The sequence below is a fragment of the Pseudomonas rosaeacicularis genome, assembly GCF_057128745.1.
On the sequence record NZ_JBSKHT010000009.1, the window covers coordinates 139,433 to 197,103 of the forward strand.

At 58.3% G+C, this 57,671-nt stretch carries 49 protein-coding genes; 16 read left to right on the plus strand and 33 right to left on the minus strand.

Annotated features, from left to right (window positions below; all coding sequences use genetic code 11):
- Positions 1-183: 183 nt before the first annotated feature.
- Positions 184-978 carry an SDR family NAD(P)-dependent oxidoreductase gene (locus ACWKWM_RS13495; RefSeq protein WP_483846611.1) on the plus strand — a complete coding sequence of 265 codons (795 nt, stop codon included), beginning with the start codon at positions 184-186 and terminating at the stop codon, positions 976-978.
- A 42-nt stretch (positions 979-1,020) separates the two neighbouring features.
- On the opposite strand, the gene ACWKWM_RS13500 is transcribed toward ACWKWM_RS13495, so the two are convergent.
- The 3 genes from ACWKWM_RS13500 to ACWKWM_RS13510 form a co-directional block, all read right to left on the minus strand.
- Positions 1,021-1,959 carry a LysR family transcriptional regulator gene (locus ACWKWM_RS13500; protein ID WP_483846612.1) on the minus strand — a complete coding sequence of 313 codons (939 nt, stop codon included), beginning with the start codon at positions 1,957-1,959 and terminating at the stop codon, positions 1,021-1,023.
- 317 nt (positions 1,960-2,276) lie between these two features.
- Positions 2,277-2,948, minus strand: a complete 672-nt coding sequence (locus ACWKWM_RS13505) for an ATPase (protein WP_483846613.1) — start codon at positions 2,946-2,948, stop codon at positions 2,277-2,279.
- A 644-nt stretch (positions 2,949-3,592) separates the two neighbouring features.
- Entirely contained in the window at positions 3,593-4,870 is a 1,278-nt protein-coding gene (locus tag ACWKWM_RS13510) for a serine/threonine transporter (RefSeq protein WP_483846614.1), read from the minus strand.
- Between the two features lie 363 nt (positions 4,871-5,233).
- On the opposite strand from ACWKWM_RS13510, the gene ACWKWM_RS13515 reads away from it, so the two are divergent.
- The gene (locus tag ACWKWM_RS13515; protein WP_483846615.1) at positions 5,234-6,382 is read left to right on the plus strand and encodes an efflux RND transporter periplasmic adaptor subunit; all 1,149 of its coding nucleotides are present in this window, start codon (positions 5,234-5,236) and stop codon (positions 6,380-6,382) included.
- A gap of 8 nt (positions 6,383-6,390) precedes the next feature.
- Positions 6,391-9,519: a multidrug efflux RND transporter permease subunit gene (locus ACWKWM_RS13520; RefSeq protein ID WP_483846616.1), complete on the plus strand. Its 3,129-nt coding sequence runs from the start codon at positions 6,391-6,393 to the stop codon at positions 9,517-9,519.
- A 13-nt stretch (positions 9,520-9,532) separates the two neighbouring features.
- Here the strand turns inward: ACWKWM_RS13520 and ACWKWM_RS13525 are convergent, their stop codons facing one another.
- Both ACWKWM_RS13525 and ACWKWM_RS13530 read right to left on the minus strand, forming a co-directional pair.
- Positions 9,533-10,867 (minus strand): ATP-binding protein, encoded by a 1,335-nt coding sequence (locus tag ACWKWM_RS13525; RefSeq protein ID WP_483846713.1) that lies wholly within the window; start codon positions 10,865-10,867, stop codon positions 9,533-9,535.
- A complete protein-coding gene (locus ACWKWM_RS13530; RefSeq protein WP_483846617.1) occupies positions 10,867-11,553 on the minus strand; it encodes a response regulator in 687 nt (228 codons plus the stop codon). Before ACWKWM_RS13530 ends, ACWKWM_RS13525 begins: the two co-directional genes overlap by 1 nt.
- Before the next feature lie 245 nt (positions 11,554-11,798).
- Here ACWKWM_RS13530 and dsbG point away from each other — a divergent pair, with 245 nt between their 5' ends.
- The gene (gene dsbG, locus ACWKWM_RS13535) at positions 11,799-12,566 is read left to right on the plus strand and encodes a thiol:disulfide interchange protein DsbG (RefSeq protein ID WP_483846618.1); all 768 of its coding nucleotides are present in this window, start codon (positions 11,799-11,801) and stop codon (positions 12,564-12,566) included.
- Positions 12,567-12,717: 151 nt separating this feature from the next.
- Complete coding sequence (locus ACWKWM_RS13540) at positions 12,718-13,281, plus strand: TetR/AcrR family transcriptional regulator (protein WP_483846619.1); 564 nt, start codon at positions 12,718-12,720, stop codon at positions 13,279-13,281.
- A 43-nt stretch (positions 13,282-13,324) separates the two neighbouring features.
- Here ACWKWM_RS13540 and fabF read toward each other — a convergent pair whose 3' ends face one another.
- The 16 genes from fabF to mtnA all read right to left on the minus strand — a co-directional run bounded on the left by fabF (position 13,325) and on the right by mtnA (position 32,929).
- Complete coding sequence (fabF, locus tag ACWKWM_RS13545) at positions 13,325-14,599, minus strand: beta-ketoacyl-ACP synthase II (protein ID WP_483846620.1); 1,275 nt, start codon at positions 14,597-14,599, stop codon at positions 13,325-13,327.
- A gap of 39 nt (positions 14,600-14,638) precedes the next feature.
- Positions 14,639-15,436 carry an SDR family NAD(P)-dependent oxidoreductase gene (locus ACWKWM_RS13550; RefSeq protein WP_483846621.1) on the minus strand — a complete coding sequence of 266 codons (798 nt, stop codon included), beginning with the start codon at positions 15,434-15,436 and terminating at the stop codon, positions 14,639-14,641.
- Between the two features lie 184 nt (positions 15,437-15,620).
- Positions 15,621-15,986, minus strand: a complete 366-nt coding sequence (locus ACWKWM_RS13555) for a ComEA family DNA-binding protein (protein WP_483846622.1) — start codon at positions 15,984-15,986, stop codon at positions 15,621-15,623.
- Positions 15,987-16,159: 173 nt separating this feature from the next.
- Entirely contained in the window at positions 16,160-18,154 is a 1,995-nt protein-coding gene (locus tag ACWKWM_RS13560; protein ID WP_483846623.1) for a polysaccharide biosynthesis protein, read from the minus strand.
- Positions 18,155-18,266: 112 nt separating this feature from the next.
- Positions 18,267-19,286, minus strand: coding sequence for an MraY family glycosyltransferase (locus ACWKWM_RS13565; RefSeq protein ID WP_483846624.1), 1,020 nt, complete (start codon positions 19,284-19,286; stop codon positions 18,267-18,269).
- A complete protein-coding gene (locus ACWKWM_RS13570) occupies positions 19,283-20,248 on the minus strand; it encodes a UDP-glucose 4-epimerase family protein (RefSeq protein WP_483846625.1) in 966 nt (321 codons plus the stop codon). The genes ACWKWM_RS13565 and ACWKWM_RS13570 overlap by 4 nt, the downstream gene beginning before the upstream one ends.
- Before the next feature lie 180 nt (positions 20,249-20,428).
- Positions 20,429-20,668 carry a DUF1049 domain-containing protein gene (locus ACWKWM_RS13575; RefSeq protein WP_483846626.1) on the minus strand — a complete coding sequence of 80 codons (240 nt, stop codon included), beginning with the start codon at positions 20,666-20,668 and terminating at the stop codon, positions 20,429-20,431.
- A gap of 20 nt (positions 20,669-20,688) precedes the next feature.
- Complete coding sequence (gene ihfB, locus ACWKWM_RS13580; RefSeq protein WP_268797327.1) at positions 20,689-20,988, minus strand: integration host factor subunit beta; 300 nt, start codon at positions 20,986-20,988, stop codon at positions 20,689-20,691.
- A 193-nt stretch (positions 20,989-21,181) separates the two neighbouring features.
- Positions 21,182-22,873, minus strand: coding sequence for a 30S ribosomal protein S1 (rpsA, locus tag ACWKWM_RS13585; protein WP_074752926.1), 1,692 nt, complete (start codon positions 22,871-22,873; stop codon positions 21,182-21,184).
- Between the two features lie 121 nt (positions 22,874-22,994).
- Complete coding sequence (gene cmk / locus ACWKWM_RS13590) at positions 22,995-23,684, minus strand: (d)CMP kinase (RefSeq protein WP_483846627.1); 690 nt, start codon at positions 23,682-23,684, stop codon at positions 22,995-22,997.
- Complete coding sequence (locus ACWKWM_RS13595) at positions 23,681-25,288, minus strand: prephenate dehydrogenase/arogenate dehydrogenase family protein (RefSeq protein WP_483846628.1); 1,608 nt, start codon at positions 25,286-25,288, stop codon at positions 23,681-23,683. Before ACWKWM_RS13595 ends, cmk begins: the two co-directional genes overlap by 4 nt.
- A complete protein-coding gene (hisC, locus tag ACWKWM_RS13600; RefSeq protein ID WP_483846629.1) occupies positions 25,281-26,393 on the minus strand; it encodes a histidinol-phosphate transaminase in 1,113 nt (370 codons plus the stop codon). The genes ACWKWM_RS13595 and hisC overlap by 8 nt, the downstream gene beginning before the upstream one ends.
- Positions 26,394-26,408: 15 nt before the next feature.
- On the minus strand, positions 26,409-27,503 hold the full coding sequence (gene pheA, locus ACWKWM_RS13605; RefSeq protein ID WP_483834566.1) for a prephenate dehydratase: 1,095 nt from the start codon (positions 27,501-27,503) through the stop codon (positions 26,409-26,411).
- On the minus strand, positions 27,503-28,588 hold the full coding sequence (serC, locus tag ACWKWM_RS13610) for a 3-phosphoserine/phosphohydroxythreonine transaminase (RefSeq protein ID WP_483846630.1): 1,086 nt from the start codon (positions 28,586-28,588) through the stop codon (positions 27,503-27,505). The genes pheA and serC overlap by 1 nt, the downstream gene beginning before the upstream one ends.
- Before the next feature lie 150 nt (positions 28,589-28,738).
- The gene (gene gyrA / locus ACWKWM_RS13615; protein WP_483846631.1) at positions 28,739-31,549 is read right to left on the minus strand and encodes a DNA gyrase subunit A; all 2,811 of its coding nucleotides are present in this window, start codon (positions 31,547-31,549) and stop codon (positions 28,739-28,741) included.
- A gap of 303 nt (positions 31,550-31,852) precedes the next feature.
- Complete coding sequence (mtnA, locus tag ACWKWM_RS13620) at positions 31,853-32,929, minus strand: S-methyl-5-thioribose-1-phosphate isomerase (protein ID WP_483846632.1); 1,077 nt, start codon at positions 32,927-32,929, stop codon at positions 31,853-31,855.
- Between the two features lie 185 nt (positions 32,930-33,114).
- Here mtnA and ACWKWM_RS13625 point away from each other — a divergent pair, with 185 nt between their 5' ends.
- From ACWKWM_RS13625 to ACWKWM_RS13645, 5 genes are all read left to right on the plus strand, one after another.
- Positions 33,115-34,452, plus strand: a complete 1,338-nt coding sequence (locus ACWKWM_RS13625) for a TRZ/ATZ family hydrolase (RefSeq protein ID WP_483846633.1) — start codon at positions 33,115-33,117, stop codon at positions 34,450-34,452.
- A 63-nt stretch (positions 34,453-34,515) separates the two neighbouring features.
- Entirely contained in the window at positions 34,516-35,214 is a 699-nt protein-coding gene (gene ubiG, locus ACWKWM_RS13630) for a bifunctional 2-polyprenyl-6-hydroxyphenol methylase/3-demethylubiquinol 3-O-methyltransferase UbiG (protein WP_483846634.1), read from the plus strand.
- 3 nt (positions 35,215-35,217) lie between these two features.
- The gene (mupP, locus tag ACWKWM_RS13635; protein WP_483846635.1) at positions 35,218-35,889 is read left to right on the plus strand and encodes an N-acetylmuramic acid 6-phosphate phosphatase MupP; all 672 of its coding nucleotides are present in this window, start codon (positions 35,218-35,220) and stop codon (positions 35,887-35,889) included.
- Positions 35,890-36,039: 150 nt separating this feature from the next.
- Positions 36,040-36,783, plus strand: a complete 744-nt coding sequence (locus tag ACWKWM_RS13640) for a YciK family oxidoreductase (RefSeq protein WP_483846636.1) — start codon at positions 36,040-36,042, stop codon at positions 36,781-36,783.
- 185 nt (positions 36,784-36,968) lie between these two features.
- Positions 36,969-37,895 carry a GGDEF domain-containing protein gene (locus ACWKWM_RS13645; RefSeq protein WP_483846637.1) on the plus strand — a complete coding sequence of 309 codons (927 nt, stop codon included), beginning with the start codon at positions 36,969-36,971 and terminating at the stop codon, positions 37,893-37,895.
- A 3-nt stretch (positions 37,896-37,898) separates the two neighbouring features.
- Here the strand turns inward: ACWKWM_RS13645 and ACWKWM_RS13650 are convergent, their stop codons facing one another.
- The 7 genes from ACWKWM_RS13650 to ACWKWM_RS13680 all read right to left on the minus strand — a co-directional run bounded on the left by ACWKWM_RS13650 (position 37,899) and on the right by ACWKWM_RS13680 (position 46,233).
- Positions 37,899-38,699 (minus strand): iron-containing redox enzyme family protein, encoded by an 801-nt coding sequence (locus ACWKWM_RS13650; protein WP_483846638.1) that lies wholly within the window; start codon positions 38,697-38,699, stop codon positions 37,899-37,901.
- 38 nt (positions 38,700-38,737) lie between these two features.
- Complete coding sequence (locus tag ACWKWM_RS13655) at positions 38,738-41,203, minus strand: EAL domain-containing protein (RefSeq protein ID WP_483846639.1); 2,466 nt, start codon at positions 41,201-41,203, stop codon at positions 38,738-38,740.
- A gap of 269 nt (positions 41,204-41,472) precedes the next feature.
- Positions 41,473-43,299 (minus strand): ABC transporter ATP-binding protein, encoded by a 1,827-nt coding sequence (locus tag ACWKWM_RS13660; RefSeq protein ID WP_483846640.1) that lies wholly within the window; start codon positions 43,297-43,299, stop codon positions 41,473-41,475.
- Entirely contained in the window at positions 43,292-43,894 is a 603-nt protein-coding gene (locus ACWKWM_RS13665) for a DsbA family protein (RefSeq protein ID WP_483846714.1), read from the minus strand. Before ACWKWM_RS13665 ends, ACWKWM_RS13660 begins: the two co-directional genes overlap by 8 nt.
- A 36-nt stretch (positions 43,895-43,930) precedes the next feature.
- Entirely contained in the window at positions 43,931-44,905 is a 975-nt protein-coding gene (gene trhO, locus ACWKWM_RS13670) for an oxygen-dependent tRNA uridine(34) hydroxylase TrhO (protein WP_483846641.1), read from the minus strand.
- Between the two features lie 482 nt (positions 44,906-45,387).
- Entirely contained in the window at positions 45,388-45,684 is a 297-nt protein-coding gene (locus tag ACWKWM_RS13675; protein WP_483846642.1) for a BolA family protein, read from the minus strand.
- 15 nt (positions 45,685-45,699) lie between these two features.
- Positions 45,700-46,233, minus strand: a complete 534-nt coding sequence (locus tag ACWKWM_RS13680) for a DUF2059 domain-containing protein (RefSeq protein ID WP_268797344.1) — start codon at positions 46,231-46,233, stop codon at positions 45,700-45,702.
- Between the two features lie 248 nt (positions 46,234-46,481).
- Between ACWKWM_RS13680 and ACWKWM_RS13685 the strand changes: the two genes are divergently transcribed.
- From ACWKWM_RS13685 to ACWKWM_RS13695, 3 genes are read left to right on the plus strand one after another with little or no spacing between them, the layout of a single operon-like run.
- Entirely contained in the window at positions 46,482-47,876 is a 1,395-nt protein-coding gene (locus tag ACWKWM_RS13685; RefSeq protein ID WP_483846643.1) for a class II fumarate hydratase, read from the plus strand.
- Positions 47,869-48,483 carry an NAD(P)H-dependent oxidoreductase gene (locus tag ACWKWM_RS13690; protein WP_483846644.1) on the plus strand — a complete coding sequence of 205 codons (615 nt, stop codon included), beginning with the start codon at positions 47,869-47,871 and terminating at the stop codon, positions 48,481-48,483. The genes ACWKWM_RS13685 and ACWKWM_RS13690 overlap by 8 nt, the downstream gene beginning before the upstream one ends.
- Positions 48,484-48,525: 42 nt before the next feature.
- Positions 48,526-48,738 carry a DUF6316 family protein gene (locus tag ACWKWM_RS13695; RefSeq protein ID WP_483846645.1) on the plus strand — a complete coding sequence of 71 codons (213 nt, stop codon included), beginning with the start codon at positions 48,526-48,528 and terminating at the stop codon, positions 48,736-48,738.
- Between the two features lie 33 nt (positions 48,739-48,771).
- Here the strand turns inward: ACWKWM_RS13695 and ACWKWM_RS13700 are convergent, their stop codons facing one another.
- Together ACWKWM_RS13700 and ACWKWM_RS13705 are read right to left on the minus strand one after the other, a co-directional pair.
- Entirely contained in the window at positions 48,772-49,362 is a 591-nt protein-coding gene (locus ACWKWM_RS13700) for a tRNA-uridine aminocarboxypropyltransferase (RefSeq protein WP_483846646.1), read from the minus strand.
- A 25-nt stretch (positions 49,363-49,387) separates the two neighbouring features.
- Complete coding sequence (locus tag ACWKWM_RS13705) at positions 49,388-50,281, minus strand: LysR family transcriptional regulator (protein WP_483846647.1); 894 nt, start codon at positions 50,279-50,281, stop codon at positions 49,388-49,390.
- Positions 50,282-50,536: 255 nt separating this feature from the next.
- Between ACWKWM_RS13705 and speB the strand changes: the two genes are divergently transcribed.
- The 3 genes from speB to ACWKWM_RS13720 all read left to right on the plus strand — a co-directional run bounded on the left by speB (position 50,537) and on the right by ACWKWM_RS13720 (position 53,628).
- Positions 50,537-51,487: an agmatinase gene (gene speB, locus ACWKWM_RS13710; protein ID WP_483846648.1), complete on the plus strand. Its 951-nt coding sequence runs from the start codon at positions 50,537-50,539 to the stop codon at positions 51,485-51,487.
- A 235-nt stretch (positions 51,488-51,722) separates the two neighbouring features.
- On the plus strand, positions 51,723-53,102 hold the full coding sequence (locus ACWKWM_RS13715; RefSeq protein ID WP_483846649.1) for a sodium:solute symporter family protein: 1,380 nt from the start codon (positions 51,723-51,725) through the stop codon (positions 53,100-53,102).
- A 235-nt stretch (positions 53,103-53,337) separates the two neighbouring features.
- Positions 53,338-53,628 carry a hypothetical protein gene (locus ACWKWM_RS13720; RefSeq protein ID WP_483846650.1) on the plus strand — a complete coding sequence of 97 codons (291 nt, stop codon included), beginning with the start codon at positions 53,338-53,340 and terminating at the stop codon, positions 53,626-53,628.
- Positions 53,629-53,752: 124 nt separating this feature from the next.
- On the opposite strand, the gene ACWKWM_RS13725 is transcribed toward ACWKWM_RS13720, so the two are convergent.
- The 3 genes from ACWKWM_RS13725 to ACWKWM_RS13735 all read right to left on the minus strand — a co-directional run bounded on the left by ACWKWM_RS13725 (position 53,753) and on the right by ACWKWM_RS13735 (position 57,270).
- The gene (locus ACWKWM_RS13725) at positions 53,753-53,878 is read right to left on the minus strand and encodes a PA1414 family protein (protein ID WP_483846651.1); all 126 of its coding nucleotides are present in this window, start codon (positions 53,876-53,878) and stop codon (positions 53,753-53,755) included.
- A gap of 183 nt (positions 53,879-54,061) precedes the next feature.
- Complete coding sequence (locus ACWKWM_RS13730) at positions 54,062-55,513, minus strand: NCS1 family nucleobase:cation symporter-1 (RefSeq protein ID WP_483846652.1); 1,452 nt, start codon at positions 55,511-55,513, stop codon at positions 54,062-54,064.
- A gap of 392 nt (positions 55,514-55,905) precedes the next feature.
- Positions 55,906-57,270: a DNA recombination protein RmuC gene (locus ACWKWM_RS13735; protein WP_483846715.1), complete on the minus strand. Its 1,365-nt coding sequence runs from the start codon at positions 57,268-57,270 to the stop codon at positions 55,906-55,908.
- Positions 57,271-57,671 lie beyond the last annotated feature (401 nt).

The following is a 57,671-nucleotide window of genomic DNA, read 5'->3' on the forward strand; positions in this document are numbered from 1 at the left end:
CGATAGAAGCGGCTGGATTTAGGGCCGCTTCGCAGCCCATCGCCTGCAAGCAAGGCTCCTACGCCTTCGGCAGAAGCGGAACTGCAGCGGGGCTGATATCTCACAGGCCCCATCACCTCATCTCACGGTCTATCCTCATTCATCCCTTCAGCACGATCTTTCACCATCAAGGAGCACTCCGACATGAACATTGATCTGACCGGCAAAACCGCATTAGTCACCGGCTCAACGCTGGGCATCGGCTACGCCATCGCTAAAGGCCTTGCGGGTACGGGGGCGCAGGTGATCGTCAACGGGCGCAAGCAAGAGGCGGTCGACGCCGCCGTCGCCAACATTCAGAGAGAAGTGCCCAACGCCAAGGTGCGCGGTGTCGCCACGGACGTGGGCAGCGCCAGCGGCTGTGAGGAACTGGTCGCCGCCGTACCGAACGTCGACATTCTGATCAACAACGTCGGCATCTATGGCCCGCAGGACTTCTTCGAAACCCCGGACGATGTCTGGCAGCGTTTCTTCGACGTCAACGTCATGTCCGGCATTCGCCTGTCGCGCGCTTACGCAAAGGCCATGGCCGAGCGCGGTTGGGGCCGTATTGTGTTCATCTCTTCCGAGTCGGGCTTAAACATTCCCGCAGACATGATCCACTACGGTTTCACCAAGACCTCCAATCTGTCGGTGTCCCGCGGATTGGCCAAACGCATGGCCGGGACCGGCGTGACGGTCAACGCGGTAATGCCAGGCCCCACACTGTCCGAAGGCGTTGCCGAGATGCTCAAGGATGAATTAGCCAAAACAGGCAAGTCCCTGGAAGACGCCGCTGCCGATTTCGTCATGGCCCATCGGCCAAGCTCAATCATTCAGCGTGCCGCAAGCATCGAGGAAGTGGCGAACATGGTGGTATACGTGTCGTCCAAACAGGCGTCGGCCACCACAGGCGCAGCGTTGCGCGTGGACGGCGGCGTGGTCGACACCATCGCCTGATCATCGTTGACTGCCGAGGCGCCGAACATCAGCGCCCCGTGGTCAGGCGGCCGCGATGGCCATAGGCTGACGGCTGTTGTCACTCAGGCACTCACTGAACCGCGAGCGTAACCAGCGTTCGCCCGGATCACTGTGACTGACACCGCGCCAGACCATCGACAACTCAAAGCCCGGCAAATCGATGGGCGCAAATTCAGCGCTCAGGCCCCCGCTGCCTGCCATGGCCTTGGCCACGTAATCGGGGACTACCGCCAGCAAGTCGCTCTGCGCCAGCAACACGGGCAGTCCGCTGAACTGTGGCACCGCGAGCATCACCTGACGCTGACGTTTGAGGCGCTTAAGCGCGTTGTCGGTGTCATCGGCAAGGTTGACCATGGACGACACTGTCGCATGAGGCCGCTGACAGAATTCATCCAGGGTCAGCGCCGATTTGCTCGCATCGGCACGCAGCACCATCGGATGAATCATGCGCAGGAATTTGCGTTTCGCATTGGCCGGCAAATCGCCGGTGTAGCTGATGCCTACGGAGATTTCACCATTAGCCAACAAGGTCGGCATGCGGCTGCAATCAGCACGATGGATCACCAGTTTGATGCCCGGCGCCTCACGCCGAAGGCAGTGCAAGAGCGGCGGCAGCAGCGCGTACTCGACGTCGTCGGACAAGCCGATGTGAAACGTCGCGTCACTGGTGGCCGGATCGAACTCACAGGTCTGGCTCAGGGCGATGGCAATGGTATCGAGGGCAGGAGTGAGAATCTGAAACAACTCCTCAGCCCGCGCCGTCGGCTCCATCGAACGGCCGTTGCGGATGAACAGCGGGTCATCGAACATTGTGCGCAAACGCCCCAGCGCGTTGCTGATGGTGGGCTGGCCGAGAAACAACTTCTCGCCGACACGGCTGACATTGCGTTCATGCATCATGGCTTCGAAGACCACCAGAAGATTGATGTCAGCGTGGCGCAGATCGTTTCTGTTCAGCATTTCAGCCACCTGGGCAGATGCCCCGTTAGTGAGATGGATAGCCGACTGACTGCATGACAAATGAAAACTGACAGGCTCTGGCAGAGCCTTTGCGTGCGGCGTGTCAGTAATGTAATGGCGGGGAGTGAAGCTGTCGCTCATGCACAAGTGGGTACAGCTAGCGTATTGGTTTGAGCGATTCATACCTGGGTATATCAACGCACCCGTAACTACTGATCAAAAGACGGCTGCGCCCGCTCCCGGCCTTGGTCAGGCCATAAAAAAACCGACGCAGGGAGCGTCGGTTCTTGGGACGGATATGCAAGAGGTGCGTGGATTCAGTTTTTCGCGACCTGTGCCACTTGACCCGAGGTCACCAGCGCTTTGAGCGAAGCGTCGAACTGCTTCAAGGCATTCACTTGCAAATCGCGCTGCTGATCGATCTGCGCAGCGATTTCCGGTGCAGCCTTGTCGTGCACCCACACCGATGACAGCTCCTTGCCACCCCAACCTTCAGCCTTGCCGATGTACTGCAGATTAGCATCGTAGAACTTCGCCTCGAAACGCGCCTCGACCTGCGTATTACGCTGGGTCACTAGACGGTTGTAGGTGTCGAGCATCACCACCACGTCGGGGCGCGCTTGCATCACGGCATCGAGGTTGTCGTAAACGGTGACGGAAGCGAACTGCTTCTCAAGGGAAGCCTTGAGCCAGTCAATGGCCAGCTTTGGATCAGAGCTGTTGACGAAGGCCTGGCGGATGCGCGAATCGAGGGTGCTGTTCTTGACGCCTTTGAGCGCCATGGAGTGATAACGCTCGAGGTATTCAATATTACTGACGGTGTTTTCGCTGTAGATCACACCCACCGACTGGTTAGATTGCAGCCCCATGCTGCTGTCGGCAACAGGGGTGAAGTGACACGCTTGTTCTTCAGCGGCGTAGGCCGGAACAGTGGCGGCGGCGCCACCGGTCAACACGGCGACAAGAGCCAGCAGGACAGAAATTCTCATCGCGTATCTCCCAGGTAAAGCCAGTTCGGTATAGGGCTATCCTCCTCTTTTGCCGGAAAAACAGAACTCGCGATTTTTGATGGTAACTATCAACTAAACGAATAGTGACCGGCGGCTCTGAATCAGGCGTGATGAGGGTTCAAGCGTACCTTTTGTTGCACAACGACCAATGGAGAGGAATCAGGAACGGTGCAGGCATGAACAGAGTCAGACCCTGCCTTTAAGTGGAGCGCGGGGAATGAGATAAGTGCCGATAAATTTGCACTTTACTGCGCGTGCGGTAACACCGCTCTGGGGAAGTGCCGAAGGGCTGCGATTGCGCTATGTCCGACACACCGCATCGCAGCTTCGCGCTGCTCGTCAGTTCCTACACGTTTTGGGTGAGTCACTATTTGAAACGCGATCCAGATTCTGTTGGAGCGAGGCTTGCCCGCGAAGCTGAGGATGCGGAGTATCAGGCAAAGCGGGCCGCTAACTTCGCAGCCCAGAAAAATCAGCAGCGCGTCAGATCCAATGTGGCAGCGGACCCGTCCGCGAAGGGAATAGGCCCGGCGACGAAGATGCATCGGCTGTACCGGCCCCTTTGCGGACAGGTCCGCCCCCATATGTCCTGCGTATCAAGCGCGAAGGCTATTGGACTCGCCTCACTGCATCAGCGAATACACCAAAGCCGAAATAGCCACCACACCAACCACCACCACGAACACGTTGGAAAACTTGCCTGCGTATTGGCGCATGGCAGGGACTTTGTGGATGGCGTACATCGGCATCAGAAACAGCAGCGCAGCAATCACCGGGCCGCCCAGGGTTTCGATCATGCCCAGGATGCTCGGGTTAAGGGTCGCCACCAGCCAGCACACCACCAGCATGAACCCTGCGGTCAGACGATCCAGCGTGCGCGGCGACGGGCGACGCCCGGTCTTCACCACCAGACCTTTGAGCCCTTCGCTGGCGCCAATGTAGTGGCCCAGAAACGATTTGGTAATGGCCACGAACGCAATCAACGGCGCGGCGAATGCGATGGTCGGATTACTGAAGTGGTTCGCCAGATACGACAGGATCGACAGGTTCTGCGCTTTCGCTTCGGCCAATTGCTCAGGCGACAGCGTCAGCACGCAACTGAAGACGAAGAACAGCACCATCACCACCATCAAACCGTGGGCGCGGGCGAGGATTTGCGAACTGCGTTGTTCGGCATGCACGCCGTACTGGCGCTTCTGGTCGACCGCAAACGCCGAGATGATCGGCGAGTGGTTAAACGAAAACACCATGACCGGAATCGCCAGCCATAACGTGTGCAGCATCGACGAGGGCGCAGGCAAGGTGGTAGCAGTGGACAGAATCCCGCCGGTCCAGTGCGGCACCAGAAACACCGCCAGAAACAACAGCGCGACGATGAAGGGATAGACCATCAGACTCATAGCCTTGACGATCATCCGCTCGCCGCACCGCACCACTGCCAGCAACCCAAGAATCAACACGAAGGCGAGAATGGCACGCGGTGGCGGTTGAACATGCAATTGATGCTCAAGGAAACTCGCCACGGTATTGGTCAACGCGACGCTGTAAATCAGCAGGATCGGGAACACAGCGAAAAAGTACAGCAACGTGATCAACGCACCGGCGGTCTTGCCGAAATGCTGTTCGACCACCTCGGTAATATCAGCGCCCTCACGGCCCGACAACACGAATCGTGTCAACCCGCGGTGCGCGTAAAACGTCATCGGAAATGCCAGCAGCGCAAGGATCACCAACGGCCAAAAGCCGCCAATACCGGCGTTGATCGGCAGGAACAACGTGCCCGCTCCGATCGCGGTGCCGAACAGCCCGAGCATCCAGGTCGTGTCGTGGCGGTTCCAGGAAGTCACGCTTGCGGGCGCGGTGTCGAAGCGTTCTTCGACGCTGTTGGCCTGATCATTCATCCGGTCGATGTCTCCGTTGCCGGTGATAGCTACATGGTCAAAAGCGCGTCGAATAACGTGGCAGTCGGCGCCCCTGACCGGTTCTCTACAGGGAAAGGGGCGCGATTGTCCGGGATTAGGCCGCAGAATCAAAGGGTTGTCTGACGGATGAGCAAATAGGGAAGCATCCGACGCAGTCGTAGGACCCACGTGGGAATTACATGACCACAAGCAAGAGTAGAATTGGCCGCGCGATTGAGTAGCCCTTTCAACCTTGGCTCGAGATTTGCTCTCATCGCACGCTTGGCCGATATATAAATATTCCGATTGTTGTCGCAGGGACGTGTACGATTGAGAACATTTCTTGTTTATCTGAGTTTGCGAATGCCCGCTGTCAGGTTTTTGCGTACCACCCTTGTTTGTCTGATAGCCCTCGGATCCCTGCTGAGCGGCTGTGAAAAGACCCCGACCACCGCGCTCGCCGATAAAAAGACACTGGTCGATGTGGTCATCGCCGTACGTTCAAGCCAGCCCCCCACAACCGTGTTGACCGGTCGTCTGGAGGCCTATCGCACCGCAGAGATCCGCGCGCGGGTAGCGGGTATCGTCGAGAAGCGCACGTATGTAGAGGGTTCGGACGTCAAAGCCGGGGCCTTGCTGTTTCTGATTGACCCGGCGCCGATGAAAGCCAGTCTCGCCGCTGCCGAGGCTGAGCTTGCCCAAGCGGGTGCCACCGCCGACGCCGCCACCGATGTCGCGCAGCGTTCCAAGCAACTGCGCGACTACGATTCGATCAGCATTCAGCAGTACCGCAAAGATTTGTTCCTCGAGAAACAGTTGCGCGCCGCTGAGCAACTGGCGGCCGCGAAGGTGCGCAGTGCTCGGTTGCAGCTCGATTACGCCAGTGTCACGTCGCCCATTGCCGGGCGCGCGCGGCGGGCAATGATCACTGAAGGGGCAATGGTCGGCCAGGACGAAGGCACGAAGCTGACCACGGTTGAGCAGATCGACCCGATTTATGTGAATTTCTCGCAACCGGCCAATGAGTTTCTGGCCCTGCGCAAGGCCACCGTAGTCCTGGAAAAAGACAACTCACCCATGCCAGTGAATGTGCGCCTGGGGGATGGCTCGTTGTACGGCACGCCGGGCAAGCTATTGTTTTCCGACACGGCCGTTGATCCGCTCACCGACACCGTCGCCATGCGTGCGTTGTTCAGCAACCCCGATCATCTGTTACTGCCCGGCATGTATGTGCAAGTGGAGTTCGAGCATCCCGAAGCGCAAGCGGCGGTGCTGATTCCTCAGCATGCGCTGACCCGCACTCGCACCGGCGCGTTCGTCATGCTGGACGATAACGGCCATGCGCGGCAGGTCCCGATTACTGCGGACACTCTGGAGGGCAAGCAATGGCGGGTGACTTCAGGCCTGTCCGGGGGTGAGCGCGTGATCCTTGATGGCGGGGCCTTGAGCAATGGGCAAGCAGTGGAAGCGAAGCCTTTGACCAGCAATAGCAGTGTGGCCCAGCGCCAATAGGGAAGTTCATGTCCACCTTCTTCATTGATCGCCCGGTAATGGCTTGGGTGATCGCGATATTCATCGTGCTGGCCGGTGGCTTTGCTGCGTCCAAATTGTCGGTCGAGCAATACCCCAACGTTGCACCGCCCAGGGTCACTATCTCCGCCACTTACCCTGGCGCATCGCCGGAAGTCGCCGAGCGCACGGTGACTTCAGTGATCGAGCGCGAGCTGAACGGGATTCCCGGCTTGCTTTATTTCAACTCGACCAGCTCCGAGAGCCTGGTTGAGCTGAGTCTGTATTTCGAAACCGGCACCAACACCAAACTAGCCGCTGTTGAGGTGCAAAACCGCATTCGCCGGGTCGAAGAGCGATTGCCCGAAAGCGTTCGGCGCCAAGGCATCGAGGTGGAGCAAAGCGGCGAAAACCAGTTGCTGTTCGTGACACTGACTGCCGATAACCCCAGCGTCGATGACATCCAGCTGGGGGACTTTGCTACCAGCATCGTGCGACCTGCGTTGTTGCGAGTGCCAGGCGTCGGTCAGGTCGAGGTCTACAGTCCTGAATACGCCATGCGTATCTGGCCTGATGTGCACAAGCTCACCGCCACCGGCATTACCACCACCGAATTGATCGATGCGATCAGCCTGCAGAATCAGCGCATCACGCTGGGGGCCATAGGCGCGTCGCCCTCCCCTGCGAACACCGCCATCACTGCGCCGCTGACCGTTCAGGAAGACCTCGACACGCCTTATGCCTTCGGCGCCATCGCATTGCGTGTCAACAACGACGGCTCGGCGTTGCGCGTCGCGGATGTCGCGCGGGTCGAACTCGGGGGCAACAATTACGACTACCCGGCGTTCGTCAACGGGCGCTATGCCGGGGCGATCTCGATCAAGCTGGCGTCCGGCGCCAATGCCTTGAGCACCACCGAGGCGGTGAAAAAGACCATGGATACGCTGGCCGTGCAGTTCCCACCGGGCATGCACTACCAGACCGCGTTCGATACGTCGGTGTTCGTCAAACTGTCCATCGTGAAAGTTGGCTATACGCTGATCGAGGCGATGGTGCTCGTGTTCCTGGTGATGTGGCTGTTTCTCGGCAGTTGGCGAGCGACGTTGATTCCAGGGCTGGTGGTACCGATCGCGCTGGCGGGCACGTGCGGTGTGATGTGGATGCTGGGCTTTTCGCTGAATGTGCTGACGATGTTCGGCATGGTCCTGGCGATCGGCATTCTGGTGGACGACGCCATTGTCGTGGTGGAGAACGTCGAGCGCATCATGCGCGAAGAAGGCTTGCCGGCAAAACAGGCCACCCTCAAAGCCATGGGCCAAATCAGCGGCGCGATCATCGCAATTACGCTGGTGCTGACTGCGGTGTTCATCCCCATGGCACTGTTCCAAGGCGCCGTCGGGCAGATCTACCGGCAGTTTTCCGTAGCGCTGGCCGTGCCGATGTTGTTGTCGGCGTTTCTCGCTCTGACCTTTACCCCCGCGCTGTGTGCAACGCTGCTCAAACCTGTGGAACACAAAAACTCCGAAGGCCGACTCACACGACACAGCCCGGCGCTCGCGCGCTTTTACTCCCACAGCCTCACCGGCTTCCTGCGTCGTCCCGTGCGTTTTCTGCTGTTGTATCTGGCACTGTTCGCAGTCATGGCACTGCTGACGGTGCGCTTGCCGGGCGCCTTTTTGCCCAGCGAAGACAAAGGCGGCTTCGCCACCGTGATCCTGCTGCCTACCGGTTCCACTCAAGCCGATACCCGGGAGGTGCTGGACGAGGTGCAGGCCTTCATGAAAACCGACCCGAACATCGCCAGCCTCTTTGCCATGCAGGGTTTCAGCTATTTCGGTGATGGACAGAATGCCGGCATGATCTGGCCGACCCTCATCGACTGGAGCCTGCGTAAACAGCCCGATCAGCAACTGGATGCGATCCTTGAACGTGTCAATCAGCACTTCGAGCACGGCACCGCGCGTCATCCGAAGGCACAGATCAAGGCAATCAACACCCCGCCGCTGCCGTCGATGGGCCGCATCGAAGGGATCGACTTGCGCCTGCAGGATCGCAGCGGGTTGGGACATGACGCGCTGATCGACGCGAAAAACCAGTTACTGGCACTGGCGGCCAAAGACCCGGCGCTGGTGAACATGTCGTTCTCGGGTCAGGACGATGCGCCGCAATTGCGGGTGTCGATCGACCGGCTCAAGGCCCAGAGCATGGGCGTGTCCCTGAACGAGATAAACCAGACCATGGCCACCCTGTATGGCTCCGACTATCTGGGGGACTTTATCTACAACAATCAGGTGCGTCGGATCATCGTTCAGGCCGAGGGCAAGGACCGTCAGCAACCGAAGAGCCTTCTGCAGGCGCGAGTGCGAAACAAAGCGGGTGACATGGTCCCGCTGAGTGCTTTCGTCAGCATGCGCTGGACCGTCGATGCGCTTGAGATCGAGCACTTCAACGGCTTCGAAGCGCTGCAAATCAGCGGCGCGCCGGCCAAGGGCTACAGCACCCGCCAGGCCATGGACGCCCTAACCCGGATAGTGGATGAGCTGCCTGGGGGGTTTGGGCTGGAATGGTCGGGACAGTCTTATCAGGAGCGTGTGTCGAGCAACCAGATGCCGGTGTTGTTCGGCCTGTCGATCATGGTGATTTTCTTCTGTCTGGCGGCGCTGTACGAAAGCTGGTCGATCCCGCTGGCGGTGATCCTGGCGATCCCGCTGGGCGCAATCGGTGCGCTGCTGGCAACCACTCTGCGCGGCTTGCCGGATGACCTGTACTTCAAGGTCGGGTTGATTACCGTGATCGGGCTGTCGGCGAAGAACGCGATCCTGATCATCGAAGTCGCCGAAACCCTGCACCGCCAAGGGGCTTCAGTGCTGCACGCAGCGCTTGAGGCTGCGCGGATGCGCCTGCGTCCGATCGTCATGACGTCGCTGGCATTCATCTTTGGCGTGCTGCCATTGATGCTCGCCACCGGCCCGGGCTCAGCCAGTCAGCGGGCGATTGGCACCAGCGTGTTCGGTGGCATGCTCAGCGCGACGGTGCTGACGCTATTTTTCGTGCCGCTGCTGTACGGGTTGGTGATGCGCTTTCGTCGACACAAAGCAGTGGTCGAGCCGACGCCCGAACTGAAGGCTGTTGAGGGGTAGCGGCCAACATCAGTCAAATACTGTCGGGCAAGGGGCTTTTTTGCAGCGGCATCTGCAACTCGACCCGCAAGCCATCGGCGCGGCTGTCGAAACGCAACGAACATGCACAGCGCAAGGCGATCGCCTGAACGATGGCCAGGCCAAGCCCGGCGCCGGGACTGTTACCGTTACGCCAGAAGCGTTGGGTGAGCTTGTCCATATCCGGTTCCGGGATGCCGGCCCCGTGATCGCGCACAACAAAACGCGCCTGACCTGCAACAGTCCGCAGGGTCAGCTCGACACGCGTGTTCTGCGCGGTATGGCGCAAGGCGTTGTCCAGCAGATTGCGCAGCGCAGCAATGGCCAGCACGGCAGGCATGTCTACCGGGGCCGTTGACACCTGATCAATGATGACCAGCTCGACGCATTGCTCATTGCCGTGGACCGCGTCGTGGATTGCCAACCGCGCGACCTTCTCGGCGTCACAAAGCACGCCGTCGTCGAACGACAGGCTGCCTTCGACACGCGCCAGCAGCAGCAACTGCTCCAGCGTGCGGTGCATGCGATCAGCACCCTCTTCTGCGTGGGCAAGTGCTTTGTCTCGCGTCGGACCTTCGGTCATTTGCGCCACTTGCAGGTGTGTCTTGATGGCGGTCAGCGGGCTGCGCAGTTCGTGTGCGGCATCCCCGGTCAGGCGGCGCTCGCGCTCCAGGGTCTGGGCGATGCGCTGGAACAGTTGGTTCTGGGTCTTGAGCAGCGGCTGCAATTCGTGAGGCAACCCCGGCACGTCCAACGGTTCGAGGGAGTCGGCAGTACGACGTTTCAGGGCGTCGCGCATGCGATTGAGCGGCGCCAGGCCGCGACCGATCACCAGCCAGAGCACCGCCAGACTGCCCAGCAGCGCCACCAGCACCGGTACGGAGGCTGCGAGCAATACGGAACGTCCGAGCACATCGCGCTCTTGCTGGCGGTCAGCAGTGGTAATTCGCACATCGCCGTGGGTCAGGGTAAAGCTGCGCCAGCTTTCCCCGTTGATGACCTGATCGCGATAACCGCTTTCGTCGGCGGTCAAAGGCGAGTCAGGCGTGTTGTGACTGCGGGCGAGGATTTCTCCGCGCAATGAGCTGACTTCACAGGCCATCGGGCTGGACACCGCCAGACGCTCGGCATTGATGCCACCGCCCTGCTGTTCGGGCATTTCCATCTGATCCATCAGCCCGGCGACCATTCGCGCCGAAGCCGCCAGGCGCTGGTCGAGTGAATCCATCATTTGCATCCGAAGGTCCAGGAGCATCCAGGCTGCAGCGAGAATCCAGATCGCTATGAAAGCGCAGCCCAAGGTCAGGCTCAGGCGCAGTCTCAGGCTCATCATTGGGCGTTCTGCTCTGCGTCGTGGCCGGCCGGTCCCAGGCGATAGCCCAAGCCGCGCACGGTCTCGATAATGCCGCCGCCAAGTTTGCGCCTGAGATGGTGAATGTGAACATTGAGAGCGTTGCTCTCCACCTCATCGCCAAAGCCGTAAACGCAATCTTTCAGTTGCTCGCCAGACATGACGCGACCGTGGTTGTGCATCAGGGCATGCAACAGCGCCTGCTCCCGACGGGAAAGATCGACCGGCTGGCCTGCCAAGCGAGCTTCACGACTGCTGGGATCATAAGTCAGGCAACCATGCTCGATGACATTGACGCTGCGCCCGGCCATGCGGCGGATCAGCGTGTGCAATCGGGCGCTGAGTTCGCGAAGGTCGAACGGTTTAAGCAGGTAGTCATCGGCCCCTGCCTGCAAGCCGTCGACACGGTCGGTCACGGTGTCGCGGGCGGTGAGAATCAGCACCGGCAGCTCAATGCGCTGCTGACGTAACTGGCGAAGCAGCTTGAGGCCATCCTCGTCTGGCAGCCCGAGGTCCAGCACCATCACGTCGAAATGCGCCGCCGCCAGCATCGCCCGCGCAGCAGACGCTGTGGCCACACGATCCACCGTCAGCCCCTGTGCATCCAGGCCTGCGACAATGCCGCTGGCAATCAGATCATCGTCTTCGCAGAGCAATACGTGCATGGGCAGGCTCGAAAAAAGGGCTATTGAAGCGTGCAGGGATTAAGGCGCGATTATGCCATTTGATCAACTCACAGCTGCGGGAGAGAACATGCTTGCGAGACGCAACACTGACCCACCGCGTAGTCCGGCTCGCCAACGAATTGGCTGCTACAGGTTGTGGCGCAGCAGAGCGAACAACGCGTCGTTAATACCGTCTTAATCACCACATCACACCCTGCTCTTCATACAGTCCCAAGGAGTGCTCAATGAGCCTGATCCGTTATGCGTTAGTGATCACCGCCGGCTTGATGGCGATGCAGAGTGTACTGGTGCAGGCCGAAGAGCTGCCCCCGGCGATAAAAGCGCTGGAAGCAAAGGGCGCAATCATCAAGGGCGGTTTTGATGCCCCCGGCGGGCTCAAAGGGTATGCCGCGCAATACCAGAATCAAGGCATGGCGCTGTACCTGACAGCCGACGGCAAGCACGTATTGGCAGGTAATCTGTTCGATGAAAAAGGTGAAGACCTCAGCCAGGCTCCACTGCAAAAACTGATTTATGAACCCATGACCAAAGCCATGTGGAACCAGATGCAAAGCAGCACCTGGATTGCCGACGGGTCCAATACCGCGCCCAAAGTAATCTACCTGTTCAGCGACGCCAATTGTCCTTACTGCAACCTGTTCTGGGAACAGGCGCGGCCTTGGGTCAAGTCCGGCAAAGTGCAGTTGCGCCACATCATGGTCGGCATCATCCGCGAAGACAGCGCCGCCAAAGCGGCTGCCTTGTTAATGGACAAAAACCCGGAACTGGCACTGGAAAAACACGAGGCCGCAGGCAAAGGCAGTTCGCTCAAAGCCTTGAGCAGCATCCCCAAGGACATCCAGACCAAACTCGACGCCAACATGAAACTGATGGAAGACATGGGGCTGTCAGCCACCCCTTCGATTTTCTACAAAGATGAGGACGGCAACGTCCAGCAGCAACAAGGCGCGCCACGGCCTGAAGCATTGGCGAAGATGATGGGACCTAAGTAACGCGTTCACCGCTACCTTAATCTCGACATATATGCGCTGCGACCAACTGACCGATGGCGACCTGGCCCGAAAAGTGGATACTGCATCGGCTTGTCATCCATGTGAGAATGTCAACCAACATTCCAAGAGCCATAGTCAGGAGGCTCGTTCAATGCGTTACGCCGAAGATCATAAAGCCCAAACTCATCAACGGATTCTGCATGAAGCGTCCGAGCGGTTTCGTAAAGACGGCATCGGTGCAACAGGCCTGCAGCCATTGATGAAGGCGTTGGGCCTGACCCACGGGGGTTTTTATGCCCACTTCAAATCCAAGGATGATTTGGTCGAGAAAGCCTTGCGCTGTGCAGTCGACAAGCTTGTGGAGTCCAACAAGGAAAAGCTGGGAACAGATAACTCTGCGGCGGCCTTCATTGATTTGTATTTGTCCAGCGCCCACCGCGATGCGCCCGAAAACGGCTGCCCTCTGCCAACCATGGCCGCTGAACTGGGGCAACGCGGACAACCCAGCGAAATCACTGATGAACTGATCCAACGCATGCTCGCCACCCTTGAGTCGCGACTGCCCGGTGATGACAACAGCGCCGAGAGCGTGATGATGATGTCGACCCTGGTCGGTGCGCTGGTGCTTTCTCGCAGTGCACGCGACCCCGCGCTGGCCGATCGCATCCTCGACACAACGCGCGAGCAACTCAAGCGACACGCCAGCAAAGCCTGAGCAGACGTTCCCCTCTCAACATCAGGGGAACGCCGTCAGCATCTCAAGGGTGCCAGCGACGGAACAACACGCTGGCGTTGACCCCACCAAAACCAAAACCGTTGGACAACGCATACTCGATCGCCATCGGGCGCGCTTCGCCATGCACGATGTCGATGCCCTGAGCCGCTTCATCGGGAGTTTCAAAGTTGAGGGTCTTGGGCGCGATCTGATCGCGGATCGCCAGTGCGGTGAATATGGCCTCGATACCCCCCGCCGCGCCGAGCAAGTGACCGGTGGCCGATTTGGTTGAGGTCACGGCTACGCCATTCTGATCACCGAAAACCGACTTGATCGCTGCCATCTCGCCCTTGTCGCCCACAGGGGTGGATGTCGCATGGGCGTTGAGGTGCTGGATGTCGGCAGCCTGGATACCCGCCTGACGAATCGCTGCCTGCATGGCACGTCGTGCACCACTGCCGTCTTCAGGGCCAGCGGTCAAGTGATAGGCGTCAGCACTGGTTCCATAGCCGACCAGCTCGACGATCGGCGTGGCACCGCGAGCTAACGCGTGTTCCAGAGTTTCGATGACCATGATGCCGGCACCCTCGCCCATCACAAAGCCATCCCGGGCCTTATCGAAAGGACGCGAAGCACGTTCCGGCGTGTCATTGAACCCGCTGGACATCGCACGTGCGGCAGCGAATCCACCCAATGCCACGCGATCGATCGAGGCCTCGGCGCCGCCACAAATGGCAATGTCGGCCTCACCGCAGCGAATCATCCTGGCCGCATCGCCAATGGCTTGAACGCCCGCTGCGCAAGCGGTCACGGGCGCGCCCAATGGCCCTTTGAAACCATGCTGGATCGACACGTGGCCCGCTGCGAGGTTGACCAGAAACGATGGAATGGTGAATGGCGAAAGACGTCGGGGGCCGCGAGTGTCGGTGGTGCGGACTGCATCGGCGATGGACGCGAAGCCACCGACGCCGGAGCCGATGATCGTCGCCGTTCGCTCGCGCTTCTCGTCGGTATCAGCAACCCAGCCCGATTGCGCAACCGCTTCTTTGGCAGCGCCTAAAGCGAAAAGGATAAAGCGGTCCATCTTCTTCTGCTCTTTGGGCGGTGCGGCGGCGTCCGCATCGAAACCGGCTTCAGGGTCATCGGCCAGCAGCGGCACCGGACCACCCACCTTGCCCGGCAAGTCGGCCACCACGTCATCGGGTAACTGAACGATTCCCGAACGCCCTTCCAGCAAGCGCCGCCATACGGGCTCGACACCACTGCCCAAAGGCGTTACCAGGCCCATTCCAGTTACTACGATTCGACGTTCGCTCATGCAATCACCTTTTTACTGTTGATCAGGTTCACTGGCGCCTTACGCGCTGGTGGTCTTGTAACGCGCCGCCGCATGCTGCAGCGACAGATTCGGGCCCAGCGCCAGCCGCGCTTTGACCATGGCATCCCAATCGGCGGCGTCGGGCAGCGAGGGAATCGTGATGAGCTCTCGCTGATCGAATCCGTCGAGCGCTGCATCGACCATTTCATCGACGTTCATCACCATCTCGGCCGGGAATGCGTTGAGGTCCATGCCTGCGCGCTCCCAGATTTCAGTGCGGGTGGCACCGGGCAAAATAGCCTGGACCTGCACGCCCTTCTCGCCCACTTCAGCGTGAAGCGATTGGGTCAGGCTTAGAACATACGCTTTGCTTGCGGTATAGATAGCGTTGAATCGCTCCGGCAGCAGTGCAACCACCGACGCTACGTTGAGAATCGCCCCACGGCCGTTCTGCACAAATCCGGCCGCAGCCGCCGAAGACAAGTGAGTCAGGGCCACGATGTTTAACTCGATCAAGCGGTCGGCTTCACTGAGGTCTGCTTCGGCCAGTGTGCTGTTGGCGGCCACGCCGGCGTTGTTCAACAGCAGGGTGATGGAAGAGTCACTGCGCAAACGATCCGCCACGCGCGTGATATCAGCCTTATCAGTCAAATCGGCTTTCAACACCTCGACCTTGACGCCAGCGGCGTCGCGCAGTTGCGTGGCGAGTTTTTCCAGACGGTCTTTGTCACGCGCCACCAAGAGTAAGTCATACCCGCGTTTGGCGAGGCGGTCTGCGTACGTGGCGCCGATGCCCGAAGACGCGCCGGTGATGAGTGCTGTGCCTTGTGTGCTCATTGGAGTGCTCCGAAATGTCAGTAGTCGATCCGATATTACATCTGTAATCTGAAGATTATATGGCGAGTGACATTCACGGTGTCAAGGCGTCGATGTTTGGGCATCAGCGAAGGCGGGAATGGGCGTGTTTATCGAGCGGGCATAAAAAAGCCGATCAGTGATCGGCTCTCTTGGAAACGCTGGGTTATTCGATGACTAGCTTGTCGCGGTTTTTGTCCAGAATGGCTTTACCAATCCCCTTCACCTCAATCAGCTCATCTATCGAGGTAAACGATCCGTTCTCCTCGCGGTAGGCGACGATGGCGCTGGCCTTGCCAGCGCCAATGCCGGACAACTCTTTCTGCAGGGTTTCTGCGTTGGCGGTGTTGAGATTGACCTTGGCGCCTTGCTCAGTGCCCTCAGGCTTTTGCATCGCTGCCGCGGGAGCAGTTGGCGCTGTAGTAGAAGGGGAGGCAGCTGTCGGGGCTGAAGTTGCCGGAGCCGCAGTTGCCGCAATCGAGAACGTGGTCAACAAGGCGAACGCGAGGGTTGAGAGAAGGGAAGTACGCATAAATAACGCTCCATGACATCGTTTAGGTTTAAGCAGCGTTCCTGAGCTGCTGTTTACAACCTAGTTCAAAGTCTTGAGGCGTCAACGACGGGGCTGGTCACTGGATATTACCTGGCAACGCACACCCACCATTTAGCCGGTGGGGCGCCCGGAAGGCCACTTTTCAGTAAATATTACGGTTCATGACGACGCTGCTGGTATATCCAGTCAACGATGTCGCCATCAGGCGCATAACCACTGACTGTCTCACGCAGTATCTGCCGAACCAGTGTGTAGTCATCGTCCTCAACGGCCTGCAGGAGTGCAGACAGACGTGACTTGAAAACATCCCAGCTTACGTGATCCTCGTGAGCACTCATGATCATCGGGTGGCTGGTGGCTGCAACGTTGTCGCCGATCAGAAGTTCTTCATACAACTTTTCGCCGGGACGCAGGCCAGTGAACTCAATAGCGATATCACCCTGTGGATTCTTCTCGGAGCGGATACTCAAGCCCGACAAATGAACCATCTTTTCTGCCAGCTCGATAATCTTCACCGGCTCGCCCATGTCCAGCACGAACACATCACCGCCCTGCCCCATCGATCCCGCCTGAATCACCAACTGCGCAGCTTCGGGGATCGTCATGAAATACCGAGTGATCTTCGGGTGCGTAACAGTGAGTGGCCCACCGGACTTTATCTGCTTGTGAAACAGCGGAATGACCGAACCAGAGGAACCGAGCACGTTGCCGAACCGCACCATGATGAATCGGGTTTTATTGACCTGATGCACGTTGGATCGGTCGCCATACATGACGGGCGCTGTTTCTCTACTCAAGGCTTGCAGGGTCAATTCGGCCAGACGTTTGGTACTGCCCATCACGTTGGTCGGCCGGACCGCCTTGTCCGTGGAAATAAGAACAAAGTTGGCGACGCCGGCCTGTAAAGCGGCTTGAGCGGTATTAAGTGTCCCGATGACGTTGTTCATCACGCCCTCGGCGATGTTGTGTTCAACCATCGGCACATGTTTGTAGGCAGCGGCGTGATAGACCGTATTCACACGCCACGTCTTCATTACGTCGAGCAGCTTGGCGTGGTTACGCACCGAACCCAGGATAGGCAGCAGTTTTACGTTCAACGCTTCGCGCTGGAGGCGCTCTTCGAGTTCGGAAAGGATTGTGTAGAGATTGAATTCGCCGTGGTCCAGCAGCAACAGCGTGGTGGGTTTGAGAAGTAATATCTGTCGACACAGCTCCGAGCCAATAGACCCCCCCGCGCCGGTGACCAGAACGCACTGATCGGTGATGCAATGTTTCAGCAGCTCTGGCTGTGCCGGTACGGCGTCTCGTCCAAGCAGGTCACCAATGTCCACCTCCTGCAAATCATCAACCTTGACACGCCCTGCGGCCAATTCAGTGAAGTTGGGGACGCTGCGAACGTGCAGCGGGAAGCTTTCCAGAAGCCCGAGAATTTCACGGCGTCGGGCTCGAGCAGAGGACGGAATCGCCAGCAAGATTTCTTGGGCGCCGGTGGATTCAATCATCTGCTGGATATGCTTTGGCTTGTAAACCAGCAGCCCTGAAATGACCCGATTGGAGATGGAATCGTCATCGTCGATAAACGCTACCGGGCGCATGGCGCGGCCCATTCGCAACGCCGCGACCAATTGATTGCCTGCGGCACCCGCACCATAAACCGCCACTTTGGGCAGGCCATCGTCCCGGCTGGTGAACGGCATATGCTGCGCTGCAGCAAACCAGTCGCCCAGGAAATACTGGCGCATGGCCAAGCGAAGGCCGCCAATCATGACCAGGCTCAGCCACCAGTAATTGAACATCACAGAGCGGGGAACGACGTGTTCGTGGTTGCTGTAGAGATACACGACAACCCCAAGAATCAACGCAGACAGGCTGACCGCTTTGATGATCGCCACAAGCGCGTCGTTGCCGAAATAGCGCATAACCGCGCGATACATACCGAATCGGATAAACAACGGGATGGCGATGACGGGAGCGCTGGCGAATAACCAGGTGTGTATTTCGAGGGGGTTGATCAGGTCGTCAATACCCAAGCGCACCACAAATGCCATCCACAGCGCGAACCAGACCAGCACGATATCGGTCGCAACCTGAATTACCCGTTTCTGCCGGCGCGGTAAAGCGACCAGGAAGGCGCGTAATTTACCCATGATTCCCTCAAACACCTGCGCAAACTCCTATCGGCAAAACCCCAGACAACCCTACTCCTTGGGGCAGGTGAAATGTACTGCAATAATTAATTCTACAACGAGTGACTGCGGCTTATCCGTTATGTTCCAACTCTCCAGCGTGAAACCTGATCGCCAAAGCCACAAGTGGAAGGTAAGCAATCAATATACCAATAATTCCGTCCAGCTCGAACACCGCTACCGCCAACGCAATGGGCATCAGCCATACAATATTGATTACTGCCACGGCGACCGTTACAGGCAGGTGACCTCCGTAGCGACGAGAAGCAAATTGATAGGCATGACTCCTGTGCGCTTCGTAGACTTTGTCGCCACGCAGCAGTCGACGACCGAGGGTAAATGTAGCGTCCACCACGAATACCCCGAGCAAAATAAGCCACGAATACATCAGTGACGATGACGTCCAACCTGCCCGCAAGGACAGGAGACCAAGGGATACGCCCAGAAATCCACTGCCCGCATCTCCCATGAAGATCCTGGCAGGTGGGAAATTCCAGAACAGAAAACCTGCCACCGCCGCGGCCAATGCGAGAGGCATCCCAATCAAATCCGGATGGCCAGTTAATGCATAAATCAGCACTGCGCCCCCGCAGACACATAACGCCTCAACGCTGGCGATGCCGTCAATGCCATCCATGAAGTTGTAGAGATTGAGTATCCACACCAGATAAAACGCGGCAAATATGCTTCCCAAGAGCCCCAGGTCTACAGTTACGCCCTGAAAGCTAAGTGGCGCAAGGCCCCCTAGCCAGAACAAGCCCCACCCTGCCGCAACAAAGTGCCCTAACAAGCGCCATCGAGCCGGTATATGGTTGTGGTCGTCGATGAATCCGATCACCGCAATTAACAGCCCTGCGCCAGCCATCGCAATAAACGCAGAACTGTCGAGCATTCCGGCCCCAACCAGAAGCGTCATGGCAAAAACATGACTCACCACAATTGCAACACCACCGCCTCGAGGAGTAGGCGTGGAATGCGAACTTCTGGCGTTGGGAATATCCAGCAGGCTCTTGTGCAGAGCGTAGCGTCTTAAACAGAAAGTGAGTGCAAATGAAACTAGCACCCCCAGCGAGATCAGCTCACCGTAATTCATTTCTTTCCTGCTTTCATAAAGTGTTCGACCGTCTGTTTGAGCCCGCGTTGAAGGGAAACAGGTGGCGACCAGTTCAACAGTGTCCGAGTTTTGTCGATATCAACTTGCAGTGAGCCCAAGACTCGACGAGCAGAAGCCCCGCGCCCGGCAAGATTTGCCAAAGTGAAAATCAGATTGTCAGGGACAGGTATTAGCCAGGATTTTGAACCGGAAAACTTTAATATCAGTCGTGCGAGTTCAGTGGTCGACACATCGTCGCCGTCACTTACCAGGAATCTTTGGTTCGCTGCTGCCGGGTGCTCAAGACAGACTCGAATGAGATCGATGAGGTTGTCCAGACTCACCAAGCTGCGAGAGTTATTCACTGCTCCCAAGGGCATCGGAAAACCACTTCGGAGAATGCGCATTAATTGATGAAAGTTTGCTTTGACTCCCGGACCGTATACAAGGACAGGGCGAATAACCACGATCTCCATTCCGGTGGAGGCGGAGAGTTCCATCAAGCCCTGTTCCGCTTCGTATTTCGAGATACCGTAAGGGTCGGACGGCGCACACATGTCATCGGCGAGAAATTTTTGACCCGCAGCCGTACTTTCGCCATTCACCTTCACTGAACTGATGAAGATAAAACGCTTCACACCGGCCTTCGCCGCTTGCTGAGCCAAGTTCAGCGTGCCAGCCGTATTAACTTCGCGAAATGAGGCGAGCGGGTCGTCCGCGTCGTCGTTCATTACGTGAACACGCGCAGCAGCGTGGATGACTACCTCGACATCGAGTGCAGCGCTCCAGGCAGTCGTCGCATTGATATCACTCAACAGATACGGAGTCACGGTGCTGGGGACATCGGGAATGGGGCTACGACTCGCTGCCGTGATTTTGAGATGGGTGTCAGCGCTCAACGTACTGACCAATGCCCGCCCCAAGAAGCCAGAAGCGCCTGTTATCAGTATTTTTGTTGGCATGACATGACCAAAATGACGGAAGCGGGAGGCTAGCAGGATGTCAGGCGGGAAGCATCTGTTTGAGGGCCGGATTTACATTTTCTTGGGCAGTGGATTCATCGCGTCGGTAACCTTCACGACTTGAGCGCCGCATGAGGGTACCGGTTAGCTGGCCAGGGAGCGCAACGTGCGCTATCGACTTTACAGGCTCCGGAAAGATTTGGGCTTTCTGCGCAAACCCGTTATCCATGCCAACATTGGCCCAATTATCATACCGACCAATAGCGCCAGGATGACGGGTACAGCTATCGAGAGTTTCGGTGCGGACCAGCCGAAGAACACTAGCGAGAAGGCCTGCTGATTTTCCAACATGAACACTACCGTTGCCGCCACGATCAGTAGCACAACTACAAAAAATACCAAGCGTTTGACGTTTCGCATTTCACCCCTCCCTTGACAGGCTATTGGAGGCCTTCCTCTTCTTCTTCGTTCACCCGATCCCGCAATTCTTTTCCAGGCTTGAAATGAGGTACGAATTTACCATCCAGGCTTACAGATTGGCCCGTCTTAGGGTTACGGCCTACGCGGGGCGCTCGGTAATGCAATGAGAAGCTGCCAAAGCCCCGTATTTCGATACGGTCGCCGGTCGCCAGACATTGAGACATTTGCTCAAGCATAGTCTTGATGGCCAGCTCAACATCCTTGGATGAGAGAAGCCCTTGATGGGTGACAATCCGTTCGATCAACTCCGACTTCGTCATATTTTTCCCTTCTTTTTCAAGCAGCTAGGAAAAGCGGTCCGAAGGTTTTAGCATGACCAGATCGATTTGAACAGCCCAGGCGTGGAGTTATGTTCGTCATCCAATCAGGCATTGGGCCATTAGAATGAATGTACAAATTCCAGGCACAAAAAAGGGCGACCGAAGTCGCCCTTTTTAAATGGCTAAGCTGAACTTAGTTCTGCTTTTCCATCTGTGCGCGCAACAGATCACCAAGAGTGGTAGGACCTGTGTTTTCAGCGGTTTCAGGCTTGCTACGCAGGCTCTGGATCGCTTCTTTCTCGTCTTCAACGTCTTTCGACTTGATGGACAAGCTGATTACGCGGCTCTTGCGGTCAACGCTGATGATCTTGGCTTCAATCTCTTCGCCTTCTTTCAGAACGTTGCGTGCATCTTCTACACGGTCGCGGCTGATTTCAGATGCTTTGAGGGTAGCTTCGATGTCGTCGGCCAGAGTGATGATGGCGCCTTTGGCGTCAACTTCTTTAACGATACCGCGGACGATTGCGCCTTTGTCATTGACAGTGACGTACTCGGAGAACGGATCGCTTTCCAGCTGCTTGATGCCGAGCGAAATGCGTTCGCGCTCTGGATCAACCGACAGGATGACGGTATCAAGCTCGTCGCCCTTCTTGAAACGACGTACGGCTTCTTCGCCGACTTCGTTCCAGGAGATATCGGACAGGTGAACCAGGCCGTCGATGCCACCGTCCAGACCAATGAAGATACCGAAATCGGTGATCGACTTGATGGTTCCGGAGATCTTATCGCCCTTGTTGAACTGGCCAGAGAAATCTTCCCATGGGTTAGATTTGCACTGCTTGATGCCGAGGGAGATACGACGACGCTCTTCGTCGATGTCCAGAACCATAACTTCCACTTCGTCGCCAACCTGAACGACTTTCGAAGGGTGGATGTTTTTGTTGGTCCAGTCCATTTCGGAAACGTGTACCAGGCCTTCCACGCCTTCTTCCAGCTCTGCGAAGCAGCCGTAGTCGGTCAGGTTGGTAACACGCGCAGTTACGCGAGTGCCTTCCGGGTAACGGGCTTTGATAGCAACCCATGGGTCTTCGCCCAGTTGCTTGAGGCCCAGAGAAACACGATTGCGCTCGCGATCGTACTTCAGAACCTTGACATCGATCTCATCGCCAACATTGACGATTTCCGATGGATGCTTGATACGCTTCCAGGCCATGTCGGTGATGTGCAGCAAGCCATCCACGCCACCCAGATCGACGAATGCGCCGTAATCGGTGAGGTTTTTGACGATACCTTTGACCTGTTGGCCTTCCTGCAAGGATTCCAGCAGCGCTTCGCGCTCTGCACTGTTCTCGGCTTCCAGGACGCTACGACGGGAAACGACAACGTTGTTGCGTTTCTGGTCGAGTTTGATGACCTTGAATTCGAGCTCTTTGCCTTCCAGGTGGGTCGTGTCACGCACAGGGCGCACGTCAACCAAAGAACCAGGCAAGAACGCACGGATGCCGTTAACGTCGACAGTGAAGCCGCCTTTAACCTTACCGTTGATAACGCCCTTGACCACTTCTTCAGCAGCGAAAGCCGCTTCCAGAACGATCCAGCACTCAGCACGCTTGGCTTTCTCGCGGGACAGTTTGGTCTCGCCAAAGCCGTCTTCGACCGCGTCAAGAGCAACATGAACTTCGTCGCCGATCTTGATGGTCAGCTCGCCAGCGTCGTTGTGGAACTGCTCCAGCGGGATGAGGCCTTCAGATTTCAGACCGGCGTGAACCGTAACCCAACCAGCCTGGTAGTCGATATCAACGATGATAGCGGTGATGATCGAACCGGCCTGAAGGTTAAGGGTCTTTAGGCTTTCTTCGAAAAGTTCAGCAAAGCTTTCGCTCATTTTAATTCCTGTTGATAAGGGCGAAGAATACGCCCATCTGCCACATCCCAGTCGACGTGGGTTTCGTTCATATGAAAGAAAGCCTGCGGGACTATGACTGGTCTCCCGCACGGCTCTCTGGTCATCCGACGAGGTCGCGCAGGGCGACTTCACTCAGGATGCGTTCCAACACCTGCTCGATAGATAATTCGGTGGAATCCAGCTGTATAGCGTCGTGCGCTGGCTTGAGCGGTGCTACCGCTCGCTGGGTGTCACGTTCATCACGTGCACATATCTCATCTAGCAGACTCGACAGACTAACATCATCACCTTTGGCCTTCAACTGCAAGTAACGACGTCGGGCACGCTCCTCGGCGCTGGCGGTCAGAAAAACCTTCAGCGGCGCGGCTGGAAACACCACTGTGCCCATGTCCCGGCCGTCGGCAATCAAGCCAGGAAACTCTTGAAATGCGCGCTGGCGCTGCAGCAACGACTCACGCACCGCCGGCAGCGAAGCCACTTGGGATGCACCGCTGCCAACCTGTTCATTACGAATCGCCAGGGTCACATCCTCACCTTCGAGAATGATGCGCTGCCCGTGATCGTCAGTCGCGGCTTCGAACTGAACGTCCAGATGCGCCGCCAACAGTTTCAGCGCTTCCTCGTTGGTCAGGTCCACGCCGTGATTGCGGGCCGCGAATGCCAGCAAACGATAGAGCGCGCCGGAATCGAGCAGGCACCACCCCAGACGTTTGGCCAGCAGCCCTGCCACTGTGCCCTTCCCTGAACCACTTGGTCCGTCGATCGTAATGACCGGAGCTTGAGCTTTCACGATTGCCCCTCTTGCGCTACACGAATACCCACCTGTGCGCAGTGCGCCAGGAAACCGGGGAAAGAAGTTGCGACATTGGCACAGTCATGGATAAGAATCGGTGCCGTTGCTCGCAACGATGCAATGCTCAACGCCATGGCGATCCCGTGATCGCCCCGCGCCTGGACTTCACCACCACGGATCGAACCGCCTTCGATGATGATGCCGTCTGAAGTAATCTCAACTGTTACGCCCAATCCCGATAACCCATCAGCCATGGCCTGAATCCGGTCCAATTGCTGAGCTCGAAGTTCCTGGTCGCATCGCCATACGGTACGCCCTTGGGCGCAGGCCGCAGCGACCAAAAGCACGGGGAATTCATCGATTGCTTGAGAAACCAGCGCCTCGGGAATGTCGACAGCCGTCAACAGCGCGTGCCGCACGCGCAGATCCGCGACGGATTCGGCCCCCACTTGGCGTTGATTTTCAGTGGTGATGTCAGCTCCCATCAAATGCAGAATTTCGATGACACCGGCCAGCACAGGACTGATCACTGCCTGATCGAGCCACAGGTCCGAGCTTTCAGTGACGCAAGCGCCCACCAGCAAAGTCGCCAACGACTCACTGTCGTTGCCGACATGAACCCGCCCGTTCACGAAGCCACCCGGACTGGCTATCAGATCCGGCTTCCCGGGAACGACGCCCTTCCCTCCTTGCGCACGACGCGCAAGGATTTCACCGAAATGTTCACGAGCCATACGCGCCCGGGTAAAGACACCCATCAATTGCGCCCCGTCACCCGCACTGACTGCTTCGCGCAGCGCGTCCAGATCACTGCGAAACGTATCCAAAGTTCGTAACACCGCCTCGCGGTTGGCGAGAAAGATGTCATGCCACATCACCGGATCACTCCCGGCAATGCGGGTGAAATCGCGGAAACCGCCCGCAGCGTAGCGGAAGATTTCCAGATTCTCGTTACGCTTGGCCAACGAGTCGACAAGCCCGAACGCCAGCAAGTGAGGCAAATGGCTGGTGGCGGCCAAGACTTCGTCGTGGCGCTCGACCTGCATGTGCTCGACATCGGCACCCAGCGCCGACCAGAGTCGATCAACCAGCGCCAGTGCCGATGGATCGGTCCCTTCCAGCGGCGTCAGGATCACTTTGTGATGGCGAAACAGCTGGGCATTCGAAGCCTCAACCCCGCTCTGCTCGGACCCGGCAATCGGGTGCCCCGGCACAAAGCGCGCAGGCATCGCGCCGAACGCTTCTTTGGCTGCGCGCACCACATTGCCTTTGGCGCTGCCTACATCCGTCAGCACGGAATCGCCCAGATCCAGCGTCGCCAAAATACCCAGCAATTTCTCCATGGACAGGATCGGGACAGCGAGCTGAATCACATCGGCCCCAATACACGCAGCAGCCAGGCTATCTTCGCAGCGATCCACCACGCCCAGTTCGACAGCACGCTGGCGTGATTGCGGATCGAGATCCACGCCTACGACTTCGCGGCACAGCCCGCTCTCACGCACACCCTTGGCAAACGACCCTCCGATAAGACCCAGCCCGACCACCACCAGGCGACCGATGATAGGCTGCGCCGATTGCGCAGAGATGACATCAACCACGCGCCAGAACCTTGCTCAACGCTTCCAGAAAACGACTGTTCTCCGAAGGCAGTCCGATGCTGACCCGCAGGTGATTGGGCATGCCATATCCGCCGACCGGACGCACGATCACACCCTCGCGAAGCAGCCCTTCATACACAGACGCTGCTTCGCGACCCAAGTCAACCGCAAGAAAGTTGCCTTTGGATGGCACCCAACTCAAGCTCAACTCGCGCAAGCCGTCCTGCAATTGCTGCATGCCGATCTCGTTCAGGCGACGGCTTTGGGCCACATACTCGACATCGTCAAGCGCCGCAGTCGCTGCTGCCAGCGCAAAGCTGTTGACGTTGAATGGCTGACGCACGCGATTCAGTACATCCGCCACCACCGCTGTCGACAAGCCGTAACCCACGCGCAGCGAAGCCAGACCGTAAGCCTTGGAGAACGTGCGCGAGACCAGCAGATTCGGGTGATCGGCCAGAAAGTTAAGACCGTCAGGCAAATCGGCGCCTTCGGCGTACTCGATGTAGGCCTCGTCCAGCACCACCAGCACGTCTTTTGGCACATCGGCGAGGAAGTCCGCCAGCGCCTGCGGACCGAACCAGGTCCCGGTCGGGTTATTGGGGTTGGCAATGAAGACTACCCGGGTGTTGCTGTCGATGGCTGCCAGCATTGCCTGCAGGTCATGACCCCAATCTTTAGCAGGAGCGACGCGTGCGTCGGCACCGACGGCCTGAGTCACGATCGGATAGATAGCGAATGCGTGCTGACTGAACACCGCATTCAAACCCGGCGCCAGATAGGCGCGGGCCACGATTTCCAGAATGTCGTTAGAGCCATTGCCTAGCGTGACCTGATTTGGCTGAACACCGCAGCGCTCGGCCAGACGTGCTTTCAGGTCAAACCCGTTGCCGTCGGGGTAGCGGGTCAGTTCGGCCAGTTGGTCATGGATCGCTGCCAGCGCCTTGGGGCTTGCGCCCGACGGGTTTTCGTTACTGGCCAGCTTAATGATGTGCGCAGGGTCGATGCCCAGCTCGCGCGCCAGTTCGTCCACCGGTTTACCGGGAACGTACGGCGATAGTTTTTGCACGCCGGATTGCGCCAGCGCGAGGAAGTCGCCACTCATGAATCACTTACCTCGTCAGAGAACCGCTTTCGGGTAGGAACCCAGCACTTTGAGTGCTACCGCTTCTTGGCTGATGCGCTCAAGCACCGCTTTGATCAATGGATCGCGGTGATGACCGACGAAATCAATAAAGAACACATAGGTCCATTTACCGCTGCGCGAAGGTCGTGTCTCGATACGGGTCAGGTCGATTCCGTTCTCATGGAAAGGCACCAGCAATTCATGCAGCGCGCCGGGCTTGTTGCTCATCGATACGATGATCGAGGTTTTGTCGTCGCCAGTCGGTGGGACTTCCTGGCTACCTATCATTAGAAACCGCGTCGAGTTATCCGGGCGGTCTTCGATCTTTTCAGCAATCCGCGTCAGGCCATACAGGCCTGCAGCCATGTCACCGGCGATGGCAGCAGAATTCCACTCGCCCTTGACGCGTTTGGCGGCTTCGGCGTTGCTGGAAACAGCGACGCGCTCCACATTCGGGTAATGCGCGTCCAGCCACTTGCGGCACTGCGCCAGCGATTGAGCATGGGAATAGATGCGACTGATGCTGTCGGTCTTGGTGTTTTCGCCTACCAGCAAATGGTGGTGAATACGCAGCTCGACTTCGCCACAGATGACCATGTCGTGCTCAAGGAAACTGTCGAGGGTGTGGTTGACCGCACCTTCGGTTGAGTTTTCCACGGGCACCACCCCGAAGTTGACCGCACCGGCGGCCACTTCGCGGAACACTTCGTCAATCGCAGCCATAGGCAGGCTGATCACGGCATGGCCGAAATGTTTCATCGCAGCGGCTTGGGTGAACGTACCCTCTGGACCGAGGTAGGCCACCTTCAACGGCTGCTCCAGGGCCAGGCACGACGACATGATTTCACGGAACAAGCGCGCCATGTCTTCGTTGCTCAACGGGCCACGATTACGCTCCATGACCCGCTTGAGCACCTGGGCTTCGCGTTCTGGACGATAGAACACCGGCACTTCGCCTTCGGCCAGGGTCGACATCTTCACCCGTGCGACTTCCTGTGCGCAGCGCGCACGTTCGCTGATCAGCTCCAGAACCTTCTCGTCCAGACTGTCGATGCGCAGGCGCAGTGCCTTGAGTTCTTGTTCAGACATTAACCGTGTTCCTTCTCGAACTCTGCCATGTACGCAATCAGCGCGTTGACCGCGGTGAGGTCAATGGCGTTGTAGATGGAGGCGCGCATGCCGCCTACCGAGCGGTGGCCCTTGAGGTTGAGCAGGCCGCGCTGGTCGGCGCCCACGAGGAACGGCTTATCCATCCGGTCGTCAGCCAGACGGAATGGCACGTTCATCCACGAGCGGTCGGATTTGTTGATCGGGTTGCTGTACAGGCCGCTGGCGTCGATGAAGTCATACAGCGTGCGCTGTTTGATTTCATTGCGCTTGGCGATCTCTTCAACGCCGCCCTGCTCCTTGAGCCACTCAAATACCAGGCCCGACAGGTACCAGGCCAGCGTCGGCGGTGTGTTGTACATGGAGCCGTTATCCGCTGCGACCTTGTAATTAAGCATGGTCGGGCACACCGAACGCGCGCGACCCAGCAGGTCTTCACGAATGATCGCGACGACAATGCCACTCGGCCCGATGTTTTTCTGTGCACCTGCGAAGATCATGCCGAACCGGGACACGTCCACCGGGCGGGACAGGATGTCCGAGGACATATCGGCGACCAGCGGCACGTCGCCGGTTTCAGGAATCCAGTTGAATTCCAGGCCACCGATGGTTTCGTTGGGGACGTAATGAACGTAAGAAGCGTCTTTGCTCAGCTTCCACTCGTTCTGGCCGGGGATGGCGAAATAGTCGTAGGGCTTGGCGCTGGCGGCGACGTTGATATGGCCATAGCGCGACGCTTCTTCGATGGATTTCTGTGACCAGATGCCGGTGTCGATGTAATCAGCAGTGCCGTCTTCGGGCAGCAGGTTCAGCGGAACCTGAGCGAACTGCTGGCTTGCGCCGCCCTGTAGAAACAGCACTTTGTAGTTGGAGGGAATGGACAGCAGATCGCGAAGATCCTGTTCGGCTTTGGTCGCAATGGAGACGAACTCACCGCTGCGGTGGCTCATTTCCATAACCGACAGGCCTTTGCCGTGCCAATCGAGAAGTTCCGCCTGGGCGCGCAGCAGAACAGCTTCAGGAAGCGCGGCTGGGCCGGCGCAGAAGTTAAAGGCTCGCTTGCTCATATCCACTCTCGTCATGCAATTCGTTGAATTCTTAACCGGTGAAACAGTGTAGGAGCCGCCGAAGGCTGCGATTGCGAGAGATAAGGCAAATCGCTATCGCAGCCTTCGGCAGCTCCTACAAGGGGGCTTGGGCGCCCCCCATTTTCAGCGTCAGTCCTTGGACTCTTCTTCGTCGGAAGCAGCGTCGGCTTGCAGATCAGCGCCAGACTCATCGGCATCGCCGCCGAGCACTTCGCCTTCCACGATTTCGCCGTCGATTTCTTCGCCTTCGAAGCCTTCGCCTTCCAGCTCTTCGCCTTCAACTTCCGAGGGTTCCTGAACACGCTCAAGGCCCACGAGCTTCTCGTCCTTGGCCAGCTTGATCAGCGTCACGCCTTGGGTGTTGCGACCCAGGCTCGACACTTCATCAACACGAGTACGAACCAGCGTGCCCTGGTCGGAAATCAGCATGATCTCCTCGCCATTCTGCACCTGTACCGCCCCAACCAGTCGGCCGTTACGGTCGTTGCTGACCATGGCGATAACGCCCTGACCGCCACGCTTGTACTCAGGGAACTCGGAGATCGCCGTGCGCTTGCCGAAGCCGCGCTCGGAAGCCGTGAGGATTTCGCTGCCTTCTTCAGGGATCAGCATGGAGATCAGTTTCTGACCTTCCTGCAGACGCATGCCGCGTACGCCGCGAGCCGTACGGCCCATGGCGCGCACGTCGGATTCCTTGAAACGCGTCACTTTGCCGCCGTCGGAGAACAGCATGATTTCCTGCTCGCCGTCAGTGATGGCAGCCGAAATCAGGATGTCGCCTTCGTCCAGCTCCAGCGCGATCAGGCCGACGCTACGCTGACGGCTGAAAGCCACTAGCGGCGTCTTCTTGACCGTACCGTTGGCCGTGGACATGAAGATGAACGGTGCCTTCTTCTTGTCTGCAGCCTTGATACGCGCCTTGCGCTCTTCTTCGGTTTCGTCGCTCGCTTCACTGGCGTCGTCGATTTCGCCTTCGATGGCGTCAACGTCTTCCTCGTCAGCCTGCTTGCGCATAGCTTCGAGGTCCACCGGCAACATGGTGGTGATGTACTCGCCTTCGCTCAACGGCAACAGGTTGACCAGCGGACGACCACGGGCAGCGCGAGAGGCTTCCGGGATCTCGTAGGTCTTGAGCCAGTACACCTTGCCTTTGCTTGAGAACATCAGCAGCGTGGTGTGACTGTTGGCAACCAGCAGGTGAGCAATGTAGTCCTCATCCTTGATGCCGGTAGCCGATTTACCTTTACCGCCGCGGCGCTGCGCTTGATAGACCGCCAAAGGCTGGGTCTTGGCATAGCCGCTGTGGGAAATGGTGACGACGCGCTCTTCTTCGGTGATCAGGTCGCCGAGGGTGAGATCCAGGCGTGCATCGAGAATCTCGGTGCGACGGACATCGCCGTATTCGGCGCGGATCAGCTCCAGCTCTTCGCGGATGATTTCCATCAGACGCACAGCGCTGTTGAGGATGCGCAGCAGCTCGCCGATCTGGATCAGGATTTCCTGATACTCGGTGAGCAGTTTTTCGTGTTCCAGACCCGTCAGACGATGCAGACGCAATTCAAGGATCGCCTGCGCCTGTTCTGGCGACAGGAAATACTTGCCATCACGCAGACCGTACTGTGGATCGAGGTTGTCCGGACGGGACGATTCGGCGCCAGCGCGCTCGACCATGTCCATCACGGCACTCGATTCCCACCCCGTGCTGATCAGGCCTTCTTTGGCTTCTGCCGGCGTCGGCGAGGCCTTGATCAGAGCGATGACCGGGTCGATGTTCGACAGGGCAACCGCTTGACCTTCAAGAATGTGACCACGTTCGCGGGCCTTGCGCAGCTCGAATACGGTACGACGGGTGACGACTTCGCGACGGTGACGAATGAACGCTTCCAGCAGATCCTTGAGATTCAGGATGCGCGGGCGGCCATCGATCAGGGCAACGATGTTGATCCCGAACACGCTTTGCAGTTGGGTCTGGGCGTAGAGGTTGTTCAGCACCACTTCCGGCACTTCGCCACGGCGCAGCTCGATCACGACGCGCATACCGTCCTTGTCGGACTCGTCGCGCAGTTCGGTAATACCTTCGAGTTTCTTCTCTTTAACCAGCTCGGCGATCTTCTCGATCAGGCGGGCCTTGTTGAGCTGGTATGGCAGTTCGCTGATGACGATCTGCTGGCGGCCACCGACCTTGTCGATGTCTTCGACGAAGGAACGCGCGCGCATATAAATGCGGCCACGGCCGGTGCGGTAGGCTTCGACGATACCGGCGCGACCGTTGATGATCGCAGCTGTCGGGAAGTCGGGGCCGGGGATGTACTGCATCAACTCATCGATGGTCAACTCGGGGTTGTCGATGAGCGCCAGGCAGCCGTCAATGACTTCGCCCAGGTTGTGCGGCGGGATGTTGGTGGCCATGCCGACCGCAATACCGCTGGAACCGTTGACCAGCAGCGTCGGGATGCGCGTTGGCATCACGGCAGGGATCATCTCGGTGCCGTCGTAGTTCGGCACCCAGTCCACGGTTTCCTTGTGCAGGTCAGCCAGCAGCTCGTGGGCCAGCTTGGTCATGCGCACTTCGGTGTATCGCATGGCCGCAGCGTTGTCGCCGTCGACCGAACCGAAGTTGCCCTGGCCGTCTACCAGCAGGTAACGCATGGAGAAGGGTTGCGCCATACGAACGATAGTGTCGTAGACCGCGGTGTCGCCGTGGGGGTGATACTTACCGATCACGTCACCGACCACACGGGCGGATTTCTTGTACGGCTTGTTCCAGTCGTTGTTCAGTTCGCTCATTGCGAACAGTACACGCCGGTGCACGGGCTTCAAGCCATCGCGCGCATCCGGCAGAGCTCGTCCAACGATGACGCTCATCGCGTAGTCAAGGTAGGACTGCTTGAGCTCGTCTTCGATATTGACCGGGAGGATTTCTTTGGCCAGTTCGCCCATGAAGCCTGATTCCTTTTTCTGGTGAAACTCCGTCACATCCATGCGGGACGAACGAAGCTTGTCGCAGCCGGCTTTTGCCTGACGACGACTTACGACAAATCAGCTGTTTATGCCTGGGATTTGCGCAGTGAAGAGGGCTGCATCGAGCCCTTCTGGAAACCGCCGGATGTTACCACAATCGCCGTCAGGCACGAAGACTTTGAAAGCGCTGAATATGGGCCATTTCGCCACCAGACGCCTGAGAAGCGCTTACAGGGCCCAATAGAGCATTACGCATCCCGAAACGCGCACCCTCATCGCCGATCAATGCAAGCGCTTTCTGCACATTAGCTGGGTCATTTTTGCGCTATCGGGACGCTCGACAATGCCCTTCTCGGTCACGATGACATCAATCAGGTCGGCAGGCGTCACATCGAATACCGGATTGAACACATCGACATCTGCACCGATGCGATGGCCACCTACTTCCAGTAACTCGCGGCCGTCGCGCTCCTCGATGGGGATGTCATCGCCACTGGCCAGCGCCATATCGATGGTAGAACTGGGTGCGACCACCATGAAGCGCACGCCGTGATGCATGGCTGCGACGGCCAGTTGATAGGTGCCGATCTTGTTGGCGACATCGCCATTGGCGGTGATGCGATCCGCGCCGACGACGACCCAGGTGACGCCTTTGGTCTTCATCAGATGCGCAGCAGCGGAGTCAGCATTCACCGTGACCGGGATGCCTTCGTTGACCAGTTCCCATGCCGTCAGCCGCGAACCCTGCAACCACGGCCGGGTTTCGTCGACGTAGACGCGCTCGATCATGCCTTCTATATGGGCCGCGCGGATGACACCCAGCGCGGTGCCGAAACCACCGGTCGCCAGCGCGCCGGCGTTGCAGTGGGTAAGGACGATTTGCAGATTGCCCTGATGCTTGCGGATCAGGTCGGCGCCCAATTGCGCCATGGTCAGGTTGGCTTCGCGATCACTGAGATGAATGCCGACGGCCTCGGCCTCCATGGCCGCGCGAGGGTCTTCCCCGTCCTTGAGGCGCTGCAGACGTTCGCGCATGCGGTTCAGCGCCCAGAACAGGTTCACGGCTGTGGGCCGCGAATTGGCCAATGAAGTAAAGTCTTGCTCGAGCGCCGCACGCCAGTCGCCGCCTGAGGCAAAACGCTCATTTACCGCAAGCGCGATGCCGTAGGCGGCGGCGATACCGATAGCGGGCGCGCCGCGTACCACCATCGAGCGAATCGCCTCGGCCACGTTTTCGGCGGTCGTGTAAGCAAGCCAGGTTTCTTCGACGGGCAGAACCCGCTGATCGAGCAGGTGCAACGTGCCGTCCCGCCAATCGATGGCCTTCACCTTTTCCGCAGCCATTAGTCGATCGCGCATTGCACACCCCACATGATGATAATTCGAAAACACTACGCCAGACGCTGCATGCCGCTGAACGTTACGCACTGATGCCGGGAAGCAAATTGCCACCAGCCAAAAAAGCGGCCGATTATAGCGAGCCGATCGCGAAGACGCTCGGGTATACTTCGCCGTCCTCGTATCAAGTCAATGGATGCCCCGCCATGCCGGATTCCGCCGCCCCGCTCGACCTGCTGCTCCTGCCTACATGGCTGGTCCCGGTCGAGCCTGCAGGCGTCGTCCTTCAGGACCATGCGCTGGGCATCCGCGACGGCGTCATCGCTTACATCGGCCCCGCTTCGCAAGCGCTGCGGCTGAAGGCCACCGAGGTCCGTGAACTGCCCGGCATGTTATTGAGCCCCGGCCTGATCAACGCCCACGGCCACGCGGCCATGACGCTGTTTCGCGGGTTGGCGGACGATTTGCCGCTGATGAGTTGGCTCGAAAACCATATCTGGCCCGCCGAGGCCAAGTGGGTCAACGAAGCCTTCGTCAGCGATGGCACCGACCTGGCCATTGCCGAGCAACTCAAGGGCGGCATCACGTGCTTCTCTGACATGTATTTTTTCCCGAAGATCGCCTGCGACCGTGTGCACAACAGTGGCATTCGCGCGCAGATCACCGTGCCAGTGCTGGATTTCCCGATCCCCGGTGCGCGCGATGCTGATGAATCCCTGCACATCGGCGTCGAGCTGTTCAACGACCTTGCCCACCACCCGCGCATCAAAATCGCCATCGGTCCTCACGCACCGTACACCGTCAGTGACGATAACCTGGTGAAGATTCGAGTTATCGCCGACGAGCTTGACGCGATGATTCATATGCACGTGCACGAAACCGCTTTCGAGGTGCATCAAGCCGTCGAGCAGACCGGGGAGCGGCCTTTGGCGCGACTCAATCGCCTCGGCCTTTTGGGGCCACGCTTCCAGGCGGTGCATATGACGCAGATCAACGATGACGATCTGGCGCTGCTGGTGGAAAGTAATTCCAGCGTGATCCATTGCCCGGAATCGAACCTGAAACTGGCCAGCGGCTTTTGCCCCGTGGAGCGTCTGTGGCAAGCCGGGGTCAATGTGGCCATTGGCACTGACGGCGCGGCGAGCAACAACGATCTGGACCTGCTGGGAGAAACCCGAACGGCCGCGCTGCTGGCCAAGGCCGTTGCCGGCTCCGCCACTGCCCTGGACGCTCATCGCGCGTTGCGCATGGCGACATTGAACGGTGCGCGTGCAATGGGGATCGAAGCACAGACCGGCTCGCTGGAACTGGGCAAAGCCGCGGACATGGTGGCGTTCGATCTGTCCGGACTGGCTCAGCAGCCGATCTACGATCCGGTGTCTGCGCTTATATATGCCACTGGCCGCGATTGCGTGAGCCATGTGTGGGTCGCGGGCAAGCAACTGCTCCAAGACAAGCGCCTGACCCGGATGGACGAACACGCGCTGACCGAAACAGCCCAGGCCTGGGGCCGACGCATCGCCGGGCAGCCTGAACTCAATTAGTACCGTTTGGGCCTTGGGGCCGAAACCGGACAATCGCTTTTCAAGATTTTAGAGGGATCACACATGAGCAACGTCGACCACGCGGAAATCGCAAAATTCGAAGCCCTGGCCCATCGCTGGTGGGATCGCAACAGCGAATTCAAACCCCTGCACGACATCAATCCGCTGCGGGTCAACTGGATTGATGAGCGCGTCAATCTGGCCGGTAAGAAGGTGTTGGACGTCGGTTGTGGCGGCGGGATTCTGAGCGAAGCAATGGCCCTGCGTGGCGCGACCGTCATGGGCATCGACATGGGCGAGGCGCCACTGGCGGTGGCGCAGTTGCATCAACTAGAGTCCGGCGTGACAGTTGAATACCGGCAGATTACCGCCGAAGCGCTGGCCGAAGAAATGCCCGAGCAGTTCGACGTAGTGACTTGCCTGGAAATGCTCGAGCACGTACCGGATCCATCCTCGGTGATCCGGGCCTGCTACAAGATGGTCAAGCCGGGCGGCCAGGTATTCTTTTCCACCATCAACCGCAACCCGAAGGCGTACCTGTTCGCGATCATCGGCGCCGAATACATCATGAATCTGCTGCCGCGCGGCACCCATGATTTCAAGAAATTCATCCGCCCTTCCGAACTCGGCGCCTGGAGCCGCAGCGCAGGTCTGAACGTCAAGGACATCATTGGCTTGACGTACAACCCGCTGACCAAGCACTACAAGCTGGCGTCCGATGTTGACGTCAACTACATGATCCAGACCCTGCGGGAGGCCTGACTCATGCGCTTGAGAGCGGTCCTTTTCGATATGGACGGCACGCTGCTCGACACCGCGCCGGACTTCATTGCGATCTGTCAGGCGATGCTTGCCGAGCGTGGTTTTGCGCCGGTGGCAGACAAGCTGATCCGCGATGAGATATCCGGCGGTGCCAAAGCCATGGTGTCGGCCGCGTTTGCAATGTCCCCCTCTGCTCCGGAATTCGAAGCGCTGCGCCTGGAGTTTCTCCAGCGTTACCAACAGGACTGCGCGGTCCACAGCAAGCTGTTCGACGGCATGGCCGAACTGTTGGCCGATATTGAAAGCGCGAAGCTGATCTGGGGCGTGGTGACCAATAAGCCGGTACGGTTTGCGCAGCCGATCATGGAGCAGTTGGGATTGTCCGAGCGCTCGGCGGTGCTGATCTGCCCGGATCATGTAACCAAGAGCAAGCCTGACCCAGAGCCGCTGATTCTGGCGTGCAAGATGCTCGACCTGGACCCGGCCAGTGTGTTGTTCGTCGGCGATGACTTGCGCGATATCGAATCGGGACGCGACGCCGGCACCAAGACAGCCGCTGTGCGCTACGGCTATATCCACCCCCATGACAACCCCGATCACTGGGGCGCCGATGTGGTGGTGGATCACCCATCAGAGCTGCGCAAGGTGCTGGATAACGCTTTGTGCGGGTGTTGAGGATTGGCGAACACTTGCATCCCGTGAGAGAGGACCCGTCCGCGAAGGCTGCTTATCTGACGGTAAATATCTGCCGACTGTACCGATGTCTTCGCGGACAGGTCCGCTCCCACGTTGGTCGGCAATCCCCGGCAAATACGAGGATTTTGAATGTTTAACTATTCCGCCCCTCCCGATCTGCTCAAAAACCGAATCATCCTGGTCACCGGCGCAGGCCGTGGCATTGGTGCCGCAGCCGCCAAAACCTACGCAGCCCATGGTGCGACGGTCTTGCTGCTGGGCAAGACCGAAGCCAATCTGACTCAGGTTTATGACGAGATCGAAGCTGCTGGCCACCCGCAGCCGGCGGTGATCCCATTCAATCTGGAAACCGCCCTACCGCACCAGTACGACGAACTCGCCGCGATGATTGAAAGGGAGTTTGGTCATCTTGATGGCGCACTGCACAACGCTTCGATCATTGGCCCACGCACGCCCATCGAGCAGCTGTCCGGCGAGCATTTCATGCGGGTGATGCACATCAACGTCAACGCAATGTTCATGCTGACGTCGACGCTGTTGCCACTGCTCAAGCTGTCCAACGACGCCTCGGTGGTGTTCACTTCCAGCAGTGTCGGGCGCAAGGGTCGGGCCTATTGGGGCGCCTACGGCGTGTCCAAGTTCGCCACCGAAGGCTTGATGCAAACCCTGGCCGATGAACTGGACAACGTCGCACCTGTTCGCGCCAACAGCATCAACCCTGGGGCGACACGCACTAGCATGCGCGCCCAGGCATATCCGGCCGAAAACCCGCTGAATAACCCGACTCCAGAAGAAATCATGCCTGTTTACCTGTACCTGATGGGCCCGGACAGCACTGGCATCAACGGTCAGGCGTTTGATGCGCAGAAGTGAGTATCGCCCCGCAAACGCGGGGTAATCCCCTGTAATGCTGCACAGCAAGCAGCGTCCACTCCGACCGCCTGTCAGCCGATGGCTCTAGCTCAATCCTCTTAATATCGATGGACGGTGTGAACGCGATGACTTGGATTCGCTCAAACACTGCCAAGCCCAGCAGCGATGCACAGAGGAACGAAAACTTGAGTTTTCCTACCCGCACCAACGCAATTGACTTTGACAGCGCCAAGCTGCAGCGACTCGGCTTCTCTGCGCCGACACACGCTGCACACGAGCCGATCGATCTTGAAAAACTGCGCCAGCAACTTGGGCTGCAGCTTCAAACCAGCCTCGAAGCCGAGAAAATACTCGGCTTGTTCTTCCTCTGCGTGCAACGTCTGGTTGCGCTCAAAGGTATGCAATTTATCCACAAAGATACCGATCTGCGGCTGGAACTGGGCTCGCGTGGCCGGCAGCACGCCAGTTTCGATATGAGCCTGAAAGGCGAACACATGGGCCAGGTCCTGTTTCAGCGAGACCTGCGTTTCAATGATGAAGAGCTGGGGCAGCTCGAATCGCTGTTGGCCTGCCTGCTGCACCCGATGCGCAACGCCTTGCTCTACCGCGCAGCCATGCTCAGCGCCCTGCGTGATCCCTTGACCGGCGCGGGTAATCGCGTGGCGATGGAACAAACTCTTACGCGTGAAACCGAAATCGCACGCCGCCAACATCTACCGCTGTCGGTGCTGATGCTCGACATCGATCACTTCAAAGGCATCAATGACACCCATGGTCATGCGACAGGCGATCAGGTGCTCAAGGCGGTTGCGGACGGCATCAAGAGCCGCATGCGCAATATCGACCAAGTGTTCAGGTTTGGCGGGGAAGAGTTTTTGATCGTGCTGTCCAATACCGGTCGTGAGCCAGCCGCGTTAGTCGGCGAACGCCTGCGTAACGCGGCACTGCAGCTCACTTATCCGGTTGATGGGCGCCCTGTGGAGCTGACCGTGAGCATCGGCTGCTCGACGCTGCTGCCGGGGGAGACCGCCGACAGCCTGGTGCGCCGCGCCGACACTGCGCTCTATTCGGCCAAGCGCCAAGGGCGAAATCGCCTGGAAATGGCGGGCTAAGCGTTACTCCACCAGCGCGAACCGACGTTCACGCAGAGGGGTAATGATTTCCCGTTGCGGTCTTTCCAGGGTCATGCAGCTTTCCAGGAAAAGGTGCATGTATTCGTAGCTTTTGCAGATCGCCATCCGCAGTTCCGCCTGCAATTGCTCACTGGGGTTGTTCCCCGCCAACGTGCAAATGATCTCCAGCGCTTCCCACGGATGAGCATCGTCGTACTGCGCGTGCATCTTCAGCCACTTCATTGCACGCTTTCGCTGCTCCGGCGGGAACAAGTCCGCGTAGGTCTCCTGCGAACAGACCACCGCTGACCATTCACCGGTTGCCCCCTCAATGGCGTAGTTGGTCGCGGCAATCGCCACCACCAGCGAATGCGATGAGCACGCGTGCCAGCACCAGTGACTCAACGCATGAAGCTCTGAAGGGACGCGTTGAGCCTGCAGGTCTTCGAGATTGACCCCATGGGCCGCACTCCAGTTTACCCAGTAGTCGGCATGGTTGAGTTCGACCCGAATATTGCGCATCAACCAGCGACGCGCCATGTCTTCACCCGGATGTCGGGCGAAACGGGTTTTCGTCAAGTTATGGGCCATGTAGACCGCAAACTGTTCCACCACAGGCCAACCACCAATCAGGTAATGGCGCATGGTTTTGGAGCTCAGTGTTCCATCTCGCATACGTTGATACAATTCATGCCCTACCACCCTTGATTTGGCGACACTGCAATCTTTAATCAATTGCTGCGCCCAGGAGGGGTAACTGCTGGCATCCATCAGCGGACCGGTTCTAATGAACATATCGATCACTGTGTAGCTCCTTATTGAGTGTGTCGCATCGGTGTCATTCAGCGGAAAGTCCCGGGGGCGCTGAACAACATGGGGGTCTGCCTCGCGGGCCGTGCGTGCAGACGTTCACAGGTGAATAATTGCGGTCGCTCGATTACATACCCCTGAGCGTAGTCCACACCGATTTCCAATAACGCCTGCTCTATCTGAGGGCTTTCGACGAACTCAGCGATCGTCTTTTTGCCCATCACATGACCGATATGGTTGATCACTTCCACCATCGCCCGATTGATCGGATCGTCGAGCATGTCTTTTACGAAACTGCCGTCAATCTTAAGAAAGTCCACAGGCAAATGTTTTAAGTAAGCGAATGACGACATGCCTGCACAGAAGTCATCCAGGGAAAACCTGCAACCCAGACTTTTGAGTTCGTTGATAAACCGAATAGCGCTGCCCAAATTGGAAATCGCACTGGTTTCGGTAATCTCAAAACAGATAAGTTCGGGCGGAATTGCATAAATCTGGAACTGTTGTCGCAAATATTCGAGAAAAGCATCATCCCCAATACTGGTGCCGGACAAGTTGATCGCGCAGACCGCCAGCGGCCCTTGCCTATGTTCATCGCTCAGGCAATCGGAAATGATCTTGAAGACGTTCTGCACCACCCAGCGGTCCAGCGTGGTCATCATCCCGTAGCGCTCGGCGGCAGGAATGAAACTGTCAGGGAGGATCATCCGCCCCGACTCGTCACGCAGCCGCAACAGGATTTCGACATGCCCGTTACTGTGGTCGGCGACGCGCCCCAATGCAGCGATTTCCTGTGAGTACAGGCAGAACCGGTTGTCTTCCAGGGCCATGTGCAGGCGCTGAATCCACGCCATCTCGCCGAAGCGGGTCGACAGCTCTGAATCGTCATCGTGGTAGACCTGAACCCGATTACGTCCCTTCTCCTTGGCCATGTAGCAAGCCATGTCGGCTGCTCGCAGAGAGGTTTCAAGGTTGGTAGGGGCGTTGGAAATATGCACCAGCCCTACGCTGATGGTGGTCATGAACGGACGGCCTTTCCAGACGAAATGCAGGCTTTCGACGGACTGGCGTAGCCCTTCAGCGATCCGTTCAGCCACATCCGCTGAACAATGGTCCAGCAAGATCCCGAACTCGTCGCCGCCCAACCGCGCGAGCGTGTCGCCTTCGCGTATGCCCTGTTGCAGCAGCACGCAGATATGGCGCAGCAGCTCATCGCCGGCGGCATGGCCATTGGTGTCGTTGACCAGCTTGAATTGGTCCAGATCAAGAAACATCAGCGCGTGATTACCGGGCTGGTTCACCAGGCTTCCCAGAGCCTGCTCCAGGCGGTATTCGAACTCACGACGGTTGGCCAGCCCGGTCAGTGCATCGTGCGTGGCCTGCCAAGACAGATTGGCGATGTATTGGCGCTCCTGGGTCATGTCCCGCAGCACCAGCACGGCGCCGCTGACCTGATTATCGGTCTGGATGGGCGAGCCGGTCAGGGCCACCGAAACCACACTGCCATCGAGCCTTTGAATCAGTTTTGAATGCTCGCTGCCGCCGATCAGTTTGCCGCTGAGAATGTGCTCGATCAGCGTCGAGCTGTCCCTTTGCTCGTTCTCGTCGATGAGGTTGAACAACGCGGCCAACGGCAGCCCGGTGGCCTGATCGTTCTTCCAGTGGGTCAACTGCTCGGCCGCTGGGTTCATGTAGGCAATCGAACCTTCGACATCAGTGGTAATCACGCCGTCGCCGATCGAGGCAAGGGTGACCTGCGCGCGCTCTTTTTCCAACTGCAAAGCGGAAGCAAATGCGTGTCGCTGCTCAAGTAATTTGTGGGTGCGCAGCAACGCCAGAATGATCAGGCACAGCGCAGTGACAAGGTTGGTCACCAACAGAATTCGCAGAATGACCCGCGAGCCTTCACCCAGTGCATCGCTGAACGCTTTGGCGGCCGGCGTCACGCCTTCGTTGATGGCGCTGATCTGCGCCCGCCAGCTCAGTACATCGCCATTGGTGGCGGTTTCATCGACGACCCTTCGGTGAATTTCGCGCGCGAGTTCGTCGAGCTGCATCAGGTAATCATCACCAACCTTCCACCGATCGATGGCGGTTTCCAAATAACTGAAATGACGGAAATTAAGGTACAGCCAAATGATGCTGGCGGCATCGTCAGGGTCGTTACCACCCTGCAAGATGCCTGCGTGGGCGCCTGCGATATCGGGAACTGGCTGGTCGAGGGCGACCCGAAGATCGTGCCCGCCCTGGGGAATGGCAATGGCTTGCTGATATTTCAGGTAATTGATCTCGTCACGCGTGTTCGCGTAGAGATTGAGGTAATAGATCGCATCCTTCTGGCCCTTGGACCAGAGGCTTTCGCCGCCTACGTAACTGCGTACTGCCGACATCATGTAAAGGCTCACGCCCCCCAACAATGCCTGCAACAGCACCACGGCGATAAATGGCCACACGATGCGCAGGAGACGGGGCTTCTCGAGAATCCGCTTTTGCTTCATGGCATCCCTATCATCAGCACTGCCAGATACTTACTCCCAGTTCCGGCTCTCCATTTTGAGCCCGAGGGGAATCGGCTAATTTCCACTATGCAGCGAACGGTTCTCACATATGAAACACATACACACCCGCCATGACTCGTAGCGGTGACTTGAACGGGACATGGTAGAGGCTTGGCGTATCAGTGAGCCCAAGCATAGTTGAAGAACCGGCGTGTTCCACTGGCGATACGCCATTTCATAAACTTGAGCCGGATGCCCGACAAACAGCACTAAACTTCCTGCAAATGACCGTATAGACGGGCATACAACCCTCCATCTGCAATCAATTGGGAATGATCGCCATCCTCGGCGACGCTACCGCTGTCAAACACCAGTACGCGATCTGCCTGTTTTACCGCAGACAAACGATGGGCAATGATCAAAGTGGTGCGCCCGCTGAGAAACCGCGCAAGCGCCTGATGCAGGCTGTATTCGGTGGCAGCGTCCAGGGCAGAAGTCGCCTCGTCGAGTATCACCACTTTGGGGTCAGACAGGACCATGCGCGCAATGGCCAGACGCTGGCGCTGTCCGCCGGACAATCGCACCCCCGAGCGCCCGACAATGCTGTCCAGCCCCTGCGGCAACGTGCGAATGGTGGCGTCCAGCTGGGCAATTTCCAGCGCCTGCCAGCACGCCTGATCGCTTCGCTCGCGACCCATGGTCAGGTTGGCGCGTACGGTGTCGTTGAACAGCGCCGGATGCTGCAACACCACCGCGACGTTGTCGCGCACGGTTTCCAGGCCGATCTCCTGCAACGTAGCGCCGCCATAACGAATGCTGCCGGCTTCTGCCGTGTAAAGCCCCAGCAGCAGTTGTACCAGCGTACTTTTGCCTCCGCCGCTGGCACCGACAATGGCGACCTTTTCGCCCGGTGCAATCGACAGGTTCAGCTGATCGAGAACCGGTTCTTCGCCATAGGCGAAACGCAGCCCGCGCACGTCGATACCTACGGTCTGCTGGCCCGCAAACGGATCGGCGCCGCCCGGGTACTGAGGCTCGTCTTCGCGCGACAGCAGCTCATTAATGCGAGTCAGGGCACCGCCCGCCGCGTAAAACGCGTACTGCAGGTTAAGCAACTGCTCCACCGGACCGATCATGAACCACAGGTAACTGAACACTGCCAGCATGTGACCGATGGACAGGTCGGAAAACAATACGGTGAGCATGGCCGCCGCACGAAAGATGTCGATGCCGAACTGGAACAACAAGCCGCTGGCACGGTTCGAGGCGTCACTTTTCCATTGCGACGCCACGGCGAAATCCCGAACTTCCTGAGCGCGCAGCCCCAGGCGCCCCAGAAAATAACCTTGTCGATTGCCGGCACGCACCTCCTGGATGGCATCCAGAGTTTCGGTCAGCGCCTGGGTGAAGCGCGAGGTGCTGTCGTTTTCCAGCTTCTTGAGGGTTTTGACGCGTTTACCCAACTGCACCGTGGCGAAAATCACCAGCGGATTGAACAGCAGAATCAGCAATGCCAGTTGCCAATGCATCCACAACAAAATTGCCGACGTTCCCGCCAGTGTCAGCACAGCGACCAAAAACTTACTCAGGGTTTCGCCGACGAATTTGTCGACTGTATCCAGATCGGTCACCAGATGCGCCGTCACGGTTCCGCTGCCCAGGCTCTCATATTCGCCTAGCGAAATGCGCTTGAGGCGCTCGATCAGGCGAATGCGGATGCGATAGACAATGTCCTTGGCGAGCCGCGCGAACAAACGCGCCTGCACCACGTTGAAGACCAGTGCACCCAGGCGCAGGCTCAACGTCACCAGCAACATCAGACCGATGTAGCCGACCGCTTTTTGCAGGCTGTCAGGCAGCAGGTGATTCATGAATTTCAGAGCGCTGTCGCCGTGGCCCAACAGCACTTCGTCTACCAGCAAGGGCAGCAACAGCGGTATCGGCACCGAGCAAAGCACCGCGAAGGCCGCAACGGCATTGGCGATCCATAGGGATTTTTTGTGGTGCAGGGCCAAGCGACGGATTTCTGCCCAGCTCAGTCTATCCACACGAATGGAGGAGTCACTGTTTGGAGGGGCGTTGTGAGGATCAGGCACTGGCGGCGCGCTCCAGCCAACGGCTGAGCAATGGAGCTAGTTCATCCAGCGATTGATAACCGTTAGTCAGCAGCGCCAGCTGGCCTTTGCGTTCGGCAAGCAAGGTCGGAAACCCCGCGATGCCCAAGTCCTGAACCCAGCTGAAATCAGAAGCAGTGGCCGCCAGTTGTTCAGCGCTGTCGAAGGCTTCGGCGAACTCGATTTTCGGCAAGCCAGCCTTTTCGGCAAGTTCGGTCAGCACCGACGGCTGGGTGACGTCACGGCCTTCGAGATAGAACGCCTGCTGGATCTCTTTCACCAATTGCCAGGCGATGTCCGGATCAAGACTGCGCGCGGCCACTACAGCCCGGCACGCAGGCTCGGTGTCGTAAACGAAACCATCCGGCAGCGCACCCTCGAAGCGGAACGACTGGCCGGTAGTGTCTTTGACCGCCTGCCAGTGCTCGAGAATGTAACGCCTGGTGGTCGGCTCCAATGCAGCGCCGCTTCCAGTGCGCAAACCGCCCACCACCAGATGCAGCGGCAGACCTGCTGCCCTCGCCTGCTCGACCAACGCCTCGGCAACCGGCGCAAAACCCCAACACCAGGAACACATCGGGTCCATCACATAGAGCAGGCGGGCTTGCATGGGTCAGGCCTCGTTGGAGTGACTGTCTTTTTTGGACTCGGCGTCGAGCGCGCGGTAGTTGCGACCAATAGGATGAGGCTGGTTGCGCGCTTTCGCCAGTTCGATCTGCTTTTGCCGGTCAATGGCGCTGCGGCGGGTTTTCTCGCTCAGCTTGTCCCAGCAATGCGGGCAACTGACGCCTGGCGTGTAGTGCTCGCTAGCGCGGTCTTCTGCGCTGATCGGCGTGCGGCACGCGTGACATTGATCGTAATCGCCTTCGGTCAGGTCATGGCGCACGGTGACGCGGTTGTCGAACACGAAGCAGTCGCCGCGCCACTGAGTTTGTTCCTTGGGCACTTCTTCGAGGTATTTGAGGATGCCGCCCTTGAGGTGATACACCTCTTCAAAACCTTCGCCGAGCATGTAGCTGGAGGCTTTTTCGCAGCGAATGCCGCCGGTGCAGAACATCGCCACTTTCTTGTGTTTCGACGGATCGAAGTGGGCCTTGATGTACTCCGGGAACTCACGAAAGCTGGTGGTCTTGGGATCGATGGCGCCTTCGAAGGTGCCGATGGACACTTCGTAATCGTTGCGCGTGTCGATCAGCAAAACTTCCGGATCGGCGATCAGGGCGTTCCAGTCTTTAGGATCAACGTAGGTGCCGACCTTTTTGTTCGGGTCCACGCCTTCAACGCCCAGGGTCACGATTTCTTTCTTGAGCTTGACCTTGGTGCGGTAGAACGGCTGGTCGTCGCAGTACGATTCTTTGTGATCGATATCGATCATGCGCGGGTCTTTCTTCAACCACGCCATCAGCCCGTCGATGCCTTCACGACTGCCGGAGACTGTGCCGTTGATGCCTTCATCGGCGATCAGCAAGGTGCCTTTGATGCCGTTGTCGACCATGGCCTGAAGCAGCGGCTCGCGCAGTTGAACGTAATCGGAAAGGGTGACGAATTTATACAACGCCGCAACGACGATAGGGGCGGTTTGGGTCATGTTGCGTCTCCAGGTGGCGACCCTCGCAAAGGGCCTACCGGATAAGAAATTCAGGTAATAGCGCGCCGACCGGGCAACGCGGCGCGGATTCTAGCAAAAACGAGGGGAGTTCAGACAGGCGGGTGATCAGCGGGGTCTGCTGGAGCGAGTGGGCGGCATTCCGACTTGCACGCAAAGCTTACGATGCGGTGTGCCAGGCGAAACCGCAGCGCCAGCTTCGCGAGCAAGCTCGGCTCCAACAGGTATCGTGTTTGACCCGAGATCACGCAGAGTCTGTTGGAGCGAGGCTTGCCCGCGAAGCTGCTGATGCGTTGTGTCAGACAGGTCGCGTGCACAGGTTTTGCTGCCGGTTCCCGGCAGATCGCCGACAAGTCAGGCTCCTACGGCCTCCGGCCGGAATCAAAAGCGCCGCAAACCTCACAGTTTGCGGCGCGTCCTCGCGGCGTATGGAACGCGAGGGTCCCAATACAACCTACCGCCAGTTACGCATGCCCACCCGCGCAAGTCGGAGAAGCTGGCACAAGACCGAGCTTCGACCACTCTTCCGGGGTGTAGGTGTGCAACGCCAAGGCGTGGAACTCACCCATCAGGCCGCCCAAAAGGCCGTAGACCTTCTGGTGCCGCTTGACCGCATTGAGCCCCGCAAACCGGTCACTGACCAGAATCGCCTTGTAGTGAGTTTCCTCACCGCGGCTGTGCATGTGGCTTTCGTTCAACACCTCAAGGTGCTGAGGCTGAAAGACCGACAGCGCGGATTCGATTCGCTGTTGCATGCTCATGGAGGGCTTCGCTGCTTATGGCTTTTTGGCGGGAGCTGGAACGGCGGCAGGCTTGCCGGCAGGTGCCAGTTCGGTGGTCATGTCAGCCAACAGTTTGTTGACGACAGGCACAGCGCTTTCCAGTTTGCTCTGGGTCAACTGAGCAGATTGCTGAGTCAGCTCAGGCATCTTAGTCAGCACTTTCTTGCCCAGTGGCGACTCGTAAAAGGCCACCAGATCTTTCAGCTCTTTTTCGGTGAAGTTGGAGGTGTAGAGCTTGACCATGTCCGGCTGCAGCTTGTTCCAGCCAATGGCTTGGTCCAATGCGGCGTTGGCCTTGGCCTGATAGGTTTCAAGCGTGGCTTGCTTGGAGGCAGGCGCCTTGGTTTCGGCAAAGCGCTGAGCGAACATTTGCTGCACTTGCATGTAAACCGGCGTGCCCAACTTGTCGGCGTGAGCCAGTTTGAGGAACGTCATAGCGCTGGCTTCGTGGCTGGCGGTATCGGCGAGAACCTGGCCGCTGGCACATACCAGAGCAACCGCAGCACAGATGGCACGAATACGGGTCATCGAGTTTCCTTTCTAGCTTACGAGGCAGAACCCCAAGACCGAGCATTCTGCGCCCCTTTTTGCGTTGCGCTCAACCCCCGGCCCTACGAGCGGTAAAATCGGCTGCCGATCAGGGCACGTTTTGACAGGACCTGAGGTGGTGTTTTGACGCACTATGTCGGCTCGCGTTCTTTTCATGCAGTCAGGCGTGGAACCCGACCGGGTTCTCAGGGCCTAAACTGCGCAATCGACCTTGAGGAGAGAGTCCAGTGAGCCGTACCGAAACCGACAGCATAGGTCCGATCGAAGTCCCCGAAGACGCTTACTGGGGAGCCCAGACTCAACGCTCGTTGATCAATTTCGCCATTGGTCAGGAGCACATGCCGCTGCCAGTCCTGCACGCATTGGCCTTGATCAAGAAGGCCGCTGCGCGGGTCAACGACCGCAACGGCGACCTGCCAGCCGACATCGCCCGCCTCATCGAGCAGGCCGCCGATGAAGTGCTCAGCGGCAAGCTTGACGACCAGTTCCCGCTGGTGGTCTGGCAGACCGGCAGCGGCACGCAAAGCAATATGAACGCCAACGAAGTGATCGCCGGACGCGCCAACGAGCTGGCCGGCAAAGGCCGTGGCGGCAAGAGCCCGGTCCACCCCAACGATCACGTCAATCGCTCGCAAAGCTCCAACGACTGTTTCCCCACCGCCATGCACATCGCGGCAGCGCAGGCGGTCAAGGAACAACTGCTGCCGGCTATCACCGAGCTGTCCGCTGGTATTGCCGAACAGTCTTCGCGCTACATGAAACTGGTAAAAACCGGCCGTACGCACATGATGGACGCGACGCCGATTACCTTCGGTCAGGAACTGTCTGCGTACGTGGCGCAGCTCGATTACGCCGAAAAAGCCATTCGCGCCACCCTGCCCGCCGTGTTTGAGCTGGCGCAAGGCGGCACCGCCGTCGGCACCGGCTTGAATTCCCCACACGGCTTTGCCGAAGCGATTGCCGCTGAACTGGCTGCGTTGTCGGGCCTGCCCTTTGTTACGGCGCCCAACAAGTTCGCCGCGCTGGCAGGCCATGAGCCGCTGACCGCGCTGTCCGGGGCTTTGAAGACGCTGGCCGTGACCCTGATGAAAATCGCCAACGACTTGCGCCTGCTGGGTTCCGGCCCCCGCGCCGGTCTAGCCGAGGTCAAGCTTCCGGCCAACGAGCCGGGCAGTTCGATCATGCCGGGCAAGGTCAACCCGACCCAGTGCGAAGCCTTATCCATGCTGGCCTGCCAGGTCATGGGTAACGATGTGACCATTGGTTTCGCCGCCAGCCAGGGCCACCTGCAACTGAACGTCTACAAACCGGTGATCATCCACAACATCCTGCAATCGATCCGTTTGCTGGGTGACGGCTGCCGCAACTTCAACGAGCACTGCATCGCGGGCATGGAACCGGACGCTGCCAAGATGGCTGAGCACCTGGAGCGCGGCTTGATGCTGGTGACGGCGCTCAACCCGCACATCGGTTACGACAAGTCCGCACAAATCGCCAAGAAGGCCTACAGCGAAGGGCTGACCTTGCGTGAAGCGGCGTTGGCGCTGGGCTTTCTCACCGATGAGGAGTTCGACAACTGGGTACGCCCCGAGAAGATGCTAGAGGCAGGAAGCAATGGTTGACGCCATCAGCGGCGCCACCCCACTGGAAGGGTACGGCAAGCGCATTTTGATGATTTTCGGTACGCCGAAAAGCATCAGCCTCTGCCACGCTCTGGGCGAAGCGTATGCCCAGGGCGCGCGCAGCGAAGGCCATGTGGTGCGCATGCTCAAACTCGAAGAAATGGAATTCGACCCTGTGCTGCATGGCGGATACGACTTGAACCAGACCCTGGAACACGATTTGCTCCAGGCCCAGCGCGAGATTCACTGGGCCGAGCATCTGGTGTTTGTCTATCCGGTCTGGTGGGGCGGATTGCCCAGTTTGCTCAGCGGGTTCTTTGATCGGGTGTTCACCCCAGGCTTTGCGTTCAAGGCTCACGGCCGCAAGCACCCTTCCAATGAACTGCTGCGCGGGCGCACTGCCGAACTGCTGGTGACCATGGACACGCCGTCCAGGTATTTCCGGTGGATTTATGGCGCCCCGGCGCATCGTCAGATGACGCGCACGATTCTTGAGTTTTGCGGCATCAAAACCAAGCGCCTGACGCAATTCGCGCCGGTGCGCACCTCTACCGAGGAGCAGCGCCAGCAGTGGATCCGGCAGGCTGAAGGTTTAGGCAAAAAGTAATACGATGGATCCACCTCAACGTTCCAATCTCAGGAGAAGGCTATGTTAGGCAAACGCGAACAAGATCCAGACGCCAGAGTGCAGTTCCGCAGTGATCGCGTCTCTCTGGTCAACGGCATGTATTTTTTCAGCACCCGCGAGAACACCCTTGAAGGCCCCTTCCCCAGCCGCGACGAAGCGGTCAAGGAAACCGAGGCCTACATCAGGCGCATGCAAGGCCGTAACTCCGGGCAATCGTCTGAACTGAACGGCTGATTTCAAGACAGCCAGCGGTGTGAAGCCTGCCAATCACAAGTGATTGCGCTGGTAAGTCTGTTCGCCCATTGCTGCAATCTGGCCCTCGATCAATGCATCGAATGGCTTGAGCAATGCCTCGAACGAAGTCTGCGGTTCAAGGGTGTGCAAGGCGTGAACAATCGCTTCCAGCGTCGATAAGGCGTCCGGTCCCGGTGCCTTGCGAAGTCGATAGCGAGACACCGGTGCATCGTTTAGCGTCACCCTCGGCAATGCCGCGAGCATCGGATTGAGGTGCAGCAGCTTTCGCGCTTTGCGCCACGTGCCGTCGGGCACAATCAGCAGCGTCGGCAACGATGTTGCTTCCGCCGCCTTCAGCGGCTCGGCACCCTCCCCCGGGAACAGCAATCGCGGCTGATACCCCGGCACGTTGATCATCCCTGACAAATCCTCGAACACCTCCCCTACCACCAACTGCGCATTGTTCAGACCTAAGGCCGCCAATCGCGCGGTATTCAGCGCGTGGCTGACCTCGCTGGGGTGCTGCAAAATCAACACCCGCGTGCGGCTTTCCAGTGCCGGGATCAGCGCGCAGAGACAGTGATTTTCAGGTCGCAGGCAGCGTTCGCATCGGGCGCGGGCCATGGGTCAATCCTTTTTTAAAGCGGCATCACAGCGGGTTGAGCTGGGCCTTGAGCAAATCGCGGAAGGTCTGGATCAGCGGCTCGCGGCTACGGCCCCGACGCAGAATCATCGAGAACGGCGCCTGGTACCCGAAAGTGGCAGGCAACAACACGCGCAACTGGCCGGAATCGACCCAGGACTGCGCGTAATGCTCCGGCAGGTAACCGATGTACGCGCCGGACAACACCAGAATCAACTGCGCCTCCATGCTTTCTACCGTCGCCGCGCTGTGCTTGAAGCCGTGGCGCGCCAGCTCAGCCTGACTCCAGTAACCGCGCCCGACCATGCGCTGCTGGGTGATCACCGGCTCCGGAATTCGTCGCTCGTTGAACAACGTATGGCGACTGCTGCAATACAGCCAGTGCTGCTCGCGGTACAGGGGCTGATACAACAGGCCGTTCATGCGCGTCGAAAATGAACCAATCGCCAGATCCAGCCGGTTATCCAGCACGCCGAGTTGCAACTCGTAAGGGCTCATGACCGACAGATGCAAATGCACCGCTGGATGCTCGGCACTGTAGGCGCCGATGACTTCGGCAAACGGCAATGCAGGATCGCTGACGGTGGAATCGAGCACGCCCAGGTTCAACGTGCCACGCAGTTCGCCTTTGAGCGCCGCGGCGTAAAGCTCGAAGCCCTCCAGCTCGCCGAGCAAGCGCAGGGTTTCTTGGTGGAACAGCTCGCCCTTGCTGGTCAGACTGAAACCGCCCCGCCCCCGATGGCACAGCACAATGCCCAGCGCCGCTTCCAACTGGCTCATGTAGGTGCTGATCGCCGAGGTCGACAGGTTGAGTTCTTGCTGCGCGCTGGCGAAGCCCTGGTGGCGGACCACGCAGACGAAAATGCGCAGCAATTTCAGGTCGGGTAATGCGTTGGCCATCGGGGATACCGGAAATATCTATGACTCGAACGAACTGTAGGAGCCAACTTGTTGGCGAGCCAGACGCCCCGATGTGTCAGGCAGGACGCCTCGCGAACAAGTTCGCTCCTACAGAGCCGCATTTTCGCGCAGCTTACCCGATACTTCAGAAATCTCTGAACTAAGTATTTTGCCTCAGCGATTGTTCCCGCCTGCCGCGGTTCGCAAAATCCGCCCCAGGCTAAACCACTCTCCAATAACCGATGAGGCAATCCCGTGGACAAGATTTTTCACCAACCACTGGGCGGCAACGAAATGCCGCGCTTCGCCGGCATCGCCACCATGATGCGTCTTCCCCACCTGCAAACGGCCGAAGGCCTGGATGCTGCCTTTATCGGCGTCCCACTGGACATCGGCACGTCGCTGCGTGCTGGCACCCGTTTCGGTCCGCGGGAAATCCGCGCTGAATCGGTGATGATTCGTCCCTACAACATGGCCACCGGCGCTGCCCCATTCGACTCGCTGTCGGTCGCGGATATCGGCGACGTGGCGATCAACACCTTCAATTTGCTGGACGCCGTGCGCATCATCGAAGAAGCCTACGACGGCTACCTCGAACACGGCATCATCCCGCTGACCCTAGGCGGCGACCACACCATCACGCTGCCGATCCTGCGCGCCATTCACAAAAAGCACGGCAAAGTCGGGCTCGTCCACATCGATGCCCACGCTGACGTTAATGATCACATGTTCGGCGAGAAGATCGCCCACGGCACCACCTTCCGCCGCGCGGTTGAAGAAGGCTTGCTCGACTGCGACCGCGTGGTGCAGATCGGTCTGCGTGCCCAGGGTTATACCGCTGAAGATTTCAACTGGAGCCGCAAACAAGGCTTCCGTGTGGTCCAGGCTGAAGAATGCTGGCACAAATCCCTGGCACCGCTGATGGCCGAGGTGCGCGAGAAAGTCGGCGGCGGTCCGGTTTATCTGAGTTTTGACATCGACGGTATCGACCCGGCGTGGGCGCCAGGCACCGGTACGCCGGAGATCGGCGGCCTGACCACCATTCAAGCCATCGAGATCATTCGCGGTTGCCAGGGCCTTGACCTGATCGGTTGCGACCTGGTGGAAGTGTCCCCTCCGTACGACACCACCGGAAACACCTCGCTGCTGGGCGCCAACCTGCTGTACGAAATGCTTTGTGTGCTGCCGGGAGTGGTCCATCGCTGATCGCATGGCGGTAATGGAAATGTTTCTGTAGGAGCGAATTCATTCGCGATGCGGTAGTACAGCCAATGAATTGGGTTGGATGTGCCCAAGTCTCGCGAATAAATTCGCTCCTACAGGTCGACGGTTTAACGCTAGCCCCGCAATCCCTTATAAAAACGCTCACCCGCTGACTGCCTGCTTCCCCTCAGCCGGCTGATCCGTGCCTCACTATAAAAACAAAGATTGGAGACACTGCATGACCCTGGATATTTTCGTCGTCGTCATTTATGCCCTCGGCATGCTGGTACTCGGTTGGTACGGCATGCGCAAAGCAAAAACCCATGAAGACTACCTGGTTGCCGGACGCAATCTGGGGCCCAGCCTGTACATGGGCACCATGGCCGCAACGGTATTGGGCGGGGCGTCCACCGTTGGCACTGTGCGTCTGGGTTATGTACATGGGATTTCCGGCTTCTGGCTGTGCGCCGCACTGGGCCTGGGCATCATTGCGCTGAACCTGTTCCTCGCCAAACCCCTGCTCAAACTGCGTATCTTTACCGTCACCCAGGTACTGGAAAAACGCTACAACCCCATGGCTCGCCAGGCCAGCGCGGTGATCATGCTGGCCTACGCGTTGATGATCGGCGTGACCTCGATCCTTGCCATCGGCACGGTAATGGAAGTCCTGTTTGGGCTGCCGTTCTGGGTGTCAGTGCTGCTTGGAGGCGGCGTCGTGGTGGTCTACTCGACCATCGGCGGCATGTGGTCACTGACCCTGACCGACATCGTGCAGTTCGTGATCAAGACGGTCGGCCTTATGTTCATTCTCCTGCCGATCTGCCTGTACCGCGTCGGCGGCTGGGACGAACTGGTCAGCAAGCTCCCGGCGTCTAGCTTCAACTGGACCACCATTGGCTGGGACACAATCCTCACCTACTTCCTGATCTACTTCTTCGGCATCCTGATCGGCCAAGACATCTGGCAGCGGGTGTTCACCGCGCGCACTGAAAAAGTGGCGCAGTACGCCGGCACCGTTGCTGGCGTGTACTGCATCTTTTACGGCCTGGCCTGCGCATTGATCGGCATGGCCGCCCATGTGCTGCTGCCGGACCTGCAAAACGTAAACACGGCTTTTGCTGCGATCGTCAAAGCCTCGCTGCCCGATGGCATACGTGGTCTGGTGATTGCTGCAGCATTGGCCGCGATGATGTCTACCGCCAGCGCCGGACTGCTGGCCGCCTCGACGACGCTCACCGAAGACCTGCTGCCCAAGTTGCGCGGCGGCAGACAATCGAGCCTGGGCATCAACCGATTGTTCACCTGCCTGACCGGCTTCGTGGTGCTGGCTATCGCGTTGGTGGTGAACGACGTGATCAGCGCCCTGACGCTGGCGTACAACCTGTTGGTAGGCGGGATGCTGATCCCGTTGATGGGGGCGATTTTCTGGAAGCGTGCGACCACAGCCGGAGCAATCAGCAGCATGGTGCTGGGGTTTGTTACCGCACTGGTTTTCATGTTCAAGGATGGCCTGGACGCCAATACGCCGATCTACTGGAGCCTTGCGATAGGCCTGGTGAGCTTTGTGCTGGTCAGCCTGTTCTCGCCACGGCCGATGGCAGTGCGCGCGGCGGCGTGAAGCAGAAATATCATACAAACGGGGCGCTTGAGGGCGCCCTTTTATTGCCTTGGAAAAAGTCGCACGCCGATGCAAGCCCCATGGCGAAACTTCAGCTAGCCTTCAACCCAGAGCGGCTTGTGCTAAAAACGAGCGTGCGATAGTGCACGCGACATTGGCCGCACAGTGGGCTCCAAACCACCCTCTGTCTTTTGAAGTAAGGGTTAATCTCTTCGACATCACAGCAGAGTCATACATGGACCGCCAGAAAATCTACCAACACGTGATTGATGCACTGGGAAAGATTCTCGTCGATAAAGATCCCATCAGAGACGATGCGCTGATGACTGACTTGATTCTGGACAAACAGGATTTCGATCAGTTCTTTAGCGATCTGCAGTCAGATTTCGGGATCGTGATGCCACCACGCCTCAAAGCAGAACTCTCGCAACTCCCGGACAACGATGACCACCACGAACTGACCCTGAACGCTTTCGTGGACGTGATTGCATCGGAAATGAAAGACAGGGGACTGATCAAACGCTGATGCGTTTGATTACTGACTGAGGAGGAGTTAATCGCAGGAAAGCCGTCTGTAGACAGCAGCAGAGTGACGATGCGCGGGCTATCAGGCGATAGCACCGCATGTTCTCTGTGTTTTTGACCAGGAATCAGCGCCGCGGCTGGCGGCGCTTGTCGTCGTTAGTGCGCACGGGGATGGGTTGCAACTTGGGTGGTTCGATCAAACCCAGCGCGACACCTACATCGTGGAGCCATTCTTGCAGTTTGCTGTTCATCTCAACGCCCCCTTCAGGGAAATTCTCGGCAGCCAACCTCTGAGCCGCTTAAGGCAGATCATAGTGCCTGAACGCACTTTACGCCTGCTACCGAGTGTCGCGGCAGATATTTTTTCTCTTTGCGAGACTTCTGACCCTTTGAACAGCCTATTGACAGGAAGCAGGCGACAAACGGCGCGCTCCCTAACCCACGGCGACAGGTGCCACGGCCCCGGCTTCGTGGGCTTTACTGCGACGCGCCAAGATATAAAGCAGTGCGCCACCCAAGAAACATCCGGTAAACCATGCGAAATTCGCCATCATCTGCAACGCAGGAATGAAGGTGATCGCCAGGCCGGCCAAAGTTGCCAGCACCAACGCCTTTACAGCTGTGTAATTTACTCCGCCGGTATACCAATAACGGCCTGTCGGCCCATCGTTGAACAGCGCGTCAACGTCGATTTGCTGTTTTTTGATCAGGTAATAGTCCACCAACAGGATGCCGAACAGAGGCCCGATGAAGGCGGCAAGCACATCGAGCGTGTAGTGAATCACCTGTGGATTGTTGAACAGATTCCAGGGTGTGATGAAGATCGAAGCCACGGCGGCGATCATTCCGCCAACACGCCAGCTGATCTTGCTCGGCGCCACGTTGGCGAAGTCGAAGGCCGGGGACACAAAGTTGGCAACGATATTGATGCCGATGGTGGCGGTCACGAATGCAAAGGCCCCGAGTAATACCGCGACGTCGTTGTCGATACGCGCAACGGTGGCAATCGGGTCATGCAGCATCTCGCCAAAAACCGGCAATGTCCCCGAGACAATAACCACCGTCACCAGTGAGAACGCCAGAAAGTTCACGGGCAAGCCCCAGAAATTGCCGCGTCTGACGTCTGCCATGCTGCGGCAATAGCGGCTGAAGTCGCCAAAATTCAACGTCGGACCGGAGAAGTAGGACACCACCAGCGCGGTGGCCATGACGATCTGCGAAAACGCTTCCCAGCCGGTCAGGGATTTCTCGGACAGGGTGAAACTGATGTTCGCCCAACCGGCCTTCCAGACAATCCAGCCAGCCAGCATGAACATCACCGCATACACCACCGGCCCCGCCCAATCGATGAACCGACGAATCGAGTCCATGCCGGTCCAGAACACTGCGGCCTGAACCACCCACAACGCCAGGAAACCAAACCAGCCCAAGTAGGAAAGGCCGGCGAAATGCGGCTCGGCGAAAACACCCATTTGCGGGAAGAACCGCAGCACCACGATGATCAGCGCACTGGAGGCCAGATAGGTCTGGACGCCATACCAGGCAACCGCAATCAGGCCGCGAATGATCGCCGGGATATTCGCCCCGAAGACGCCGAACGCCAGGCGACAGATCACCGGGTACGGCACGGCAGCCTGTTGGCTGGGTCTGGCGAGCAAATTGGCGATCATTTGAATAAAGCAAATACCCACCAGCAGAGCGATAAGCACCTGCCAACTGGCCAAGCCCAACGCGAACAGGCTGGCCGCGAACACATAGCCGCCGACGCTGTGCACGTCGCTCATCCAGAAGGCGAAGATGTTGTACCAGGTCCACTTCTGCGGCAGCGGGCCGAGATCTTCGTTGTACAAGCGTGGGCTGTAACCTTTGGGGTTTGGCTCGGTCATCGCATGTCTCCCTGAGGGCGGACGCGCTCCCGAATGACGTCTTACGCACACTGCGTACGGGAGCGCGTGTGGGTTGTATACGAGTTGATAGGCAGAATGCGTGCCAGAGTAATTTTAAATAGTCCCGAGATGGCGCGCACCGCGGAATTGAAAGGAAGCTCAGGGGGAATGCTGGCGATGGGAAATCACGGGGCACCAGGCCAAAGTGCACGCTGGCTGTGCATGGATGCCTGATGGTAGTGCGTTTCGAACGAGCAGTGGTCACATCGGCGACAGCGCTAAAGATTGTATACAACCCACTTTCATGTAGGAGCCAACTCGTTGGCGGGAGGCCAACGTCGTGTGTCAGGCCTACCGCTTCGCGAACAAGTTCGTTCCTACGGATGACGCGTTCAATCCTGCAATTGCGGCAACCCATCCTCATCAGTCATCGCCCGCTCCAGCAGATCCGCGGGCAGTGATTTGCTCGCCCGAGCGCCCAGCAGTTTCAGCTGCTCACTGCGACTGACCAGGTTGCCGCGCCCCTCCGTCAGCTTGTTCCGTGCAGCGCCATAGGCTTTGTCCAGCTGCTGCAGACGGTTGCCCACCTCATCGAGGTCTTGAATGAACAGCACGAACTTGTCGTACAGCCACCCCGCTCGCTCGGCAATTTCCCGCGCGTTCTGACTTTGACGCTCTTGCTTCCACAAGCTGTCGATCACCCGAAGCGTGGCGAGCAACGTCGTGGGGCTGACGATGACGATGTTGCGGTCGAACGCCTCCTGAAACATGTTCGGCTCGGCCTGCAGCGCCGCCGAAAATGCAGCTTCGATGGGCACGAACAGCAAAACGAAATCCAGACTATGAAGGCCTTCGAGACGCTTATAGTCCTTGCCCGACAAGCCCTTTACATGGTTGCGCAGCGACAACACGTGCTGCTTTAAAGCCAGTTGCCCGATGACGTCGTCGTCCGCCGAAACGTACTGCTGATAGGCCGTCAGACTGACCTTTGCATCGACCACCACCTGTTTGTCACCGGGCAACATGATCAACACATCAGGCTGGAAACGTTCGCCGTCTGGGCCTTTCAGGCTGACTTGCGTCTGGTACTCGCGACCCTTTTCAAGGCCGGCGTGCTCCAGCACCCGTTCCAGAATCAACTCGCCCCAGTTACCTTGAGTCTTCTGACCTTTGAGTGCGCGGGTCAGGTTGGTCGCTTCATCGCTCAGACGCTGGTTGAGCTGTTGCAGACGCTCAAGCTCTTTGCTCAACGAAAACCGTTCTCGAGCTTCCTGCTGGTAGCTTTCTTCCACGCGTTTTTCGAAGGACTGAATGCGCTCTTTCAGCGGATTGAGCAATTGCCCGAGCTGCTGCTGGCTGGTTTCGGCAAACCGCTGTTCGCGCTCGTCGAAGATCTTGCTCGCCAATTCTGCGAACTGAGCCCGTAATTCATCCCGTGAACCTTGCAGGTCATTCAGACGCTGTTGATGACTTTCCTGCTGCTCACGCAACTCGGCATTGAGCGACGCGCACTGGGAATCAAGCCGCCGTAATTCAGCTTCTTTGTCTGCGCGCTCCTGATTCCACTCCTCCAACGCCTCACGGGCGCCTTCATGCTGCTGGCGCAGCAACTCAACCTCTCTGCGCAATGCCGCCAGTTCTGCCTGCTTGGCGGCGTTGGCCTGACTCAAATCACTGATTTCATCGCGACTGGCATCGAGCTGCGCGCTGAGCCCGTCCTGGGCCATCTGCGCGTTGCTCAACCGTTCATCCATCAACGCCGCATCGGCATCGCGAAGCGCCAGCTTTCGCTGTAGCTGCCACGCTAACGCCAGTAACGGCAAAGCCGCCACCCCAAGACCCAGCAACAGGCTGGTCAGGTCCAAAGCCATACATTTTCCTCAAGTACCGATTGATGCTGGCGGCATTATGCGCAGAATGCGCCGAGCCGTCCGAATTCCGATCAGCGGTTGCGCGCTCAAGCGTTGGGGCGGGTAGCGAGGGAGGAGAGTGCGCGAAACAGAGCCGCGGATCGGGACAATCCACAGAACCTGTGGATAACTCAGTGGACAACACCCCGTGAACCTTCGCAAACGCAGGCAGAATGGGGCCTGCGTTCAAACTGACGATTTTTTCACCAGTGAAAAAAAACGATGTTTTTCATTGACTTAATAAATCA

Coding starts and splice junctions, on each gene's coding strand:
- ACWKWM_RS13495 (WP_483846611.1), top strand. CDS start 184: ATGAACATTGATCTGACCGGCAAAACCGCATTAGTCACCGGCTCAACG.
- ACWKWM_RS13500 (WP_483846612.1), bottom strand. CDS start 1,959: ATGCTGAACAGAAACGATCTGCGCCACGCTGACATCAATCTTCTGGTG.
- ACWKWM_RS13505 (WP_483846613.1), bottom strand. CDS start 2,948: ATGAGAATTTCTGTCCTGCTGGCTCTTGTCGCCGTGTTGACCGGTGGC.
- ACWKWM_RS13510 (WP_483846614.1), bottom strand. CDS start 4,870: ATGAATGATCAGGCCAACAGCGTCGAAGAACGCTTCGACACCGCGCCC.
- ACWKWM_RS13515 (WP_483846615.1), top strand. CDS start 5,234: ATGCCCGCTGTCAGGTTTTTGCGTACCACCCTTGTTTGTCTGATAGCC.
- ACWKWM_RS13520 (WP_483846616.1), top strand. CDS start 6,391: ATGTCCACCTTCTTCATTGATCGCCCGGTAATGGCTTGGGTGATCGCG.
- ACWKWM_RS13525 (WP_483846713.1), bottom strand. CDS start 10,867: ATGAGCCTGAGACTGCGCCTGAGCCTGACCTTGGGCTGCGCTTTCATA.
- ACWKWM_RS13530 (WP_483846617.1), bottom strand. CDS start 11,553: ATGCACGTATTGCTCTGCGAAGACGATGATCTGATTGCCAGCGGCATT.
- dsbG (WP_483846618.1), top strand. CDS start 11,799: ATGAGCCTGATCCGTTATGCGTTAGTGATCACCGCCGGCTTGATGGCG.
- ACWKWM_RS13540 (WP_483846619.1), top strand. CDS start 12,718: ATGCGTTACGCCGAAGATCATAAAGCCCAAACTCATCAACGGATTCTG.
- fabF (WP_483846620.1), bottom strand. CDS start 14,599: ATGAGCGAACGTCGAATCGTAGTAACTGGAATGGGCCTGGTAACGCCT.
- ACWKWM_RS13550 (WP_483846621.1), bottom strand. CDS start 15,436: ATGAGCACACAAGGCACAGCACTCATCACCGGCGCGTCTTCGGGCATC.
- ACWKWM_RS13555 (WP_483846622.1), bottom strand. CDS start 15,986: ATGCGTACTTCCCTTCTCTCAACCCTCGCGTTCGCCTTGTTGACCACG.
- ACWKWM_RS13560 (WP_483846623.1), bottom strand. CDS start 18,154: ATGGGTAAATTACGCGCCTTCCTGGTCGCTTTACCGCGCCGGCAGAAA.
- ACWKWM_RS13565 (WP_483846624.1), bottom strand. CDS start 19,286: ATGAATTACGGTGAGCTGATCTCGCTGGGGGTGCTAGTTTCATTTGCA.
- ACWKWM_RS13570 (WP_483846625.1), bottom strand. CDS start 20,248: ATGCCAACAAAAATACTGATAACAGGCGCTTCTGGCTTCTTGGGGCGG.
- ACWKWM_RS13575 (WP_483846626.1), bottom strand. CDS start 20,668: ATGCGAAACGTCAAACGCTTGGTATTTTTTGTAGTTGTGCTACTGATC.
- ihfB (WP_268797327.1), bottom strand. CDS start 20,988: ATGACGAAGTCGGAGTTGATCGAACGGATTGTCACCCATCAAGGGCTT.
- rpsA (WP_074752926.1), bottom strand. CDS start 22,873: ATGAGCGAAAGCTTTGCTGAACTTTTCGAAGAAAGCCTAAAGACCCTT.
- hisC (WP_483846629.1), bottom strand. CDS start 26,393: ATGAGTGGCGACTTCCTCGCGCTGGCGCAATCCGGCGTGCAAAAACTA.
- pheA (WP_483834566.1), bottom strand. CDS start 27,503: ATGTCTGAACAAGAACTCAAGGCACTGCGCCTGCGCATCGACAGTCTG.
- serC (WP_483846630.1), bottom strand. CDS start 28,588: ATGAGCAAGCGAGCCTTTAACTTCTGCGCCGGCCCAGCCGCGCTTCCT.
- gyrA (WP_483846631.1), bottom strand. CDS start 31,549: ATGGGCGAACTGGCCAAAGAAATCCTCCCGGTCAATATCGAAGACGAG.
- mtnA (WP_483846632.1), bottom strand. CDS start 32,929: ATGCGCGATCGACTAATGGCTGCGGAAAAGGTGAAGGCCATCGATTGG.
- ACWKWM_RS13625 (WP_483846633.1), top strand. CDS start 33,115: ATGCCGGATTCCGCCGCCCCGCTCGACCTGCTGCTCCTGCCTACATGG.
- ubiG (WP_483846634.1), top strand. CDS start 34,516: ATGAGCAACGTCGACCACGCGGAAATCGCAAAATTCGAAGCCCTGGCC.
- mupP (WP_483846635.1), top strand. CDS start 35,218: ATGCGCTTGAGAGCGGTCCTTTTCGATATGGACGGCACGCTGCTCGAC.
- ACWKWM_RS13640 (WP_483846636.1), top strand. CDS start 36,040: ATGTTTAACTATTCCGCCCCTCCCGATCTGCTCAAAAACCGAATCATC.
- ACWKWM_RS13655 (WP_483846639.1), bottom strand. CDS start 41,203: ATGAAGCAAAAGCGGATTCTCGAGAAGCCCCGTCTCCTGCGCATCGTG.
- ACWKWM_RS13665 (WP_483846714.1), bottom strand. CDS start 43,894: ATGTGTTCCTGGTGTTGGGGTTTTGCGCCGGTTGCCGAGGCGTTGGTC.
- trhO (WP_483846641.1), bottom strand. CDS start 44,905: ATGACCCAAACCGCCCCTATCGTCGTTGCGGCGTTGTATAAATTCGTC.
- ACWKWM_RS13675 (WP_483846642.1), bottom strand. CDS start 45,684: ATGAGCATGCAACAGCGAATCGAATCCGCGCTGTCGGTCTTTCAGCCT.
- ACWKWM_RS13680 (WP_268797344.1), bottom strand. CDS start 46,233: ATGACCCGTATTCGTGCCATCTGTGCTGCGGTTGCTCTGGTATGTGCC.
- ACWKWM_RS13690 (WP_483846644.1), top strand. CDS start 47,869: ATGGTTGACGCCATCAGCGGCGCCACCCCACTGGAAGGGTACGGCAAG.
- ACWKWM_RS13695 (WP_483846645.1), top strand. CDS start 48,526: ATGTTAGGCAAACGCGAACAAGATCCAGACGCCAGAGTGCAGTTCCGC.
- ACWKWM_RS13700 (WP_483846646.1), bottom strand. CDS start 49,362: ATGGCCCGCGCCCGATGCGAACGCTGCCTGCGACCTGAAAATCACTGT.
- ACWKWM_RS13705 (WP_483846647.1), bottom strand. CDS start 50,281: ATGGCCAACGCATTACCCGACCTGAAATTGCTGCGCATTTTCGTCTGC.
- ACWKWM_RS13715 (WP_483846649.1), top strand. CDS start 51,723: ATGACCCTGGATATTTTCGTCGTCGTCATTTATGCCCTCGGCATGCTG.
- ACWKWM_RS13720 (WP_483846650.1), top strand. CDS start 53,338: ATGGACCGCCAGAAAATCTACCAACACGTGATTGATGCACTGGGAAAG.
- ACWKWM_RS13725 (WP_483846651.1), bottom strand. CDS start 53,878: ATGAACAGCAAACTGCAAGAATGGCTCCACGATGTAGGTGTCGCGCTG.
- ACWKWM_RS13730 (WP_483846652.1), bottom strand. CDS start 55,513: ATGACCGAGCCAAACCCCAAAGGTTACAGCCCACGCTTGTACAACGAA.